51 protein-coding genes and 5 tRNA genes (1 of these 56 running past the window's edge) are annotated in these 56,212 nt (G+C 67.4%); 7 read left to right on the forward strand and 49 right to left on the reverse strand.

The annotated features are described in order from the left end of the window. The 31 genes from JJL56_RS13860 to JJL56_RS14010 form a co-directional block, all read right to left on the reverse strand. Positions 1 to 160 carry the 5' portion of a DUF1467 family protein gene (locus JJL56_RS13860; protein WP_145625770.1) on the reverse strand. 89 nt of this gene lie to the left of the window's left edge, so the window shows 160 of its 249 coding nt (coding positions 1-160); its start codon is at positions 158 to 160; the stop codon falls past the left edge of the window. 18 nt (positions 161 to 178) lie between these two features. After that, positions 179 to 583: a methylmalonyl-CoA epimerase gene (gene mce / locus JJL56_RS13865; protein ID WP_200485436.1), complete on the reverse strand. Its 405-nt coding sequence runs from the start codon at positions 581 to 583 to the stop codon at positions 179 to 181. 33 nt (positions 584 to 616) lie between these two features. Continuing rightward, on the reverse strand, positions 617 to 2,335 hold the full coding sequence (locus tag JJL56_RS13870; protein WP_186452914.1) for a ribonuclease J: 1,719 nt from the start codon (positions 2,333 to 2,335) through the stop codon (positions 617 to 619). After that, positions 2,332 to 3,105, reverse strand: a complete 774-nt coding sequence (locus tag JJL56_RS13875) for a type III pantothenate kinase (RefSeq protein ID WP_145625768.1) — start codon at positions 3,103 to 3,105, stop codon at positions 2,332 to 2,334. The genes JJL56_RS13870 and JJL56_RS13875 overlap by 4 nt, the downstream gene beginning before the upstream one ends. 3 nt (positions 3,106 to 3,108) lie before the next feature. Beyond that, positions 3,109 to 3,903 (reverse strand): biotin--[acetyl-CoA-carboxylase] ligase, encoded by a 795-nt coding sequence (locus JJL56_RS13880; protein WP_145625767.1) that lies wholly within the window; start codon positions 3,901 to 3,903, stop codon positions 3,109 to 3,111. After that, positions 3,900 to 5,348, reverse strand: coding sequence for an NADH-quinone oxidoreductase subunit NuoN (gene nuoN / locus JJL56_RS13885; protein WP_145625766.1), 1,449 nt, complete (start codon positions 5,346 to 5,348; stop codon positions 3,900 to 3,902). The genes JJL56_RS13880 and nuoN overlap by 4 nt, the downstream gene beginning before the upstream one ends. A 10-nt stretch (positions 5,349 to 5,358) precedes the next feature. Further along, entirely contained in the window at positions 5,359 to 6,885 is a 1,527-nt protein-coding gene (locus tag JJL56_RS13890) for an NADH-quinone oxidoreductase subunit M (RefSeq protein ID WP_200485437.1), read from the reverse strand. Between the two features lie 24 nt (positions 6,886 to 6,909). Then, positions 6,910 to 8,997 (reverse strand): NADH-quinone oxidoreductase subunit L, encoded by a 2,088-nt coding sequence (nuoL, locus tag JJL56_RS13895; RefSeq protein ID WP_200485438.1) that lies wholly within the window; start codon positions 8,995 to 8,997, stop codon positions 6,910 to 6,912. Between the two features lie 9 nt (positions 8,998 to 9,006). Continuing rightward, complete coding sequence (nuoK, locus tag JJL56_RS13900; protein ID WP_014240130.1) at positions 9,007 to 9,315, reverse strand: NADH-quinone oxidoreductase subunit NuoK; 309 nt, start codon at positions 9,313 to 9,315, stop codon at positions 9,007 to 9,009. A 2-nt stretch (positions 9,316 to 9,317) separates the two neighbouring features. Next, entirely contained in the window at positions 9,318 to 9,932 is a 615-nt protein-coding gene (locus JJL56_RS13905) for an NADH-quinone oxidoreductase subunit J (RefSeq protein ID WP_145625763.1), read from the reverse strand. Between the two features lie 36 nt (positions 9,933 to 9,968). Continuing rightward, positions 9,969 to 10,457 (reverse strand): NADH-quinone oxidoreductase subunit NuoI, encoded by a 489-nt coding sequence (nuoI, locus tag JJL56_RS13910; RefSeq protein WP_014240128.1) that lies wholly within the window; start codon positions 10,455 to 10,457, stop codon positions 9,969 to 9,971. A 94-nt stretch (positions 10,458 to 10,551) separates the two neighbouring features. After that, on the reverse strand, positions 10,552 to 11,562 hold the full coding sequence (gene nuoH / locus JJL56_RS13915) for an NADH-quinone oxidoreductase subunit NuoH (protein WP_149166418.1): 1,011 nt from the start codon (positions 11,560 to 11,562) through the stop codon (positions 10,552 to 10,554). Further along, a complete protein-coding gene (gene nuoG / locus JJL56_RS13920; RefSeq protein ID WP_200485439.1) occupies positions 11,555 to 13,627 on the reverse strand; it encodes an NADH-quinone oxidoreductase subunit NuoG in 2,073 nt (690 codons plus the stop codon). Before nuoG ends, nuoH begins: the two co-directional genes overlap by 8 nt. A gap of 15 nt (positions 13,628 to 13,642) precedes the next feature. Next, positions 13,643 to 14,935 carry an NADH-quinone oxidoreductase subunit NuoF gene (gene nuoF / locus JJL56_RS13925; protein WP_145625760.1) on the reverse strand — a complete coding sequence of 431 codons (1,293 nt, stop codon included), beginning with the start codon at positions 14,933 to 14,935 and terminating at the stop codon, positions 13,643 to 13,645. A 10-nt stretch (positions 14,936 to 14,945) separates the two neighbouring features. Continuing rightward, positions 14,946 to 15,563 carry an NADH-quinone oxidoreductase subunit NuoE gene (gene nuoE / locus JJL56_RS13930; protein WP_200485440.1) on the reverse strand — a complete coding sequence of 206 codons (618 nt, stop codon included), beginning with the start codon at positions 15,561 to 15,563 and terminating at the stop codon, positions 14,946 to 14,948. Further along, entirely contained in the window at positions 15,560 to 16,708 is a 1,149-nt protein-coding gene (locus JJL56_RS13935) for an NADH-quinone oxidoreductase subunit D (protein ID WP_211111878.1), read from the reverse strand. The genes nuoE and JJL56_RS13935 overlap by 4 nt, the downstream gene beginning before the upstream one ends. A 68-nt stretch (positions 16,709 to 16,776) precedes the next feature. Further along, entirely contained in the window at positions 16,777 to 17,406 is a 630-nt protein-coding gene (locus JJL56_RS13940; RefSeq protein WP_014240122.1) for an NADH-quinone oxidoreductase subunit C, read from the reverse strand. Positions 17,407 to 17,430: 24 nt separating this feature from the next. Then, on the reverse strand, positions 17,431 to 17,973 hold the full coding sequence (locus tag JJL56_RS13945; RefSeq protein WP_014240121.1) for a NuoB/complex I 20 kDa subunit family protein: 543 nt from the start codon (positions 17,971 to 17,973) through the stop codon (positions 17,431 to 17,433). Next, positions 17,964 to 18,332, reverse strand: coding sequence for an NADH-quinone oxidoreductase subunit A (locus tag JJL56_RS13950; RefSeq protein ID WP_014240120.1), 369 nt, complete (start codon positions 18,330 to 18,332; stop codon positions 17,964 to 17,966). Before JJL56_RS13950 ends, JJL56_RS13945 begins: the two co-directional genes overlap by 10 nt. Before the next feature lie 342 nt (positions 18,333 to 18,674). Continuing rightward, a tRNA-Asp gene (locus tag JJL56_RS13955) sits at positions 18,675 to 18,751 on the reverse strand. 163 nt (positions 18,752 to 18,914) lie between these two features. Then, positions 18,915 to 18,989 (reverse strand) — tRNA-Val (locus tag JJL56_RS13960). A 119-nt stretch (positions 18,990 to 19,108) separates the two neighbouring features. Further along, positions 19,109 to 19,381, reverse strand: coding sequence for an HU family DNA-binding protein (locus tag JJL56_RS13965; RefSeq protein WP_145625757.1), 273 nt, complete (start codon positions 19,379 to 19,381; stop codon positions 19,109 to 19,111). A gap of 164 nt (positions 19,382 to 19,545) precedes the next feature. Further along, the gene (lon, locus tag JJL56_RS13970) at positions 19,546 to 21,960 is read right to left on the reverse strand and encodes an endopeptidase La (protein ID WP_145625756.1); all 2,415 of its coding nucleotides are present in this window, start codon (positions 21,958 to 21,960) and stop codon (positions 19,546 to 19,548) included. Positions 21,961 to 22,240: 280 nt separating this feature from the next. After that, positions 22,241 to 23,509 carry an ATP-dependent Clp protease ATP-binding subunit ClpX gene (clpX, locus tag JJL56_RS13975; RefSeq protein ID WP_145625755.1) on the reverse strand — a complete coding sequence of 423 codons (1,269 nt, stop codon included), beginning with the start codon at positions 23,507 to 23,509 and terminating at the stop codon, positions 22,241 to 22,243. 216 nt (positions 23,510 to 23,725) lie between these two features. Next, the gene (clpP, locus tag JJL56_RS13980; RefSeq protein WP_145625754.1) at positions 23,726 to 24,361 is read right to left on the reverse strand and encodes an ATP-dependent Clp endopeptidase proteolytic subunit ClpP; all 636 of its coding nucleotides are present in this window, start codon (positions 24,359 to 24,361) and stop codon (positions 23,726 to 23,728) included. A 102-nt stretch (positions 24,362 to 24,463) separates the two neighbouring features. Next, positions 24,464 to 25,798, reverse strand: a complete 1,335-nt coding sequence (gene tig / locus JJL56_RS13985) for a trigger factor (protein WP_145625753.1) — start codon at positions 25,796 to 25,798, stop codon at positions 24,464 to 24,466. Between the two features lie 91 nt (positions 25,799 to 25,889). Next, positions 25,890 to 25,974 (reverse strand) — tRNA-Leu (locus JJL56_RS13990). Between the two features lie 173 nt (positions 25,975 to 26,147). Next, positions 26,148 to 27,713 (reverse strand): malonyl-CoA decarboxylase, encoded by a 1,566-nt coding sequence (locus JJL56_RS13995; RefSeq protein WP_200485442.1) that lies wholly within the window; start codon positions 27,711 to 27,713, stop codon positions 26,148 to 26,150. Positions 27,714 to 27,818: 105 nt separating this feature from the next. After that, on the reverse strand, positions 27,819 to 29,285 hold the full coding sequence (locus JJL56_RS14000; RefSeq protein ID WP_200485443.1) for an NAD(P)H-hydrate dehydratase: 1,467 nt from the start codon (positions 29,283 to 29,285) through the stop codon (positions 27,819 to 27,821). A gap of 129 nt (positions 29,286 to 29,414) precedes the next feature. Next, positions 29,415 to 29,490 (reverse strand) — tRNA-His (locus JJL56_RS14005). Positions 29,491 to 29,599: 109 nt separating this feature from the next. Next, positions 29,600 to 29,675, reverse strand: a tRNA-His gene (locus JJL56_RS14010). A 326-nt stretch (positions 29,676 to 30,001) separates the two neighbouring features. On the opposite strand from JJL56_RS14010, the gene JJL56_RS14015 reads away from it, so the two are divergent. Both JJL56_RS14015 and glnA read left to right on the forward strand, forming a co-directional pair. Continuing rightward, entirely contained in the window at positions 30,002 to 30,340 is a 339-nt protein-coding gene (locus JJL56_RS14015) for a P-II family nitrogen regulator (protein WP_014240107.1), read from the forward strand. Positions 30,341 to 30,612: 272 nt separating this feature from the next. Beyond that, complete coding sequence (gene glnA / locus JJL56_RS14020) at positions 30,613 to 32,022, forward strand: type I glutamate--ammonia ligase (protein ID WP_145625750.1); 1,410 nt, start codon at positions 30,613 to 30,615, stop codon at positions 32,020 to 32,022. Positions 32,023 to 32,176: 154 nt separating this feature from the next. On the opposite strand, the gene JJL56_RS14025 is transcribed toward glnA, so the two are convergent. The 7 genes from JJL56_RS14025 to JJL56_RS14055 all read right to left on the reverse strand — a co-directional run bounded on the left by JJL56_RS14025 (position 32,177) and on the right by JJL56_RS14055 (position 37,885). After that, on the reverse strand, positions 32,177 to 33,457 hold the full coding sequence (locus JJL56_RS14025; protein WP_145625731.1) for an Hsp70 family protein: 1,281 nt from the start codon (positions 33,455 to 33,457) through the stop codon (positions 32,177 to 32,179). A 90-nt stretch (positions 33,458 to 33,547) separates the two neighbouring features. Continuing rightward, positions 33,548 to 34,003, reverse strand: a complete 456-nt coding sequence (locus JJL56_RS14030; RefSeq protein ID WP_145625730.1) for a MaoC family dehydratase — start codon at positions 34,001 to 34,003, stop codon at positions 33,548 to 33,550. A 45-nt stretch (positions 34,004 to 34,048) separates the two neighbouring features. Next, positions 34,049 to 34,843: a PhzF family phenazine biosynthesis protein gene (locus JJL56_RS14035; protein ID WP_200485444.1), complete on the reverse strand. Its 795-nt coding sequence runs from the start codon at positions 34,841 to 34,843 to the stop codon at positions 34,049 to 34,051. Between the two features lie 9 nt (positions 34,844 to 34,852). Then, the gene (locus tag JJL56_RS14040) at positions 34,853 to 35,269 is read right to left on the reverse strand and encodes a GNAT family N-acetyltransferase (protein WP_145625728.1); all 417 of its coding nucleotides are present in this window, start codon (positions 35,267 to 35,269) and stop codon (positions 34,853 to 34,855) included. Between the two features lie 4 nt (positions 35,270 to 35,273). Next, positions 35,274 to 35,522: a DUF1127 domain-containing protein gene (locus JJL56_RS14045; RefSeq protein WP_145625727.1), complete on the reverse strand. Its 249-nt coding sequence runs from the start codon at positions 35,520 to 35,522 to the stop codon at positions 35,274 to 35,276. Positions 35,523 to 35,694: 172 nt separating this feature from the next. Continuing rightward, positions 35,695 to 36,987, reverse strand: a complete 1,293-nt coding sequence (locus JJL56_RS14050; RefSeq protein WP_200485445.1) for a DUF2254 domain-containing protein — start codon at positions 36,985 to 36,987, stop codon at positions 35,695 to 35,697. 172 nt (positions 36,988 to 37,159) lie between these two features. After that, entirely contained in the window at positions 37,160 to 37,885 is a 726-nt protein-coding gene (locus tag JJL56_RS14055) for a Bax inhibitor-1/YccA family protein (RefSeq protein ID WP_145625725.1), read from the reverse strand. Positions 37,886 to 38,192: 307 nt separating this feature from the next. Between JJL56_RS14055 and JJL56_RS14060 the strand changes: the two genes are divergently transcribed. Continuing rightward, positions 38,193 to 38,639: a hypothetical protein gene (locus JJL56_RS14060; protein ID WP_247889417.1), complete on the forward strand. Its 447-nt coding sequence runs from the start codon at positions 38,193 to 38,195 to the stop codon at positions 38,637 to 38,639. A 13-nt stretch (positions 38,640 to 38,652) separates the two neighbouring features. Here the strand turns inward: JJL56_RS14060 and JJL56_RS14065 are convergent, their stop codons facing one another. Then, positions 38,653 to 38,979 (reverse strand): YgaP family membrane protein, encoded by a 327-nt coding sequence (locus tag JJL56_RS14065; protein WP_145625724.1) that lies wholly within the window; start codon positions 38,977 to 38,979, stop codon positions 38,653 to 38,655. Positions 38,980 to 39,159: 180 nt separating this feature from the next. On the opposite strand from JJL56_RS14065, the gene JJL56_RS14070 reads away from it, so the two are divergent. Further along, the gene (locus JJL56_RS14070) at positions 39,160 to 40,554 is read left to right on the forward strand and encodes an aminotransferase-like domain-containing protein (protein ID WP_145625723.1); all 1,395 of its coding nucleotides are present in this window, start codon (positions 39,160 to 39,162) and stop codon (positions 40,552 to 40,554) included. Between the two features lie 27 nt (positions 40,555 to 40,581). On the opposite strand, the gene thiD is transcribed toward JJL56_RS14070, so the two are convergent. From thiD to egtB, 6 genes are all read right to left on the reverse strand, one after another. Further along, positions 40,582 to 41,397, reverse strand: a complete 816-nt coding sequence (gene thiD, locus JJL56_RS14075) for a bifunctional hydroxymethylpyrimidine kinase/phosphomethylpyrimidine kinase (RefSeq protein ID WP_174436453.1) — start codon at positions 41,395 to 41,397, stop codon at positions 40,582 to 40,584. A gap of 40 nt (positions 41,398 to 41,437) precedes the next feature. Next, the gene (gene glmM, locus JJL56_RS14080) at positions 41,438 to 42,805 is read right to left on the reverse strand and encodes a phosphoglucosamine mutase (protein WP_145625722.1); all 1,368 of its coding nucleotides are present in this window, start codon (positions 42,803 to 42,805) and stop codon (positions 41,438 to 41,440) included. 129 nt (positions 42,806 to 42,934) lie between these two features. Beyond that, positions 42,935 to 44,095 (reverse strand): dihydropteroate synthase, encoded by a 1,161-nt coding sequence (gene folP, locus JJL56_RS14085; RefSeq protein WP_200485446.1) that lies wholly within the window; start codon positions 44,093 to 44,095, stop codon positions 42,935 to 42,937. A gap of 119 nt (positions 44,096 to 44,214) precedes the next feature. Then, the gene (locus JJL56_RS14090) at positions 44,215 to 44,673 is read right to left on the reverse strand and encodes a hemerythrin domain-containing protein (protein WP_145625720.1); all 459 of its coding nucleotides are present in this window, start codon (positions 44,671 to 44,673) and stop codon (positions 44,215 to 44,217) included. A 79-nt stretch (positions 44,674 to 44,752) separates the two neighbouring features. Next, complete coding sequence (gene egtD / locus JJL56_RS14095) at positions 44,753 to 45,727, reverse strand: L-histidine N(alpha)-methyltransferase (RefSeq protein ID WP_200485447.1); 975 nt, start codon at positions 45,725 to 45,727, stop codon at positions 44,753 to 44,755. Continuing rightward, complete coding sequence (gene egtB / locus JJL56_RS14100) at positions 45,727 to 46,983, reverse strand: ergothioneine biosynthesis protein EgtB (RefSeq protein WP_200485448.1); 1,257 nt, start codon at positions 46,981 to 46,983, stop codon at positions 45,727 to 45,729. Before egtB ends, egtD begins: the two co-directional genes overlap by 1 nt. Positions 46,984 to 47,163: 180 nt before the next feature. On the opposite strand from egtB, the gene JJL56_RS14105 reads away from it, so the two are divergent. Continuing rightward, on the forward strand, positions 47,164 to 48,345 hold the full coding sequence (locus JJL56_RS14105; protein ID WP_145625717.1) for an SDR family oxidoreductase: 1,182 nt from the start codon (positions 47,164 to 47,166) through the stop codon (positions 48,343 to 48,345). Positions 48,346 to 48,351: 6 nt separating this feature from the next. Here the strand turns inward: JJL56_RS14105 and JJL56_RS14110 are convergent, their stop codons facing one another. The 4 genes from JJL56_RS14110 to JJL56_RS14125 form a co-directional block, all read right to left on the reverse strand. Further along, a complete protein-coding gene (locus tag JJL56_RS14110) occupies positions 48,352 to 51,075 on the reverse strand; it encodes a bifunctional diguanylate cyclase/phosphodiesterase (protein WP_200485449.1) in 2,724 nt (907 codons plus the stop codon). A 240-nt stretch (positions 51,076 to 51,315) separates the two neighbouring features. Then, the gene (locus JJL56_RS14115; protein ID WP_145625715.1) at positions 51,316 to 51,822 is read right to left on the reverse strand and encodes a hypothetical protein; all 507 of its coding nucleotides are present in this window, start codon (positions 51,820 to 51,822) and stop codon (positions 51,316 to 51,318) included. An 86-nt stretch (positions 51,823 to 51,908) separates the two neighbouring features. Further along, a complete protein-coding gene (locus JJL56_RS14120) occupies positions 51,909 to 53,516 on the reverse strand; it encodes an MBL fold metallo-hydrolase (protein ID WP_200485450.1) in 1,608 nt (535 codons plus the stop codon). Between the two features lie 77 nt (positions 53,517 to 53,593). Then, complete coding sequence (locus JJL56_RS14125) at positions 53,594 to 54,487, reverse strand: ribose-phosphate diphosphokinase (RefSeq protein ID WP_200485451.1); 894 nt, start codon at positions 54,485 to 54,487, stop codon at positions 53,594 to 53,596. 187 nt (positions 54,488 to 54,674) lie between these two features. Here JJL56_RS14125 and JJL56_RS14130 point away from each other — a divergent pair, with 187 nt between their 5' ends. Further along, complete coding sequence (locus tag JJL56_RS14130; protein ID WP_186452911.1) at positions 54,675 to 55,577, forward strand: GGDEF domain-containing response regulator; 903 nt, start codon at positions 54,675 to 54,677, stop codon at positions 55,575 to 55,577. Positions 55,578 to 55,644: 67 nt separating this feature from the next. Further along, positions 55,645 to 56,196, forward strand: a complete 552-nt coding sequence (locus JJL56_RS14135; protein ID WP_200485452.1) for an NUDIX hydrolase — start codon at positions 55,645 to 55,647, stop codon at positions 56,194 to 56,196. Positions 56,197 to 56,212 lie beyond the last annotated feature (16 nt).

Below are 56,212 nucleotides of genomic sequence, written 5' to 3' on the forward strand. Positions count from 1 at the left end.
TCGTGGCGGCGAACTTCAGGAGGATGCGCGGGCGTTCGGGCGCGCTGCTCGCCATGCCCCGCTCGGGCCGGGCCGGGGTGCGCACGCCCCAGGGCAGCACCGCGAACAGCACCACCCACCAGACGACCACATAGACGCTGATGCCCGTCACCCAGCCCATGGCATGCCTCCCTTCGGCCTAGGCCTGCTCCAGCTCGACCAAGGTCCCACAGAAGTCCTTGGGGTGCAGGAACAGAACCGGCTTGTCGTGGGCCCCGATCTTCGGCTCGCCGTCGCCCAGCACGCGGGCGCCCTGCGCCTTCAGCCGGTCGCGGGCGGCCAGGATGTCGTCCACCTCGTAGCAGATGTGATGGATGCCGCCAGACGGATTCTTCTCCAGGAAGCCGGCGATCGGCGATGTCTCGCCGAAGGGATGGAGCAGCTCGATCTTCGTGTTGGGCAGTGTGACGAAGACGACGGTGACGCCGTGCGGCGGCAGGTCCACCGGCTGGGACACCGCGGCGCCCAGCGTGTCGCGGTAGAGCGCCGTCGCCGTCGTCAGATCCGGCACGACGATGGCGACATGGTTCAGCTTCCCGATCATGGGTCCTCCCGAATGGCGTAAAGTCGGAAACGCTTATACACGAACGAGATGCACGTCGGTCACCGGCTTCTTGCCGTGCGTCGCGTTGAAGCAGCGGCGGACGGCGATCCGGGCGGCGGCGCGCACCTGCTCATCGTCGGCGCGGGCCGACTTCGGCATCTCGGCGACGGCTTCGCGCACCGCGTCCACCACGTCGAGCAGCATGTCGCGGTCCGCCGAGTCGTCCAGCAGCCCCATCACCGCGATCTGCGGCGCGGTCACCAGCTCGCCCTTGCCGTTCATCACCAGCGTGACGACGGCGGCGCCGTTGTGGACCATCCGGTGGCGCGCTCGCATCAGCCCGGTGTCCAGCGGAATCAGCCGCTTTCCATCCAGCGCCATACGGCCGGAGCGGACCTGGGCCACCACCCGCGGCGGCGCGTCGGGTCCCAGCCGGATCAGGTCACCGTTGCCGGGGACCAGCGCCTCCGGCACTTGGCAGGCGCGGGCCAGCTTGGCGTGCTCCAGCTGGTGGCGCTGCTCGCCGTGGACCGGCACGGCGATGCGCGGGCGCACCCACTGATACATGCGGACCAGCTCGTCCTGCGCCGGATGGCCGGACACATGGACCGGCGCCTCGTCGGCGGTGACGATGCGGATACCCTGCCCGACCAGCAGGTTCTGCATGCGGCCGATCGCCCGCTCGTTCCCCGGAATCTCGCGGGAGGAGAAGACCACCACGTCGCCGCGCTGCAGCGACACCTGGGGATGATCGTCCGACGCGATGCGGGCGAGCGCCGAACGCGGCTCCCCTTGGCTGCCCGTGCAGGCCAGCACCAGCTTGTCGCGCGGCACGTAGTTGGCGTCATGCTCGGTCAGGAAGGCCGGCACATCGGCGAGGTAACCGTTGGAGCGCGCCGCTTCGTTGATGCGCCACATCGAGCGTCCGACCAGGGCGACGTGGCGCCCGTGCGCCGCCGCGGCATGGGCGATGCTCTCCAGCCGCGCGACGTTGGTGGCGAAGCAGCTCACCGCGACGCGCACGTCCGGAAACTGCCCGATCAGTTCGGTCAGCGTCTTGCGCACGCCCGCTTCCGACCCGGAGCTGCCGGGCACCAGCGCGTTGGTGCTGTCGCCGACCAGCGCCAGCACACCCTCGTCGCCGATGGCGCGCAGCCGCTCCTCGTCGGCGGCCTTCCCGACCAGCGGTTCGGGGTCGAGCTTCCAGTCGCCGGTGTGCAGCACGGTGCCGGCGGCGGTGCGGATCGCCAGGGCGTTCGGCTCGGGGATGGAGTGGGTGACCGTCACATACTCGACGGAAAAGGGGCCGACCTCGATGGTGCTGCCCAGCGCCACCTCATGGACCGGCACCACCCCGGACAGCCCGCGCTCATGCAGCTTGGCGCGCAGGACGGCGGCGGTGAAGGGCGTGCAGTAGACGGGAACGCGGAGCTGCGGCCACAGATATTGGATGGCCCCGAGGTGATCCTCATGCGCGTGCGTCACCACGATGCCCACGAGGTCGTGCCGGCGCTCCGCGATGAAGGCGGGGTCCGGCATGATCACGTCCAGCCCCGGCATCGTGTCGTCCGCGAAGGAGATGCCGAGATCCACCATCAACCACTTGCCGCGATGGCCGTAGAGGTTGAGGTTCATGCCGATCTCGCCCGAACCGCCCAGCGGCAGGAAGTAGAGCGCATCGTCCTCGGGAGCGAACAGGTCGCCGTCTCCCTCGACCGGGTGGACGGAGGGAGCGGAGTCGGGTTGGGTCATTGGGCCGTGTTGCGCTTGTGGATCAGGAGGAGGCCGCGCAGCGTGAGTTCGCCGTCGGTGTGTTCGATTACATGGGTTGCCTTGGCGAAAAGCACACCCAGCCCTCCGGTCGCGACGACCGTCATCGGCTCGCCGTACTCCGCCCGGATGCGGTTGACCAACCCTTCGATCAGGCCGACATAGCCCCAGAAGACACCGGACTGCATGCATTCAACGGTGTTGGTGCCGATGACGTGGCCCGGCTGCTGGATCTCCACGCGGGGCAGCTTGCTCGCCGCCATCTGCAGCGCTTCCAGCGACAGGTTCAGACCGGGAGCGATGACGCCGCCGCGGTAGTTGCCGTCGCGGTCCACCACGTCGAAGGTCGTCGCGGTGCCGAAGTCGATGACGATCAGCGGTGTCTTGTAGGTGGCCGCCGCCGCCACCGTGTTGACCAGACGGTCGGCGCCGACCTCGTCCGGCCGGTCCACCAGCGCGCGGGTGCCGAGGTCGACGTCCGGTTGCCCGACGACCAGCGGCTCGCAGCCGAAATGGTCCTTGCACAGCCGCTTGAGGTTGAAGGTGGCGCCGGGCACCACGCTGGCGATGATGGTGCTGTCGATGTCCGCCGGGCCCATGCCCTTCAGCGCCATCAGGTGGGTCAGCCACACCATGTATTCGTCGGCGGTGCGCTTCTTGTCGGTGGCCGTGCGCCACAGGCCGCGCTGTTGGTCGCCTTCATAGATCGCGAACACCACGTTGGTGTTTCCGGCGTCGATGGCGAGCAGCATCTTTCAGGTCTCCACCGCGGGTGGGAAAAACACGTCTCCGGCGGCGATGCGCTGGCGCCCCGCCCCGTCATCCCGATCAAGCAACAGAACGCCGTCGCTGTCCAGATCGGCGAAGGTGCCGGTCAATGTGCGGTCCGGCAGGCGGACGACGATGGGCTCGCCCAGACCCTGCGCCCGCGTCAGCCAGGCGTCGCGCACGGGGCCGAAGCCATGCTCGGTCCAGACGCCGTACCAGCGGGCCAACTGCCCCGCATAGATTTCGAGAAGGGCCGCCGGTTGGAGCGCCGGGGCGCCCTCGGCCGTCAGCGACGTGGCGGCATAGTCGGTGCCCTCGGGGAAATGCCGCAGGTTGATGCCGACGCCGAGCACCAGCCAGGAGACACCTCCCCCGGCCGCGGCCTCCGACTCGAGCAGGATGCCGGACAGCTTGCGACCATGAACCAGAACATCGTTCGGCCATTTGCAGCGCACGCCGTCGGGATCGGGGAGGACGGACGCGGCGGTGTCGGCGATGGCGAGCGCCGCCACGAACGAAATCTGCGCCACCTCGGCCGGCGGACGCGAGGGGCGCAGAATGGTCGAGCTGTAGAGATTGCCTTCCGGCGAGGTCCAGGCCCGGCCGCGGCGGCCACGGCCGGACTCCTGCCGCTTCGCCCAGACGACGGTGCCTTCGGCGGCTCCTGAACGCGCGAAGGCCTTCGCCTCGTCGTTCGTGCTGCCGACGGAGTCGAAGGCCATCACCCGGAAGCCCGGAGGCAGGCGCAGACGCGCCGCCTCCGCTTCGTTGTCTGCCGTCATCCGGCGAACAGCGAGGCCGCCGCCGCCGCCGCGTAGTTCAGGATCGGCGCCGGAACCACGAAGAACAGCAGTGTGAACAGGCCGGTGGCGATCAGGATGCCGGTCATCCCATCGTCGCCGATCTTGTCGAAGGCCTCAACCGGCTCATCGAAGTACATGATCTTGATGATGCGCAGGTAGTAGTAGGCGCCCACGACGCTGGTCAGCACGCCGATCACCGCCAGCGTGTAGAGCTGCGCCTCGATGGCGGCGAGGAAGACGTAGAGCTTGCTGAAGAAGCCGGCCATCGGCGGGATGCCCGCCATGGAGAACATGAACACCGCCATCGCGCCCGCCAGCATCGGGTTGGTGCGCGACAGGCCGGCGAGGTCCTTGATCTCCTCGACCATGCGGCCCTGCTGCTTCATGCACAGGATGACCGCGAAGGTGCCGATGTTCATGACGACGTAGACCGCCATGTAAATCAGAACGCCACGCACGCCTTCCTGGGTGCCGGACGCGAGACCGACCAGGGCGTAGCCGACATGGCCGATGGAGCTGTAGGCCATCAGGCGCTTGATATTGCTCTGGGTGATCGCCGCGAAGGCGCCAAGCGACATCGAGAGGATCGAGCTGACGATGATGATCTGCTGCCACTGGTGGGCCAGATGACCGAACGGCTCGATCAGCAGGCGGGTGAACAGCGCGATGGCGGCGACCTTCGGGGCGGCGGCGAAGAAGGCCGTGACCGGGGTCGGCGCGCCCTCGTAGACGTCCGGCGTCCACATGTGGAACGGCACGGCGGAGATCTTGAAGGCGAGGCCGGCGGTCACGAAGACCAGGCCAATGATGACGCCCACCGACGGATGCGCGCCGCCGGCGAACAGGGCCGCGATCTTGTCGAAGGAGGTCGTGCCGGCGAAGCCGTACACCATCGAGGCGCCGTACAGCAGCATGCCCGAGGAGAGCGAGCCGAGCACGAAGTACTTCAGGCCCGCTTCGGACGACTTGGCGCTGTCGCGGCGGAAGGCGGCGATGACGTAGAGCGCGAGGCTCTGCGTCTCCAGACCGACATACAGCGAGATGAGGTCGTTGGCCGACACCATCATCAGCATGCCGAGCGTGGCAAAGAGCATCAGCACCGGGAACTCGAACCGGGCCATCTTCTCGCGCTCGTTGAAGCCGAGCGCGAGCAGGACCGACAGCGAGGCGGCGACGAGGATCAGCACCTTCATGAAGACGCCGAAGGCGTCCATCACGAAGAGGCCGTTGAAGGTGACGACCCGGCCGGTGCCGTAGCCCATGGTCAGGATCGCGGCCAGCAGCAGCGCCACCATCGTCATGTAGCCGATGGGGCGCGTGAAGCCGTCGCCGCGGAACACGCCGATCAGCAGCAAAGCCATGCCGGCGCAGGCGAGGAAGATTTCCGGCAGGGCCGGCCAGATGTCGGGAAACACAGCGGTCATGTCGGAACCTCTAGCGCGCGGCGACGGAGACGTCGGCCCCGCCCTGAGCGGCGGCCAGCTTGGTCTGGTAGGTCTGGATCAGCTGCCCGACCGACGCCGAAGTGACGTTCAGGAAGGTGTTCGGGTAGACACCCATCCACAGCACCACGGCGATCAGCGGCAGGAAGATGGCGACCTCGCGGGTGTTCAGGTCGAACATCGCGCGGACGTCCGGCTTGTCCAGCTTGCCGTACACGACGCGGCGGAACAGCCACAGCGCGTAGGCGGCGCCCAGAACCATGCCGGTGGCGGCCAGGAAGGCGACCCAGGTGTTGTCACGGAAGGCGCCGAGCAGGACCAGGAATTCGCCGACGAAGCCGGAGGTGCCCGGCAGGCCGACCGAGGCCATGGTCATGAACAGGAAGACCACCGCGTATTTCGGCATGTTCTTCACAAGGCCGCCGTAGCGGGCGATCTCGCGGGTGTGCAGCCGGTCATAGACCACGCCGACGCAGAGGAAGAGCGCGCCCGAGACGATGCCGTGCGACAGCATCGTGAAGATCGAGCCCTCGATGCCCTGCTGGTTCAGCGCGAACATGCCGATGGTGACGAAGCCCATGTGGGCGACGGAGGAATAGGCGATCAGCTTCTTCATGTCCTCCTGCGCCAGGGCGACGAGGGAGGTGTAGATCACCGCGACGATCGACAGCGTGTAGACCAGCGGAGCGAAATACTCGGTCGCCTCCGGCAGCATCGGGATGTTGAAGCGCAGGAAGCCGTAGCCGCCCATCTTCAGCAGCACGCCGGCCAGGATGACCGAACCGGCGGTCGGCGCCTCGACGTGGGCGTCGGGGAGCCATGTGTGCACCGGCCACATCGGCACCTTCACCGCGAAGGAGGCGAAGAAGGCCAGCCACAGCCAGAGCTGCATGTTGCGCGGGAAATGGGTCGCCGTGATCGTCGGGATGTCCGTCGTGCCGGCCGCGAAGTACATGGCCAGGATGGCCAGCAGCATCAGGACCGAGCCGAGCAGCGTGTAGAGGAAGAACTTGAACGCCGCGTAGACGCGCCGCGCACCGCCCCAGACACCGATGATCAGGAACATCGGGATCAGCACGCCCTCGAAGAACATGTAGAAGAGGACGAAATCCAGCGCGCAGAACATCCCCACCATGAGGGTTTCCAGCACGAGGAAGGCGATCATGTATTCCTTCACCCGCGTCTGCACCGCCTCCCAGGAGGAGAGGATGCAGAGCGGCATCAGGAAGGTGGAGAGAATGACGAACAGCATCGAAATGCCGTCCACGCCCATGTGGTAGGAGATCCCGAACTCGGGAATCCACTCCGCCTTCTCCACGAGCTGGTAGCCCGGGTTGCGCGGGTCGAAGTTGAACCAGATGAACAGCGACAGGACGAAGGTGATGACCGTCGTCCAAAGCGCGACGTAACGGACGTTCCGAACCACATCCGGTGTGTTGCCTCTGCAGAACAGCAGGATCAGCGCCACACCGGCCAGCGGCAGGAAGGTCGTGAACGACAGGAGCGGCCAGCTAGCCATTGTTCTTGTTCCCCTTCAAACCGCTCAACCGAACACCGAGAGCCAGGCGACCAGCAGGACCACACCGATCACCATCGCGAAGGCGTAGTGATAGACGTAGCCGGACTGGAGGCGGCTGGCGCGCGCCGCGACGTCGCGGGTGGCGGCGGCGATACCGTCCGGACCGACACCGTCGATCACGGCGCCGTCGCCGGATTTCCACAGGCCGTAGCCCAGATACTTGGCCGAGCGCACGAACAGACGGTCGTACAGCTCGTCAAAGTACCACTTGTTGTACAGGAACTGGTGCACGCCACGGAACGTGGTGGCCACCTTCGTCGGCAGCCCCGGCATCGCCATGTACATGATGTAGGCGAGCGCGATGCCGATCAGTCCGACGACCAGCGGAGCCAGCTTGACCCAGCCCGGGGTGTGGTGGTGGGCCGCCTCGATGCTGTTGTTGTCCGCCAGCACCAGGATCGTCTTGCCCCAGAAGTGCTCCATGCTGTGGCCGATGAACAGCTCGTGGAAGCCGAAGCCGGCGAACAGAGCGCCCAGCGCCAGAACGCCCAGCGGGATCAGCATGACGATCGGCGATTCATGGGCGTGGTCGAAGACCGACTTCTCCATCCGCGGCTTGCCGTGGAAGGTCATGAACAGCAGGCGCCAGGAGTAGAAGGCCGTCAGCAGGGCTGCGGCGATGCCGAGCGCGAAGGCGAGCTTGCCGACCGGGCTGGCCGAGGCGAAGGCCGCCTCCAGGATCATGTCCTTGGAGTAGTAACCGGCGAAGAAGGGCAGACCGGCGAGCGCGAGATTGCCGATCCACATCACCGCGTAGGTGAAGGGAATCTTCCGCCAGACGCCGCCCATGTTGCGCATGTCCTGCTCATGATGCAGGGCATGGATCACCGAACCGGCGCCGAGGAACAGCAGGGCCTTGAAGAAGGCGTGCGTGAACAGGTGGAACATCGCCGCACCGTAGGCGGAGACGCCGGCGGCGAAGAACATGTAGCCGAGCTGGCTCATGGTCGAATAGGCGATGACGCGCTTGATGTCGAACTGGGTGAAACCGATGGTCGCCGCGACGAAGGCCGTCAGGGCGCCGACCACGGCCACGATCTCCAGCGCCGTCGGGGCGTACTCGAAGACCGGGGACAGGCGGCAGACCATGAAGACGCCGGCGGTCACCATGGTGGCCGCATGGATGAGCGCCGACACCGGCGTCGGGCCTTCCATGGCGTCCGGCAGCCAGGTGTGCAGGCCGAGCTGGGCCGACTTGCCCATGGCGCCGATGAAGAGCAGCAGGCAGGTGACGGTCAGCGCATCGAAGTTCCAGCTGAGGAAATGGAGCTTCTGCCCGACCAGTTCCGGCGCCTTGGCGAAGATCGCGTCGAACTGGACGGAACCCGTCAGCACGAAGATCGCGAAGATGCCGAGCACGAAGCCAAAGTCGCCGACACGGTTGACCAGGAAGGCCTTGATCGCCGCGTTGTTGGCCGAGGGCTTCTCGTACCAGAAGTTGATGAGCAGGTAAGAGGCGAGACCCACGCCTTCCCAGCCGAAGAAGAGCTGCACGAGGTTGTCGGCCGTCACCAGCATCAGCATGGCGAAGGTGAACAGCGACAGGTAGCCCATGAAGCGCGGCTTCTGCGGGTCCTCGGCCATGTAGCCGATCGAGTAGACGTGCACCATCGCGGACACGGTGTTGACCACCACCAGCATGACCGCGGTCAGCTGGTCGACGCGCAGCGCCCAGGACACGTCCAGGCCGCCGCTGCGAATCCAGCTCATCAGCTCGATCGTGCGGGGATGGCCGCCGACGGCGACGTCGAAGAACAGCACCCAGGACAGAAGCGCGGAGAGCAGGACGGCACCAGCGGTGACGAACTGCGCGGCGCGATCGCCCGCGGTGGGCGGCCCGGCGACGACGTGATGGTCGTCGTGGCCGTCGTCGTCATGCTCGTCATGGGCGTGCGCATGGGCGTCGTGGCCATGACCGTGGTCATGCCCATGACGATCGTGGTGGCCGTGACCGCCGGCGTGCGCCGGCTCCGCCTTCGGCCCGCCGAACAGGGCGATGGAACCCGCGACGAGGAACGCCAGGAGCGGGAGGAATACGACAAGGACTTCCATGGCGCTGCCTTAGCCCCTCATCAGATTGATGTCTTCGACCCGGATGGAGCCGCGGTTGCGGAAATACACCACCAGGATGGCGAGACCGATGGCCGCCTCGGCGGCGGCGACGGTCAGGATGATCATGGAGAAGACCTGCCCGACCAGATCGTTCAGGAAGACCGAGAACGACACCAGATTCAGGTTCACGGCGAGCAGCATCATCTCGATCGACATCAGGATGATGATGACGTTCTTCCGGTTGAGGAAGATGCCGAGGACGCCGAGCGTGAAGATGATGGCCGAGACCGTCAGATAATGCCCGAGACCGATTTCCATGATCACACGCCCTCCCCGGTCGGCACCTTGCGGATGGCGACCACGTCCTCGCGCCGACGGGCGAGCTGGGAGCCGACGTTCTGCTTCCGGACACCCTCGCGCTGACGCAGGGTCAGGACGATGGCGCCGATCATGGCGATCAGCAGCACGAGGCCCGACGCCTGGAACAGATAGACGTAGTGGGTGTAGATGAGCTGGCCGAGCTGCTCGGTGTTGGTCGCACCGCTCATCGCCGCCATCGGCGCCGAGGCGGCCTTCTCCGCGGCCGGCGCGATGATCCAGCCACCGAGCACGGCGGCCAGTTCGGCCAGCAGGATGAGGCCGATCAGCCCGCCGATCGGCAGATACTGCAACGCGCCCGCCCGCAGTTCGCGGAAGTTGATGTCGAGCATCATCACCACGAACAGGAACAGCACCGCGACCGCGCCCACATAGACGATCACCAGGATCATCGCGATGAACTCGGCCCCGAGCAGCACGCACAGGCCGGCGGCCTGGAAAAAGGCCAGGACCAGATAAAGGACCGAATGAACCGGATTCCGCGCCGAGATGACCATCACACCGGAGGCCACCAGCAGCGCGGCAAAGACGTAGAAGGCGATGCCTTGAACAATCATCGTTATCCCCGTTTCCGCTTACCGCACTGCAACGACTTACCGGTACGGCGCCTCGGCCGCGAGGTTCTGGGCGATTTCCGCTTCCCAGCGGTCGCCGTTCGCCAGCAGCTTCTGCTTGTTGTAGAAAAGCTCTTCACGGTTCTCGGTGGAGAACTCGAAGTTCGGACCCATGACGATGGCGTCCACCGGGCAAGCCTCCTGGCAATAGCCGCAGTAGATACACTTCGTCATGTCGATGTCGTAGCGCGTGGTGCGGCGGCTGCCGTCCTCACGCGGTTCGGCCTCGATGGTGATGGCCAGGGCCGGACACACCGCCTCGCACAGCTTGCAGGCAATGCAGCGCTCCTCGCCGCCGGGATACCGGCGCAGGACGTGCTCGCCGCGGAAGCGGGGGCTGATGGGGCCCTTTTCGAACGGGTAGTTCAGGGTCACCTTGGGCTTGAACATGTAGCGCAGGGTGAGCCCGAGGCCGCCCAACAGTTCGGTCAGGAACAGGCTGCGCGCCGCACGATCGAGGAACGCCATGGCCTCTTCGTCTCCTTCCTAGCGGGCGCCCCGTTCCGGGTGACGCCCGCGCTTTCTCTTTGAAACTCGATCCGATGGTCCGTTCAGGCGCCGGTCACTTCGGCAGCCAGCCGAACGTCACCAGCACACCGGCCGTCAGCACGACCCACAGCAGCGAGAACGGCAGGAACACCTTCCACCCCAGACGCATCAGCTGGTCGTAGCGGTAGCGCGGCATGGTTGCGCGGACCCACACATAGACGAACAGGCAGAAGGCGATCTTCAGGGCGAACCAGATCGGGCCGGGCACCCAGGTGAAGGGCGCGAACGGCAGCGGCGGCAGCCAGCCTCCCAGGAACAGGATGCTGGTCATCGCGCTCATCAGGATCATGTTGGCGTATTCGCCAAGGAAGAAGAGCGCGAAGGGGGCCGAGCTGTATTCCACCATGAAGCCGGCCACCAGTTCCGACTCGCCTTCCGGCAGGTCGAAGGGCGAACGGTTGGTTTCCGCCAGCGCCGAGATGAAGAAGATGACGAACATCGGCAGCAGCGGGATGGCGAACCAGATCGTCTCCTGCGCCTGCACGATCTTCGTCAGGTTCAGCGAGCCGACACAAAGCAGGACGGAGATGATGACGAGGCCCATCGAGACCTCGTAGGACACCATCTGCGCCGCCGAGCGGAGCGCGCCGAGGAAGGCGTAGCGCGAGTTCGACGCCCAGCCGGCCATGACGATGCCGTACACGCCCAGCGACGAGATCGCGAACAGGTACAGGATGCCGACGTTGATGTCGGCCAGCACCATGCCGTAGTCGAAGGGAATGACCGCCCAGGCGACCAGCGCCAGGAAGAAGGTCAGCATCGGCGCCAGATAGAACACGAAACGGTTCGCGCCGACCGGCAGGATCTGCTCCTTCGCGAACAGCTTCAGGCCGTCCGCGAAAGGTTGCAGAAGCCCGAACGGGCCGACGATGTTCGGTCCCTGGCGGAGCTGCATGGCGCCCATGATCTTACGCTCGGCGTAGGTCATGAAGGCCACGGCCACCAGGAGCGGCACGACGATCGCCAGGATCTTGAGGACGATGATGATCAGCGGCAGCAGGAAGCCGCTCCAGAACTCAGCCATGGGTACCGGTCCTCTCCTGAGCGCTCTCGGCGGGCTTCACGAACGTCTCGGCGCAACGAGCCATGGTCACCGAGGCGCGGCTGATCGGGTCGGTCATGTAATAGTTCGCGACCGTCGAGAAGAACGGCGAGTCATCGATCAGCCCCTCCGCACCGAACGGCGCCCAGGGGGACGGCGTGACGGTGCCGACCGCCGCGAAAACCGGGTTGACCTCGGCCAGACGGCGGCGCAGCTGGGCCAGGCTGTCGTAAGGCAGCTTGTGACCGAGCTGTTCCGACAGGGCGCGCAGGATCTTCCAGTCCTCCCGCGCCTCGCCGGGCGGGAAGGTGGCGAGACGCGCCTGCTGCGGACGGCCTTCGGTGTTGACGTAGATGGCGTTCTTCTCGGTGTAGGCGGCACCCGGCAGGATGACGTCGGCGCGGTGGGCGCCCTTGTCGCCGTGGTGACCCTGGTAGACCACGAAGGCCTTGCCGAGAGCGGCGGTGTCGATCTCGTCGGCGCCCAGCAGGTACACCACGTCGATCTCGCCCTTCCCTGCCCCTTCGACGATGCCGGCGGTGCCGCGACCGCCCTCGCCCGGCAGGAAGCCGATGTCGAGACCGCCGACGCGGGACGCCGCCGTGTGCAGCACGTTGAAGCCGTTCCAGCCGTCCTGAACCACGTTGAAGGTCTCGGCCAGCTTGCGCACCGCGGCCTGGACGGCGGCGCCATCCTTGCGGCGGAAGGCGCCGGCGCCGAGGATGACCATCGGGTTCTTGGCGCCGCGCAGCACGTCGGCGAAGGCGTGCGTGCCGTCGACGAGCTGCTGCAGCGCGCCGGCACCCGTGCCGAGATGGCTGTACGGGTAGGTCAGCTCGCGGGCCTCGCCGATCACCGCCACCTTCAGGCCACCCATCAGGTAGCGCTTGCGGATGCGGGCGTTGACGATGGTGGCTTCCCAACGCGGGTTGGTGCCGACGAGCAGGATGACGTCCGCCCGCTCGATCCCGGCGATGCCGCTGTTGAACAGGTAGCCCGCGCGGGACGACGTGTCGAACACAGCGCCGTCCTGGCGGCAGTCGATGTTGGCCGAGCCGAGGCCGACCATCAGCTCCTTGAGCGCCAGCATGGACTCGGTGTCGGCCAGATCGCCCGCGATGGCAGCGATGCGGTTGCCCGGGACCCCCTTGACCTTGGCGGCGATGGCCTGGAAGGCCTCCGCCCAGGTCGTCGGCTGGAGCTTGCCGTCTTTGCGGACGTACGGCCGGTCGAGACGCTGGCGCTTCAGCCCGTCATAGGCAAAGCGCGTCTTGTCGGCGATCCACTCCTCGTTCACGTCCTCGTTGACGCGCGGCAGGACGCGCATCACCTCGGGGCCGCGCGTGTCGACGCGGATGTTCGAGCCGACCGCGTCCAGCACGTCGACCGTCTCGGTCTTGCGCAGCTCCCACGGACGGGCAGTGAAGGCGTAGGGCTTGGAGAGCAGAGCGCCCACCGGACAGACGTCGGCGAGGTTGCCCGACAGCTCCGAGCCGATGGCCTTCTCGACGAAGGTGGTGATCTCCATGTGCTCGCCGCGGTTCACCGCGCCGAGGTCGGGAACGCCGGCGATCTCGTTCACGAAGCGGATGCAGCGCGTGCAGTGGATGCAGCGCGTCATCTCGGTCCGGATCAGCGGCCCCATGTACTTGTCCTGGACGGCGCGCTTGTTCTCGCCGTAGCGGCCACGATCGAAGCCGTAGGCCATCGCCTGGTCCTGGAGATCGCACTCGCCGCCCTGGTCGCAGATCGGACAGTCCAGCGGGTGGTTGATCAGCAGGAATTCCATGACGCCCTTGCGGGCCTTGTGCACGAGGTCGGTGTTGGTCTTCACGACCATCCCGTCGCCGCAGGGCATGGCGCAGGCGGCCACCGGCTTCGGCGCGCGCTCCATCTCCACGAGGCACATGCGGCAGTTCGCCGGCACGCTCAGCCGCTCGTGGTAGCAGAAGCGCGGGATCTCGATGCCCAGCTGTTCGCAGGCCTGCAGGATCGAGGTGCCCGGCTCGACTTCGATCTCGATCCCGTCGATGGTGAGTTTCGGCATTGGAAACCGGGCTCCTTACTCGGCCGCCAAGGACTTGGCGGCGTTGCGGTAGTCGAGGATGCGGCGCTCGACCTCCGGCCGGAAATGCCGGAACAGGCCCTGGATCGGCCAGGCCGCGGCATCGCCGAGCGCGCAGATGGTGTGCCCCTCGATCTGCTTGGTGACCTCCAGCAGCATGTCGATTTCCTCGACGCGCGCGTTTCCGGTCACCATGCGCTGCATGATGCGGTTCATCCAGCCGGTGCCCTCGCGGCACGGCGTGCACTGGCCGCAACTCTCATGGGCGTAGAATTGGGACAGGCGGGCGATGGCCTTCACCACGTCCGTGGACTTGTCCATCACGATCACCGCCGCGGTGCCCAGACCCGACCGCACGTCGCGCAGGCTGTCGAAGTCCATCAGGACCGTGTCGCAGATCGACTTCGGCAGCAGCGGCACCGACGAACCGCCGGGAATGATCGCCAGCAGGTTGTCCCATCCGCCGCGTACGCCGCCGGCGTGCTTCTCGATCAGTTCCTTCAGCGGGATGCCCATCTCCTCTTCCACGTTGCACGGCTTGTTGACGTGCCCGGAGATGCAGAAGAGCTTGGTGCCGGTGTTCTTCGGCCGGCCGAGACCGGCGAACCACGCAGCACCTCGGCGCAGGATGGTCGGAACCACCGCGATGGATTCGACGTTGTTCACCGTGGTCGGGCAGGAATAGAGACCGGCCTGGGCGGGGAACGGCGGCTTGTTGCGCGGCTGGCCCTTCTTGCCCTCGATGGACTCGATGAGCGCGGTTTCCTCGCCGCAGATGTAAGCACCCGCGCCGCGGTGGATGTAGATGTCGTAGTCGTAGCCGGTGCCGCAGGCGTTCTTGCCGATCAGCCCCGCCTTGTACGCCTCGTCGATGGCGCGCTGGACGTTGGAGCCTTCGTTGTAGAACTCGCCGCGGATGTAGATGTAGCAGGCCGAGGCGCCGATGGCGAAACCGGCGATCAGGCAGCCCTCGATCAGCTTGTGCGGATCGTGGCGCAGGATGTCGCGGTCCTTGCAGGTGCCCGGCTCGCCCTCGTCGGCGTTGATGACGAGGTAGACCGGCTTGTCCGTCACGTTCTTCGGCATGAAGGACCACTTCATACCGGTGGAGAAGCCGGCGCCGCCCCGCCCGCGCAGGCCGGATTCCTTGACCTGCTCGATGATCCACTCTTTGCCCTGGGCGATCAGGGCCTTGGTGTTGTCCCAGTCACCACGCTTCCGGGCGGCGTCCAGGCCGAAGCTCTGGTAGCCGTACAGGTTGGTGAAAATGCGGTCCTCGTCGCGAAGCATCGCATCCCCCTCAATCGGCCGTGGTGGTGAAGGCCTTCAGAGTCGTCGGGCCGCCCACCGGTTCGGAGGACTGCCGGCCGATCTGCGAGCCGTGCTTGGGGATCTCGCCACCCTTGAGGGCATCGATGATCGTTTCCATGTGTTCCGGGCTGACGTCTTCATAATAGTCGTCGCCGATCTGGACCACCGGCGCGTTGACGCAGGCGCCCGAGCACTCGACCTCGCGCAGCGTGAACTGGCCGTCGGCGGTCGTCTCGCCGACGCCGATGCCCAGCTTGCGCTCGCAGGTGTGCACGATGTCGTCGGACCCGCGCAGCCAGCACGGCGTGGTCGTGCAGACCTGGATGACGTGCTTGCCGACCGGAGTCTTGTTGTACATCGTGTAGAAGGTCGCGACCTCGTACACACGGATGCGCGGCATGCCGAGCAGGTCGGCCACGGCGTCCATGGCGACGCGCGGCAGCCAGCCGTCGCTCTGGCGCTGGGCCAGATCGAGCAGCGGCATGCAGGCGCTGGCCTGCTTGCCCGCCGGGTACTTCGCGATGATGGACTTCGCCCGTTCCAGATTTTCCGGAGTGAAGGCGAAGGAGGCCGGCTCCTTGGCCGGGTCGTGAGCCGGGGCGCTCATCGGTCAATTTCTCCGAACACGATGTCCATGGACGCAATGTTGGCCACCGCGTCGGCCAGCATGTGGCCCTTCGACATGAAGTCGAGGCCCTGCAGGTGGGCGAAGCCTGGCGCGCGGATCTTGCAGCGGTACGGCTTGTTCGTGCCGTCCGACACCAGATACACGCCGAACTCACCCTTCGGCGCCTCGATGGCGGTGTAGGTTTCGCCCGCCGGGACGTGGAAGCCCTCGGTGAAGAGCTTGAAATGGTGGATCAGCGCTTCCATCGACCGCTTCATCTCGCCGCGTGGCGGCGGCGATACCTTGCGGTCCTCCACGCGCACCGGGCCGTCGGGAAGCTCCTTCAGGCACTGGCGGATCATCTGGTTCGACTGGCGCATCTCCTCCATGCGGACTAGGTAGCGCGCCCAGCAGTCGCCGGTCAGGCCGACCGGAACGTCGAAGTCCATGCGGTCATAGACTTCGTAGGGCTGCGACTTGCGCAGGTCCCAGGCGACGCCGGAACCGCGCAGCATCGGGCCGGTGAAGCCCCAGTTGAACGCCTCCTCCTTTGTGACGACGCCGATATCCACCGTCCGCTGCTTGAAAATGCGATTGTTCGTCAGCAGATTGTCAATGTCGTCAACAAACTTCGGGAAGCGCTCCGTGAACTCCCAGATGTCGTCGGTCAGGCCAGCGGGCAGATCCCAGGCGACGCCGCCGGGACGGAAGTAGTTCGCATGCAGCCGCGCGCCGCACACCCGCTCGTAGAACTCCATGAGGATCTCGCGTTCCTCGAAGCCCCACAGCGCCGGCGTGATCGCGCCGACGTCGAGCGCGCCGGTGGTGATCGACAGGATGTGGTTCAGGATACGCGTGATCTCGGAGAAGAGAACGCGGATGTACTGGGCACGCAGCGGCGCCTTGATCTGCAGCAGGTTCTCGATGCCGAGCACATAGGCGTGCTCCATGCACATCGGGCTGACGTAGTCCAGGCGGTCGAAGTAGGGAACGGCCTGCAGGTAGGTCTTGTACTCGATCAGCTTCTCGGTGCCGCGGTGCAGCAGGCCGATGTGCGGGTCGCAGCGCTCGACGACTTCGCCGTTCAGCTCCATCACCAGACGCAACACGCCGTGGGCCGCAGGGTGCTGCGGCCCGAAGTTCATGGTGTAGGGCTTGATCTGGGTCTTGCCGCCGGACTGGCCGGCGGCGGGGTGTGCGGACGTGGCGATGGTCACGGCTTGCTCCCGGTGTCAGGGGCCTGGGCCTTCTCGTCGCCGGGCAGCATCACGTTCGTCATGCCTTCCCAAGGCGACAGGAAGTCGAAGCTGCGGAAATCCTGCGTCAGGCGGACGGGTTCATAGACGACTCGCTTCTGGTCCTCGTCGTAGCGGCACTCGACATAGCCCGTCATCGGGAAGTCTTTGCGCAACGGGTGACCTTCGAAGCCGTAGTCGGTCAGGATGCGGCGCAGGTCCGGATGGTCGGAGAAGAAGATCCCGAACATGTCCCAGGTTTCACGCTCGAACCAGCCGGCCGCGTTGTACACCGGCACGGCCGAGGCCACCGGGGTGTCCTCGTCGGTCGTGACCTTCACGCGGAGGCGCCGATTGTGCTTGTAGCTCAAAAGGATGTAGACGACCTCGAAGCGTTCCTCCCGCTCCGGCCAATCCACAGCGGTGACGTCCAGCAGCTGCTCGAACGAGCAGGTCGGATCGTCACGCAGGAAGGTGAGCGACTTGATGAGCGAGGGCCGGCGGACGGTCACCATCAACTCGCCAAGCTTCAGCTCGACCTTCAGGACGTCATCGCCGAGCGTCGCGGCGATATGGTCCCCAAGTTCCTTCAACGCCTGTTCGGACATGGCCAGGACCTGCCTTTTTCTTATTCAGCGAGCGATGCGGTTGCCGCGCCGGATCTTCTTCTGGAGTTGCAGAATGCCGTAGACCAGCGCTTCCGCGGTCGGAGGACAGCCCGGCACGTAAATATCGACCGGAACGATCCGGTCGCAGCCGCGCACCACCGAGTAGGAATAGTGATAGTAGCCGCCGCCGTTGGCGCAGGAGCCCATCGAGATCACCCAGCGCGGTTCCGGCATCTGGTCGTAGACCTTGCGCAGCGCGGGGGCCATCTTGTTGGTCAGCGTGCCGGCCACGATCATGCAGTCGGACTGGCGCGGGCTGGGGCGCGGAATGACGCCGAAACGGTCCAGGTCGTACCGGCTCATGTAGGCGTGGATCATCTCCACCGCGCAGCAGGCCAGACCGAAGGTCATCGGCCACAGCGATCCGGTGCGGGCCCAGGCGAGCACGTCCTCGTACTTCGCCGTGATGAAGCCCTTTTCCTGGATCTCCTCGGTGACCGCGCGGAGATAGGCGTCCTGTTCCGGTCCGGGCGGAATCGGCGCCAGCTTGGCAGCCTCTACTCCCATTCCAGAGCTCCTTTCTTCCACTCATAAATGAAGCCGATGGTCAGAATCCCAAGGAACACGATCATCGACCAGAAGCCGAAGAGGCCGATGTCCCCGAGCGCCACGGCCCACGGGAACAGGAAGGCGACTTCGAGGTCGAAGATGATGAACAGGATGGAGACCAGGTAAAACCGCACATCGAACTTCGTGCGGGCGTCCTCGAACGGCTCGAAGCCGCACTCGTAGGGGGAGAGCTTCTCCGAATCCGGATTCTTCGGGCTGATGACGTAAGACGCGCCAACCATCACCACGGCCAGCGCGATACCGATCAACAGGAACACCAGGATCGGAAGGTACTCAATGATCAGCGGGTTGGTCACCGCGGTCCTCCCATAAGCCCACGCCACGATCGCCGGTGCGGCCGGTAATCGGCCGACGCGCGGTGTCGTGGCTGGAATGCCTTGGATTAGCCCATCAGACGGGGCGGAATATATGACGAGAGCGTGATCAAGGAAAGCGCTTTGAATCGCTTTCAGCCAACGAATCCGCTCTGCGGAAATGAGCGGATGTCCTTGGTATTACCAAACTTTTTAAATGACCCTGTTCTCTATCCGGCTTATCGGATATGGGGGTCGAGCTTACCGGATATAGGCATCACGAGCTTGCCGGTAAAGCCGCGAACGCTTCGTTTTCATTGGGAAAAGGGAGTGGGAAAAAGAGAATGGCGCGAGTGACGGGACTTGAACCCGCGGCCTCCGGCGTGACAGGCCGGCGCTCTAACCAACTGAGCTACACCCGCGCAACGCGGCGAAGTGAAGTGCGCACAAACAAGCGTCCGTGTCATAGGATCGCAGCGCAGTTTCCGGGGTCACGCCCCGTCGCCGATGGGCGGTTTCTAGCCGCCCGACGCATGACCTGTCAATCACGAATTTGCAAGGCACGAACCGGGGGACTGGGCGCGATGGTGGGCGATGAGGGTTTCGAACCCCCGACCCTCTCGGTGTAAACGAGATGCTCTACCGCTGAGCTAATCGCCCGCGCCGCGTCTTTGTCCGGCGTCGTTGTCTGGGCGTCCCGCCCAGACAACGCAAAGCCGGCCAGCCTGTGCTGACCGGCGCGCACTATGCCCGGAATGCCCTATCCGTTCAAGACGTCATCACTTCAGGCCATCCTTCAGCGTCTTGCCCGGCTTGAACTTCGGCTGTTTCGATGCGGGAATGGCAATCTTCTCGCCCGTGCGCGGGTTGCGGCCCTCGCTGGCGGCGCGTTCGGAAACCGCGAAGGTGCCGAAGCCAACCAGACGAACCTCTTCTCCGCTCTTCAGCGAGTCGGCGATGCCGTCAAAGACAGCATCGACCGCCTTGGTCGCATCAGTTTTAGACAAACCCACAGCATCGGCGACATGCGCCACCAGATCATTCTTGTTCACTTACTTCCTCCCATCGCAATCCGGCAAGGAAAATGGAAGCAAAGCCGCCCAATGACTTCGCGCATTGAAACGATAAACGCGACATCGCCCGCCCGTCAATTGCAGACGGGCGGGCGATGCAAAGCAAGGCGGTGCTTTAAGGACGCGTTAAACGCGAGCGGTGATCAGTGACGCAGCACCTCGCCGCCGCCGTCGGGCTGCGGCTTGGCGACCGCCGGCTCGACCGCTTCCGGCTCCTTCCATTCAATCGGTTCGAGTGCCCGAACCAGGGCGTGCTTCAGGACGTCGTCGACCGTGCTGACCGGGATGATCTCCAGGCCGCGCTTCACGTTGTCCGGGATCTCGGCGAGATCCTTTTCGTTGTCCTTCGGGATCAGCACATGCTTGAGGCCGCCGCGCAGAGCGGCCAGCAACTTCTCCTTCAGGCCGCCGATGGGCAGCACCCGACCGCGCAGCGTGATCTCGCCGGTCATCGCCACGTCCTTGCGAACCGCGATGCCGGTCAGGACCGACACGATCGAGGTGATCATCGCCACACCCGCCGATGGGCCGTCCTTCGGGGTGGCGCCTTCGGGCACGTGGACGTGGATATCCCGCTTCTCGAACAGCGTCGGCTTGATGCCGAAGGCGGTGGCGCGCGACTTGACGTAGCTTTCCGCCGCCTGGACCGACTCCTTCATGACGTCGCCCAGCTTGCCGGTGGTGGTCACGCGCCCCTTGCCGGGAAGGCTGACCGCCTCGATGGACAGCAGTTCGCCACCGACCTCCGTCCAGGCCAGGCCGGTGGTGACGCCCACCAGATCCTCCAGCTCCGCCTCACCGAAGTGGAAGCGGCGGACGCCGGCGTACTTGTCCAGGTTCCGGCGGGTGACCGAGACCTTGGCGCCGGCGGAACCCTTCATCAGGATCTCCTTCACGGCCTTGCGGCAAAGGTTGGCGATCTCGCGCTCCAGGCTGCGGACGCCGGCCTCCCGCGTGTAGTAGCGGATCAGGTCGCGCAGCGCGTCGTCGGAGATGGCGAACTCGCCCTTCTTCAGACCGTTGGCCTCCACCTGCTTTTCGATCAGGTGGCGCTTGGAAATCTCGACCTTTTCATCCTCGGTGTAGCCGGCAACGCGGATGATCTCCATGCGGTCCAGCAGCGGCTGCGGCATGCGCATCGTGTTGGCCGTGCAGACGAACATCACATCCGACAGGTCGTAGTCGACCTCCAGGTAATGGTCGTTGAAGGTTCCGTTCTGCTCGGGGTCGAGAACCTCCAACAGAGCGGAGGACGGGTCGCCGCGCCAGTCGGCGCCGAGCTTGTCGATCTCGTCCAGCAGGAAGAGCGGGTTGGACGATTTCGCCTTCTTCATGCCCTGGATGACCTTGCCGGGCATCGAGCCGATGTAGGTGCGCCGGTGACCGCGAACCTCGGCCTCGTCCCGCACGCCGCCCAGCGACATGCGCACGAAGTTGCGGCCCGTGGACTTGGCGATCGACTTGCCGAGCGAGGTCTTGCCGACGCCGGGCGGCCCGACGAGGCAGAGGATCGGCCCCTTCACCTTGTTCATGCGGTTCTGGACCGCGAGATATTCGAGGATGCGTTCCTTGACCTTCTCCAGGCCGTAGTGGTCGGCGTCGAGGATCTTCTGAGCGAGCTTCAGGTCCTTCTTCACCTTGGTGCGCTTCTTCCACGGAATGGACAGCATCCAGTCCAGGTAGTTGCGAACCACCGTCGCCTCGGCCGACATCGGGCTCATCGAGCGCAGCTTCTTCAGCTCGGCCAGGGCCTTGTCGCGGGCTTCCTTGGAGAAACGGGTCTTGTTGATCTTCTCTTCCAGCTCGGCCGACTCGTCGCGGCCGTCCTCGGTCTCGCCGAGTTCCTTCTGGATCGCCTTGAGCTGTTCGTTGAGGTAGTACTCGCGCTGGGTCTTCTCCATCTGCCGCTTGACGCGGTTGCGGATGCGCTTTTCCACCTGCAGGACGCCGATCTCGCCTTCCATGAAGGCATAGACCCGCTCCAGCCGCTCCGACACCGTGGCGCATTCCAGGAGCTGCTGCTTCTCCGGAATCTTCAGCGCGAGGTGCGAAGCCACCGTGTCCGCCAGCTTGCCCGGCTCCTCGATCTGGTTGATCGAGACGAGGACCTCCGGCGGGATCTTCTTGTTCAGCTTGATGTACTGTTCGAACTGCGAGACGACGGCCCGGCCCAGCGCTTCAAGTTCCTGGCTTTCTCCGACCTTCTCCTCGACGAGGTCGGCGTGGGCCTGGAAGAAATCCTCGTTCTCGGCGAACTTGGTGATGGACGCGCGCTGGCCGCCCTCCACGAGCACCTTCACCGTTCCGTCGGGCAGCTTCAGCAGCTGCAACACGGTCCCAACGGTGCCGACGCTGTAGATATCGGCCGGCGTCGGATCGTCCTGCGCGGCATTCTTCTGGGTGACGAGAAGGATCTGTTTGTCATCCTTCATGACGTCTTCCAGGGCGCGCACGGATTTCTCACGGCCGACGAAAAGAGGCACGATCATGTGGGGGAAAACCACGATGTCGCGAAGCGGCAGGACCGGATAGAGGGCACCACGAGGGATTTCGAACATTGATTGGGCCTCTTTCATTGGGACGCCGTCAGCCCGGGATGGGCCTGGGAGGGACCCCACCTCGGGAATGAGCGCGGGGAACGCAAACCGGCACTTTTTCTAACGTGGCACAGCCATAGCCCCCCTTCAAGGGCCAGAACCCCAATTCCGTATGGCGGTGCGGCATGCAGGTTCCCCCTTCCGCGGCCCAGCGGAACCTTGACGTTAGCGAACGCCGAAAACGACGAAGGGCGCCCGAAGCGCCCTTCCCCGTATCCAATTCTGATCGACCGTGACGAACTCAGGCCCCCGGCGCCTGTTGCTCTCCGCGGCGTTCGGCGTGGACGTAAAGCGGCTTGGCGCGCCCTTCGACCACTTCCTTGTTGACCAGGATGCTCTCCACCCCCGACAGACCCGGCAGGTCGAACATCGGGTCGAGCAGGATCGACTCCATGATCGACCGCAGGCCGCGCGCGCCGGTCTTCCGCTGGATCGCCTTGTGGGAGATGGTGCGCAGGGCATCGTCGGAGAATTCCAGACGGACGTCCTCCATCTCGAACAGGCGCTGGTACTGCTTGACCAAGGCGTTCTTCGGCTTGGTGAGGATCTCGACCAGAGCCGCCTCGTCCAGGTCGGACAGGGTGGCGACGACCGGCAGACGACCGATGAACTCCGGGATCAGGCCGAACTTCAGCAGATCCTCGGGCTCGACCTCACGCAGGATGTCGCCGGTCGAGCGCTCGTCCGGGCCGCGCACATCGGCGCCGAAGCCGATCGAGGTGCCCTTGCCGCGCTGCGCGATGATCTTGTCCAACCCGGCGAACGCGCCGCCGCAGATGAACAGGATGTTGCTGGTGTCGACCTGCAGGAACTCCTGCTGCGGGTGCTTGCGCCCACCCTGCGGAGGCACGGAGGCGACGGTGCCCTCCATGATCTTCAGCAGGGCCTGCTGCACACCTTCGCCCGACACGTCGCGGGTAATCGACGGGTTGTCGGACTTGCGGCTGATCTTGTCGACCTCGTCGATGTAGACGATGCCGCGCTGCGCCCGCTCGACGTTGTAGTCGGCGGCCTGGAGCAGCTTCAGAATGATGTTCTCGACGTCCTCACCGACATAGCCCGCCTCGGTCAGGGTCGTGGCGTCGGCCATCGTGAAGGGAACGTCGATGATCCGGGCGAGCGTCTGGGCGAGCAGCGTCTTGCCGCAGCCGGTGGGGCCGACCAGCAGGATGTTGGACTTCGCCAGTTCGACGTCGTTGTGCTTCGTGCCGTGCGCCAACCGCTTGTAGTGATTGTGCACCGCAACCGAAAGGACCCGTTTCGCGTGATGCTGGCCGATCACGTAATCGTCCAGTACCGCATGGATGTCGCGCGGGGTCGGCACGCCGTCGCGGGACTTCACGAGGGTCGTCTTGTTTTCCTCGCGAATGATGTCCATGCACAGCTCGACGCATTCATCGCAGATGAACACCGTCGGACCGGCAATCAGCTTGCGGACCTCGTGCTGGCTCTTGCCGCAAAAGGAGCAGTAGAGCGTGTTCTTCGAATCGCCGCTGCTGGACTTGCTCATCGGTACTCCGTCATCTCGCGGGGGACTGATCCGTATAACCTGTCAACCGCCTGCGGCGTCCCCCGACGCCGGTCCTTTCAAAGGTTGTCCCGGGGAAGGCCCGAGACAAGGTTAACGCATCCGCTCACTCATCCATCGAACCCGATCCATCGGACCGGTTCCCCATCATTCAACAACAGGGAACCGGCGCAATCAATCATTAGTTCGCGCGCGCGTTCAGGCGGCGCTGCCGTCGCCGACCGATCCGGGGCGCTTTTCCACCACTTCGTCGATCAGGCCGAACGCCTTGGCTTCCTCCGGCGACATGAACTTGTCACGCTCCATGGCCGCCTCGATGGTGTCGAGCGACTGGCCGGTGTGCTTGACGTAGATGTCGTTGAGGCGCGAGCGCAGCTTCAGGATTTCCTGGGCCTGGATCTCGATGTCCGAAGCCTGGCCCTGGGCGCCGCCCGACGGCTGGTGGATCATGATCCGGCTGTTCGGCAACGAGAAGCGCTTGCCCGGCGCGCCGGCGGCGAGCAGGAGCGAGCCCATCGAGGCCGCCTGCCCCATGCACACCGTCGACACCTGCGGACGGATGTACTGCATGGTGTCGTAGATGGCGAGGCCGGCCGAGACGTAACCGCCCGGCGAATTGATGTAGAGCGCGATGTCCTTGCTCGGGTTTTCCGATTCCAGGAACAGCAGCTGCGAGCAGATCAGGCTGGCGACGGCGTCGTTCACGCCACCGATCATAAAGATGATCCGTTCCTTCAGCAGGCGCGAGTAAATATCGTACGCTCGTTCGCCCCGGTTGGTCTGCTCGATGACCATCGGGACCAGAGCATTCATCTTCGGTTCGAAGTCGTACATGGTGGTCTTCCCTGCTCCCGCAGCTCGGTTAGTCGTCTGAGCAGTCTACATATAGGAATGGAAAGGGGCGACCGGTAGGCCGCCCCTCAACCTTTCTGACGATCAGGCCGCCTCGGCCTCCTCGTCGGGGTCCTTCATCAGCTCTTCGGCGGACACCGGCTTCTCGCTCACCTTGGCCTGGTCCAGGATGTAGTCGACAACCTTGTCCTCGAAGATCGGGGCGCGGAGGTTTTCCAGCGCTTCCCGGTTCTGCTTGAAGAACTCGAACACCTGACGCTCCTGACCGGGGAAGCGGCGGGCTTCCGTGATCAGGGCGCGGTTGATCTCGTCCTGGGACACCTGGATGTCGTTGCGGCGGCCGATCTCCGACAGCAGCAGGCCCAGGCGCACGCGGCGCTCGGCGATGCCGCGGTACTCGGCCTTCAGCTCCTCTTCCGGCTTGCCGGCGTCCTCACCGGCGGTGCCGTTCTGCAGCTCCTGCTGGAGGCGCTGCCAGATGCCCTCGAACTCGACGTCCACCATGCCCGGCGGGACCTCGAAGGAGTGGGCCTCGGCCAGCTTGTCGAGGAGCTGGCGCTTGACGCGCAGGCGCGACACGTTGGCGTACTCGCTCTTGATGCGGTCGCCGACGGCCTCGCGCAGCTTCTCCAGGCTCTCCATGCCGAACTCCTTGGCGAGGTCGTCGTTGACCTCGGCCGGGACGTTCTTGCGGAGTTCCTTGACGTCCACCTCGAACACGGTGTCCGCGCCCTTCAGGCGGTCGTGCGGGTAGTCCGCCGGGAAGGTGACCTTCACCGTGCGGTGCTCGCCGGCCTTGGCGCCGACCAGCTGCTCCTCGAAGCCCGGAACGAACTGGTTCGCGCCCAGCTCCAGCGGATAGTCCTTGCCGTCCATGCCCGGCAGGGCCTCGCCATCCACCGAACCGGCGAAGTCGATCACGGCGATGTCGCCCGTCTCGGCCGCGCGGTCCTCGGTCACCGGAGCCTGCACCGAATGGGCGGAAGCCAGACGGGTCAGGGCCTCGTCGACGGCCGAGTCCTCGACCGTGGCGACCGGCTTCTCAAGTTCCAGGCCGCTGAGGTCGCCCGGCTCGATGTCCGGCAGAAGCTCGACGCCCATGGTGTAGGACAGGTCGCCGCCGTCCTCGTACTTCTCGACGTTGATCTTCGGCTGCATGGCGATGCGCAGGCCGCGCTCGCTCAGCGCCTGGCGCGAGCTGTCGGCGATCGCATCCTCCAGAGCCTCGGCCAGCACGCTGCCGCCGTAGCGCTGCTTGATCACGGCAACCGGCACCTTGCCCGGACGGAAGCCGGGGAGCTGCACCGTCCGGCGCAGCTCTTCGAGCCGGCCCTGCACCTTCTGTTCGATATCCTGGGCGGAAATGACGACCTTGTACTCGCGCTTCAGGCCGTCGGCGCTGGTCTCGGTGATGTTCATCGGAACGAAAGCCTATCTCGTTGTCCGGCCCGGCGGCGCCCGTCCGGGCGGCCCGAAACCGTGTGTTCCCATGCGGTCCAAGCTGTTGCCATGGTGCGGGCGAAGGGACTCGAACCCCCACGACCGAAGTCACCGGAACCTAAATCCGGCGCGTCTACCAGTTCCGCCACGCCCGCAATGGCATAGACAGCCCGCGACGGGTGCGGAACACCCGACGGACTGCCGGCGAAGTCCGCTCTATAGCACAGGGTTCGCGCCGCAAACAGGCAAAATGGGCGCCGTTCCGCACGCCATTGGTGGGTGGCCCGGAAAGCCCCGAGGGAAGCGCCCCGGCGAACGGCAAGCCGCCTCATCCGCCCCCCTTCCCCAGCGACCGGATGGAGGAGGAAGCGTTGACCTTGCCCTCCCCTCGGTACGCCTCGTGGTTGGCGTCGATCTCGCCCAGCTTGTAACGGTAGTTGATCATCATGCCGCAGGACTGCCGCAACCCCTTGGCCGAACGGTCGCCCAGCCAGTTCAGCCTCTCCATGCGGGCGCCGTTGCTGAGGTGGAAGTGCGCGACCGGGTCGAGCGCCCGCGCCGGAGCCGCGCCGGCCCGCTCGCTGCGGCGGTCCGACGCGCGCGCCGTCGTCAGGTAGTGCGCGCACAACCGCATCAACGGGCCGCGAAGCTGCTTCTGAAGCTCCTCGTCTGCGTGCCAGTCGGGCAGAGCCAGGACTCCCGCCAGCACCGGACGCTCGTCCGCGTCGCCTTCGGCATCCGATTCGCGGCCTTCCGGTTCGGGGGCGTCCGGGCGGGCGGCCATGGCTTCGGCGATGCGTTCCGCCTCGGGCGGGCTGAGCAGCGAATCGCCGCGCTCGGCCAGTTCCCGGTCAAGCCAGCGGCGGAATCCGGGAATCGGCGACAGGGTGGCGAAGCACTTGATGTTGGGAAACTCCCCGGTCAGCCCGTCCACCACCCGCTTGATGAGGAAGTTGCCGAAGCTGATTCCCGCCAGCCCCACCTGGGCGTTGGAGATGGAGTAGAAGATGGCGCTGTCCGCGCTCTTCGGGTCGCAGACCGGGGCGGAAGGGTCGAGCAGTGCCTGGACGTTGTCCGACATGCCCTGGACCAGCGCGACCTCGACGAAGATCAGCGGCTCGTTCGGCATGCGCGGGTGGAAGAAGGCGAAGCAGCGGCGGTCGGAATCGAGACGGTCCTTCAGGTCCCGCCAACCACTGATCTCGTGCACCGCCTCGTATTTGATGAGCTTTTCCAGGAGCGAGGCCGGGCTGTCCCAGGTGATCCGGCGCATCTCCAGGAAGCCGACGTCGAACCAGTTGCGCAGCAGGCTCTTGAGATCGTCCTCCAGCGCCTGGAGCAGCGGCTCGCCCCGCGCCATCTCCATCAGCTCGGCGCGCAGGTCCACCAGGAACTTCACCCCTTCCGGCAGGCCGTTGAACTGGGTGAGCAGCCGCAGCCGCGGCGGCTCCAGCGCGCGACGCAGGGCGCGCTCGGCATGGCCGCGCGACACCGGATCACCCGCCGTCTGGAAGGTCGCCATCGCCTGATCGATGGCGGCGCGGTCCACATCGAAATCGCGCGCCAGCATCATCAGGAAGTTGCGCCGCCCCTGCCCGTCCAGCGCCAGATAGGTGCGACCGAGTTGCGCCGCCCGCGCCCGCGCCGACACCTCGCCGCCGCGGCCCTCCAGGCAGGCTTCGATCTGTTCCTTCAGCCGGTCCGCGTCCTCCTTCGGGAGAGAGGCGCGGGGCGCCGCGCCGACCACGCCACGGGCGGAGGCGGCGATCTCGCGCCAGCCCGCGCGCAGCGTGTCCAGCGTGCGGTCGAGCAGCCCCGGCGGCGCTCCCGCAGAGGCGGCGGGCAGCTGGGACGGGACGGGCTCTGCGGGTTTGATCTCGGGCGTCTCGCTCATACCAAGAGTCTGGCGTGCATGCGCGCTCTCGGCAAGCCATAGCTTGAGCCCGGCCTTAAGAGTAAGCCTCCTGTCCGGGCGTATGTATGCCCTGGGGAAGTCGGATCAGCGCGCACCCGCCTTGAGCCGCTTCAGCACCCCTGGGAGCGCATCCGGCAAATCTTCGGCGATCAGGCCCGGTCCGAACGCGGTCGCCGCTTCGCCGTGCAGCCAGACCGCGGCGCCGGCGGCGTCGAACGTGTCCATTCCCTGAGCGATCAGCCCGAGCGCGATGCCCGCCAGCACGTCTCCCGACCCTGCGGTCGCCAGATCGGCCGGAGCATTGGCGTTGACGACGCCCCGTCCGTCCGGCGCCGCGACCACCGTGTCGGCGCCTTTCAAAAGGACGACGGCGCCGCAGCGCGCCGCCGCGGCGCGGGCGCGCATCAGTTTCCCGCCCTCCACCGCCGCGAGGTCCGGAAAGATCCGCGCGAACTCGCCCTCGTGCGGGGTCAGCAGGCAGCGTTCGTTCAACCGGCCGAGCAGATCGGCGGGCGACGCGGCGAAGCTGGTCAGGGCGTCGGCGTCCAGCACGCAGGCCTTTCCGGCGGCCAGCGCGGCGAGCGCATGGCCCCGCGTGTCGGCTCCGACTCCGGCCCCCGGCCCCAGCAGCACCGCGTTCTTGCGCGGGTCCGCCAGCAGGTCCTCGAAGGCGGCGCCGTCCGCCACCTCGGTCACGATCAGGCTGGGCGAGCCGGCGGCGTAGATCGGCACCGAGTCGGGCGGGCAGGCCACCGTCACCAGCCCCGCCCCGGCGCGCAGGGCGCCCCGCGCCGACAGCCGCGCCGCGCCGGTCATCCGCGCCCCGCCCAGCACCACCGCGTGCCCCCGCGCGTATTTGTGCGCGTCGAGCCGCGGCCAGGGGTAGCGTTGCCGCCACAGGTCGGGGCCGTTCACCAGGGTTTGCGGCGCGATGGCATCCAGCACGGTGTCGGGAATGCCGATGTCGGCCACCACCACCTCGCCGCAGAGGATACGGCCCGGCAGGAGCAGATGGCCGGGCTTGCGGCGGAAGAAGGTGACGGTCAGCGCCGCCTGCGGAGCCGCCCCCATCACTTGGCCGCTGTCGCCGTGCAGGCCGCTCGGCACGTCCACGGCGACGACGGTGCGTCCCGCCATCGCCTCGACCACCTCTTTCGCCATGCCGTCGAGCGGGCGGGCGAGCCCGGCCCCGAACAGCGCGTCGATGACCAGGGGATTGCCTTCCAGCAGCCAGGGATCGGCGGCCTCCACCGGGCCGGTCCAGCGCCCGGCCGCCACCGCCGCGTCGCCGCGCAGGGCGGAGCGTGACCCCAGCAGGGCCAACCGCACCGGCCAGCCCGCTTCGAGAAGAAGGCGGGCGATGACGAATCCGTCGCCGCCGTTGTTGCCCGGCCCGCACAGGACGACGGTCGGGTGCGGCGCCCAGCGCTCGCAGACCGCGCGCATCACCGCGGCCCCCGCCGCCTCCATCAGCACAGGCCCCGGCACGCCGCCCGCCATGGTCAGCGCGTCGGCGCGGTACATCTCCGCCACGGAAAGCAGTTCGTCCATCGCCTCCACCCGCCGCAATCCCGCATCACCGTCATCCGGCACAATAAGCGCCGATGCGGCCGCAGCAAAGCCGGGCACACAGGGAAGGGCCGGAACGACCGGCTTGGCACGAAAATTGGAAAGAAGGACTGGGGCGATGGATGGGACTCGAACCCACGACCGCTCGGACCACAACCGAGAGCTCTACCAACTGAGCTACCACCGCCACCAAAGAACGGAATGATCCGTCCGTCAAAACCCCGCCCGCTGTGTCCGCCAATGCAATGTCAGCGCGAAACACTGACGAGACAAGCGCATCCGCCGTCAAGGAGGACTGGGGCGATGGATGGGACTCGAACCCACGACCGCTCGGACCACAACCGAGAGCTCTACCAACTGAGCTACCACCGCCACCGGGGTCGCCTATTTGCCTCAAGGGACGGGTCGGGTCAAGCTCTATTTTCCACCGAATTCATCAATGTGAAAAGCCGACGCCACCCCCTCCGGAAGGGTGTGGTTGCGCGGATTGCTTGCAGCTTGTGCACAAATATTGTTCACTTCGCCCTATCCGTTGGCAGTCGCGTGCCGCCCGCGGTGGCATCGGCGCGTCGCGGCCGGGCATCCCACGCAGCCGGACCGCAACCGCTCCGATTGGCACGCAACGTGCTTTACATCGGACCGTCGGCAGAGCCGTGGACGGTGCCTGCCGGCGTTGGCACCTCGTACACGAGAGACCCATGAAGAAGATCGAAGCCATCATTAAGCCGTTCAAACTCGACGAAGTGAAGGAAGCCCTTCACGAAGTCGGCATCAAGGGCATCACCGTCACCGAGGCCAAGGGCTTCGGCCGTCAGAAGGGGCACACCGAGCTGTACCGCGGCGCGGAGTATGTGGTCGACTTCCTGCCGAAGGTGAAGATCGAGGTGGTGATGGAGGACTCCCTGGTGGAGCGGGCGATCGAGGCGATCCAGCAGGCCGCCCACACCGGCCGCATCGGCGACGGCAAGATCTTCGTCACCCCCGTGGAAGAAGTTGTCCGCATCCGGACCGGCGAGAAGGGAGGCGACGCGATCTGATCGCGTCCCGAGAACCCGACCACCGGCCAACATGAACCAGCCCCGCCCACAACCGACGCAGAGCCGGCCGACGCAGAGCCGGCCGACGCAGACCGTCGCAACCGCAAGCGGAACGATCCGTGCGTGGATGCCCCTCCGGGCGCGACTTTTTGTGCTGTCACGTTGTGTGCTCGGGAAAGGCATGACATAACGTCCGCCGCGAGCGCCGTCACCCGCCCCTCGGTCGGTTTGACGCAGCGGGACCCAAACCTCTTAAGCGTGGAAAAAGAGATATGTCCGACATCAGCAAGGTCTTCGACCTGATCAAGGAACACGACGTCAAGTACGTGGACCTCCGCTTCACCGACCCGCGCGGCAAGCTGCACCACACCGCTCAGCACGTCTCGACCATCGACGAGGACGTGTTCGAAGACGGCATCATGTTCGACGGCTCCTCGATCGCCGGTTGGAAGGCGATCAACGAGTCGGACATGATCCTCCAGCTCGACCCGACCACCGCCGTGATGGACCCGTTCTCGGCCCAGCCGACGCTGAACATCCTCTGCGACGTCTACGAGCCGTCGACCGGCCAGCCCTACGCCCGCTGCCCGCGCGGCATCGCGAAGGCCGCCGAGAAGTACATGGCGTCGGCCGGCATCGGCGACACCGCCTACTTCGGCCCGGAAGCCGAGTTCTTCGTCTTCGACGACGTCAAGTTCAAGGTCGAGATGAACAAGGTTTCCTACGAGTTCGACTCGGAGGAAGGCCCGTACACCTCGGACAAGGATTACGAGGACGGCAACCTGGGTCACCGCCCGGGCGTCAAGGGCGGCTACTTCCCGGTCGCTCCGGTCGACAGCGGCTCGGACCTGCGTGCCGAGATGCTGAGCGTGCTCGCCGAGATGGGCGTGCCGGTCGAGAAGCACCACCACGAGGTGGCCGCCTCCCAGCATGAGCTGGGCATCAAGTTCGATACGCTGGTCCGCACCGGCGACAACATGCAGTACTACAAGTACGTCGTGCACAACGTCGCCCACGCTTACGGCAAGACCGCGACCTTCATGCCGAAGCCCGTCTTCGGCGACAACGGCTCGGGCATGCACATGCACCAGTCGATCTGGAAGGAAGGCCAGCCGATGTTCGCCGGCAACCAGTACGCCGACCTGTCGGAGCTGGCGCTGTACTACATCGGCGGCATCATCAAGCACGCCAAGGCGCTGAACGCCTTCACCAACCCGACGACCAACTCCTACAAGCGTCTGGTCCCGGGCTACGAGGCTCCGGTTCTGCTGGCCTACTCGGCCCGCAACCGTTCGGCCTCCTGCCGCATCCCGTACGTCGCCTCGCCGAAGGGCAAGCGCGTCGAGGTCCGCTTCCCGGACCCGTCGGCCAACCCGTATCTGGCCTTCGCCGCCCTGCTGATGGCCGGCCTGGACGGCATCCAGAACAAGATCCATCCGGGCGAGGCGATGGACAAGAACCTGTACGACCTGCCGGCCGAAGAGCTGGCCAAGGTTCCGACGGTTTGCGGCTCGCTGCGCGAGGCCCTGGACAGCCTGAAGGCCGACAGCGCCTTCCTGCAGAAGGGCGACGTGTTCACCAAGGACATGATCGAGTCCTACATCGACCTGCGCACCGAGGAGCTGCTGGCCTTCGAGACCATGCCGCACCCGATCGAGTACAAGATGTACTACTCGGTCTGATCCATCGGGCCTCGGACCACCGGTTCCTGGTGTCCGCCCCGCCCTCGCGGCGCGGCGGGCACCACCGGAGGGACGAGCCGCAGGACAGAACACAGAAAAGCCCATCGGCGGCAGCGCCGGTGGGCTTCTTCTTGTCCGGCTCTTTGAAGGAACCTCAGGCGGTCCCGCCGTAGCGACGCGCCGCCTCGATGGTCAGGCCGGTGCCGACCGAGCCGAAGATGTTGCCCTCGACCACGCGGGCGCCGGGCAGTTCGGCCAGGATGGCCGCCCGCACCTGCGGCAGCAGCGTGGAGCCGCCGGTCAGGAACACCGCGTCGATCTCCGCCGGCAGCGTGCCGGCCTCGGCCAGACAGGCGCGCACCCGCCCGCCGATGCGGCCGGCCAGGATCGCCGTCGCCTCGTTCAGTTCGTCCACAGACACCGGGCGGGTCATGCCGGCACCGCCCCAGTCCAACAGCAAGCCGGCCTCCGGACCATCGGACAGGGCGATCTTGGTGCGCTCCACCGCCATGGCCAGCGCGTGGCCCAACCGGTGCTCGACCACGCCGATCAGCCGCTCGATGCGGTCCGGCGTGGCGGAATCGCGCTGCAAGCGCTCCAGGTCGGCCATCGCCTTGGCGGTGTAGAGGAAGTTGATCTTCGACCAGGTCGCCAGGTCGAGGAAGAGATGCTTGGGCGCCAGCAGGCCGGGGCGCTTCATGGCGCTGCCGTGGCCCAGCAGCGGCATCGCCGTCGCCAGCGACAGGTCGCGGTCGAAGTCGGTGCCGCCGACGCGGATGCCGTCGTTGGCCAGGATGTCGGCGCTGCGGTCGGCCCGCCCGCGCCGCTCCGGCCCGATGCGAACGATCGAGAAGTCCGAGGTGCCGCCGCCGATGTCGGCGATCAAGGCCAATTCCTCCCGCTCCACCTGCTGCTCGTAGTCGAGCGCGGCGGCGATGGGCTCATACTGAAAGGAGATGCCGCGGAAGCCGACGGATCGGGCGATTTCGCCGAGCACCTCCTCCGCCGCGGCGTCGCCCGCCGGGTCGCCGTCCACGAAATGCACCGGGCGACCCAGCACCACGTCGGTCAGTTCGCCGCCGAGCGCGGTCTCCGCCCGCTCCTTGACCGCGGCCAGGAAGCTGGCGATGACCGCGCGGAAGGTGATGCGGCCCTTGCGGAGCGCGGTGTCGGCGTCGATCAGGTCGGTGCCCAGCATCGACTTGATCGAGCGCATCAGCCGCCCCTCGACGCCCGACGCATAGGCGTCGATGGCCGCCTGCCCGACCGTCACCGCGTCGGCTTCGAAATCGAAGAAGACGGCACTGGGCAGGGTGGTCCGCGCGCCATCGAGAGGAAGCAGGCCATAACCGCCCTCCCCCAAGCCGGCACCCGCCGCCGTCCGCACGCCGAGCGTCGTGTTGGACGTGCCGAAATCGAGGCCGCAAGCCGTCATGGAAACCCCCGCCGTGATGGAAGGGGCGAGGCTATACAGGGGCCGGGCCCGCGGATCAAGACGCGCGACGGGACAGGCCGTCCGTGTTTGCTACTCCGCGGGAACGCTGCGGGTCGCCACGATGTGGCTCAGGGTGATGGTCATTACCGCCTCGCCATGCTGGTTCAGCGTGGTGTAGGCCAGCCGGACGGTGCCGCGGTCGCCCCGGCGGGATGGGATGGCCTCCACCACCTCCACCCGGACGCGCAGCGTGTCGCCGGGCCTCACCGGGCGCAGCCAGCGCAGTTCGTCACCGCCCGAGCCGCCAAGGCTGGTGCCGGTGATGGCCCCGGTGTCGCGGAACAGCCGGAAGGTCAGGGATAGGGTGTGAAAGCCGCTGGCGATCAGCCCGCCGAACGGTCCCTCCGCCGCGGCCACCGCGTCGATGTGGAAGGGTTGCGGATCGAAGCGCTGGGCGAAATCCATGATCTGGCTGTCGGTGACCGTCGCCCCTTCGGTCTCGATCAGGTCGCCGATGCGGAAATCCTCGAAGTAACGCCCCGCCATGCCCGCTGCCCTCCCGTTCCATTGGTCCTCGTAGAATGGACAGCACTAAATGTAGATGGCGCCATCCATATAGAGAACCGCCTTCCCGGCGATCTTCACGCGGTCGCCCGCCAGTTCGCAGGACAAGGCGCCGCCGCGGGCCGAAACCTGCCGGGCCTTCAGCCGCTCCCTGCCCAGCCGCCGCACCCAGTATGGGATCAGCGTGCAATGGGCGGAGCCGGTCACCGGGTCTTCCGGAATTCCCTGGGCCGGCGCGAAGAAACGGGAGACGAAATCCACGCCCCCGTCCCCGGGCGCCGTCACGATGACCGCGTAAAAGTCCTCCAGCCGGGCGAGAGCGCTCATGTCGGGGGTCAGGCCGCGCACCGCCGCCTCGTCGTCATAAACGACCACGATGTCGCGCGCCTTCAGCACCGCCGTCGGCGGCGGTCCGCCCAGCGCGTCGAGCAGACCGGCCGGGGGCTCGGCCAGCGCTTCCGGCGGGCGGCTGGGGAAATTCAGCGTGTAGAGGTCGCCGTTGCGGGTGACGCTGAGGGTTCCGGCCTTGCGCGTGGTGAAGTCGATGCGCGGGCAGCCCCACTCCAGCATCGTCGCGATGACGAAGGCCGAGGCCAGCGTGGCGTGGCCGCACAAATCCACCTCCACCGCCGGGGTGAACCATCGCAGGTCGTAACCGTCGCCGCGGCGGACGAAGAAGGCGGTTTCGGAGAGGTTGTTTTCCGCAGCGATGGCCTGGAGCGTCGCGTCGGGGAGCCAGTCCTCCAGCGGCACGACCGCCGCCGGATTGCCCGCGAACACGGCGTCCGCGAAGGCATCGACCTGATACAGGGGAAGGCGCAAGGTGCCTCCTTACGGTTTCTCGGTGAACAGGAACGCCTGGGCGTGCCGCTCCATCCCCGCCGCCTCGTAGAAGGTGACCGCCTTCGGCGCGGACAGGAGAAGGCAGGTCACGCCCTCCCCCACCTCGGCGCGGGTACGGCGCATCAACTCCTTGCCGATGCCGCGCCCCTGACAGGCGCGGTCGACGGCGAGGTCGGACAGGTAGCAGCAGAAGGCGAAATCGGTGACGGACCGGGCGACGCCAACCAGCTCTCCGGCCGCGTTGCGGGCGGTGACGATCAGACCGGCGTTGCGCAGCATCGCCTCCACCCGCGGGCGGTCCGCAACGGGCCGGCGTTCGGCCAGCCCGGAGCGGTGGAGCACGTCGATGAAGGAGTCGGCGGTCAGGTCCGGCTCGACGGCGTAGAGGATCGCATCGGCGCTCATCGGATCAACCCCGCCAGAAGGGCTTGTTGACTTCGTTGTCCACATCGGCGCGGGACACGCCGATGTCCTTCAGCAGATGATCGTCCAGCCGCATCAGCGCCTGCCGCTGCCGCCACCGCTCGTAGCCGTTCAGACCGGCCTCCATCACGAACCAGACGGGGCGGATGCCGGCGGAGAGGGCGCGCGCGATGACCTTGAAGACGGTCGTGAACGAGGACGATCCGGACGACCGGGTCGCTTCTGTGATGCGCATGATGAGCCTCCTTCGTCAAAACATTCGGCCCCGAACAATCGAGACAATGGCGATTATGTCCGCGCAATCGCCGCGGTCAATGTCATTATTGTCACCATTACATTTCCGATGTCGGATGTATCTCGCCCGCCACACCCATCGCGTCGGAACAGCCTGCGCGGCTCGTCGGGCGTCAGCGTGCCAGCCGCTCGGTGGCCTGCCGCCAGCGGGTCTTGAGAATGGTCAGGTCATGGGGGATCGAGATGTTCTGCTCGCCGGCCGCAAGGATCATGTCCAATTGCACCCGAAGTGGTTCCCGCTGGGCGTCCGACTGTACGCGCGGGGCCAACCGCAGGATGGCGTCGACGAGCCGGATGAGCACCGCGGCGTTTCCGCTTCCTGCCTGTCGGATCTGGTCGAAGCCCGCGCCGACGAAGCCGTCGTATCCGGTCACGTCCCGCACAAGGCGGATGGCCCCGCCAGGGTCGCGCAAAACCGCCGGCTCGGTTCCGCGGTCGAAAATGCGCGCCATTGAGGCCGAAAGGTTGTCGATCACCGCCAACGCGGTGAACACGTCGTTGATCCCCGGCGACAGAGCGCGGGTGGCCATCTCCACCAGTTGGCGGATACCGAACTCCACGTCCTGGGTCGGAGTGCGCTCCGAACCGACGATGAAGGCGGCGCGGATTGCCCCGGACAACTCTTCCGAGCAGGCGCTGGCCGGAAACACGGCCACATGCTCGCCTCCGCCGATGACGTAGTGGCCGGGCCGGATGTCCAGGCGGATCACCGCATCGGCTCGGCGGGCAGTGGCGACAAGCCTGTCCAAGTCGATGGCTTGGACGTACCCATCCTGGCCGAGGTCAACCCAGGCGAAATCATCGCCCAGCTCGGGCGGCACCTCCATAAGGCCATCGCCGTGTTCCGGCAGCAAGGCCATGGTCACGTCGCGCAGGTCCGCAGCGACGCGTTGAACGACATTGTCGTAAATGATCGAACGGGCAAGCTTGTGGACATAAACCAGCAGCACGAACAGGCACAAGGCGGTCAGTCCGGTCCCCACGCTGACCGCCAGATGGGGCACCGTGTCGGCTCGATTGCCATCGATGGTCCGGAAGACGACGAGCAGATAGACGATGTCCGCCAGAAAAAGGCCCAGCACCACCTGGGTCGTCCAATCCTGGATGAAGTTGCGGATCAGACGGGGGCCGATCTGGCCAGCGGCCAAGGTTAGCACGACCATCGTGATCGAGACGACCAACGACGTCATGGTGATCATGCCGGTCAACAGCGACGACAGCAGCTGGCGCGCATTGCCGGCGTCTCCAGCGTAGAGGAGCCAGTAATCCGTGGCGTTCTCCACGGCGCCGCGCCCCCAGGTGAGCAGCCCGACGGCCAGCACCGCCGCCGCACCACCCATCAGGACCGGAACGAACCAAAGGCTGGCGCGGAGAAATTCCCAGTAATGGCGAATCCGGTCCTTCATTGCCGCTCCCTGGGACATGCCGCTCGCAACGGGGGAACAACGTCCGGCACAGTCACATGGCCCCGGCACGGGCACGGCAGCCAGGACGGAGCATCCATGAAAAAGGCCGGCCGCGTGAAGCGGCCGGCCCTGAGCGATGGCGGCGCCGAGGCGCCACCGTCGTCTGTGCCCGTTACTCGCGGTTGCCCATGAGCTGCAGGAGCATCTGGAAGAGGTTGATGAAGTTGAGGTAGAGCGAGAGGGCGCCCATGACGGCGAGCTTGGTGTTGCCCTCGTGCCCGTAGCCTTCGGCGTACTCCTCCTTGATGCGCTGGGTGTCGTAGGCGGTCAGGCCGGTGAAGATGACCACGCCGATGATCGAGATGGCGAACTGCAGCGCGCTGGAGCCGACGAAGATGTTGACGAGGCTGGCGATGACGATGCCGATCAGGCCCATCATCAGGAACGAGCCCATCTTCGACAGGTCGGCCTTGGTGGTGTAGCCCCACAGGCTCATCGCCGCGAACATCGCCGCGGTGATGAAGAACACCCGCGCCACGCTGGCCCCGGTGAAGACCAGGAAGATCGACGCCATCGAGACGCCCATCACCGCGCAGAAGGCCCAGAACAGTCCCTGCAGCGCCGATGCCGACATCGCGTGGAAGCGGAAGGACAGCACCATGATGAAGGCCAGCGGCGCCAGCATCACCACCCACTTCAGCGGGGTCGTGAAGATCGGCACGTACAGCGCCGGCGTGCTCGCCACGAACAAAGCCACCAGGCCCGTCACGGCCAGGCCGAGCATCATGAAGTTGTAGACCCGCAGCATGTGCTTGCGCAGGCCCTCGTCGAACGCCGCACGGTCAACGCCCGCGGCGCCGGCGCCCCAACGACTCTGGTTGGGATACTGGTCGAACATTGCGAAAACTCCCTCGTTCAAGCCTTTGACCGGCGGGCCTTTGACCGGCAAGCCTCTGACCGGCGGCGGACGCATGGCGGCGGGTCGGCCGCGGAGAAGCGGCGGGAAGGTGTGGCTGCGCTGTCCATCGAAGAATCCTCCAGATGCGCTCACGCCCGTCGGCGCAAAAGCAGATGAGGAGATCCGACATCGCGGCCGACGACTCGGCTGCCAGAGGGGCCCGGACCCTGATTGCCCTAATAATTGGCCGTGTGGCCGGCGCCTTTCAAGATGCCCGCCCGCTCACAGGTTCCACACGAACGGGAGCTTGGAACACGCGCGCCTGTTCTTATATGGCGGCTTGAGAGCGACCGATCCGGCGAGCCGGGCCGCCGCCTTTTGCCGCAAACAACCAACAGAGCCGGATCAACAAGATATGGAGAGTGCCGCGTTGAGCGATCAGCACCACAGACGCCTCGAACGGCGGGTGGATCGCATCCAGGAGAAGCTTCCCGACACCTTGGCGCGGATGCTGGCTTGGCTCCGCGAGCCGCGGGCGACCTGGGTGCGCGCGCCCGCCGGGTTTCTGCTGATTCTCGGTGGCCTGTTCAGTTTCCTGCCCGTACTGGGAATCTGGATGCTGCCCCTCGGCCTTGTTCTGCTCGCTTACGACGTTCCGTTCCTTCGCCCACCGATCAACCGCGCGCTGGTGCGCGGCGAACGGCGCTGGAAGGAGTGGAAGCGGCGGCGCCGCGCCGCTTCCTCGTCCTCGTAACCGTGCCGTTGCGTCAGGAATAGGACGCCGTACGGGCCGGCGTGCGCTCCAACGGCCCTTCGCCGGGGCTGTAGCGCTCCGGTCGCGGACCGGACAGGCGCTCATGGTCCTCGTCGCTCATCATGGCTTTCAGCGGGCAATGGCCGCTCATGCCGCGAGCCACCAGGGCGGCGCCGGCCAGCCCCATGATGGCACCCCGCACATCGGCGCCGCGGCGCACGCCGCCCGCCGCCATGACGAGGCCGAGGCCGGTGGACACGGCGCGTTCCAGGGGCCCGAGATTCCGCGCGCCTCCAAAGAAGCGGTCGTAGGTGTGTCGGATGGCGTTTTCGGCGCTCATGCCTGCTTTCTCCCGGCTGTACCCGGCGCGAGAGGGATGCCGAAGCGGCGCCGGGCGGTCCTGACTGCAACGCCCGCCCAGGCGTCCGGGTTCCCGACAACGCAATGCACCTGGACATGCACAATCGCGACAATGCGGTGACACTTGCCGGCTGATCGACACAATGTCATCATTGTCCCTATGACAAATTGGGTTCCTGATCTGGAAGGCCGGCAAGGCCCCCGTTACCGCGCCATCGCCGACGCCCTGTCCGACGACATCGCCAACGGACGGCTCGCCCCCGGCGCGCGGCTTCCCACCCACCGCGACCTCGCCTACCGCCTCGGCGTCACCGTCGGCACCATCACCCGCGCCTACACGGAGGCTGAGAAGCGCGGCCTGATCGGCGGCGAGGTCGGGCGCGGCACCTTCGTGCAGGGGCAACGCCACATGCCCCCATCCGACCCCTTCACCTGGACGCCCCGGCCCGAACCGTCGGTCATCAACATGACGGTCGTGACGCCGGAGCACCCGATGTCGGTGCCGATGATGGGCGCCACCCTGGCCGCCATCGGCGCCTCGCCGAACCTGGGAACGCTGCTGGAATACGCGCCGCACGCCGGCCTGCCCGCTCACCGCGCCGCCGGGGCGCAATGGCTGACGCGGCAGCACCGGGCGGCGGCCTCCCCCGACACGGTCCTGCTGACCACCGGCGCGCAGAACGCCATGGCGGTGGCGATGGCCGCGGTGGCCCGTCCCGGCGACGTGGTGCTGACGGAGCGGCTGACCAATTACGGCATGAAGACGCTGAGCGCGGTCGAGGGCTACCACCTGGAGGGCATCGCCATCGACGAGCATGGCGTGGTCCCGGACAGCTTCGACAGCGCCTGCCGCCGTCTGGCGCCCAAGGCGTTGTATCTGGTGCCGACCCTGCACAACCCCACGGCCTCCGTCATGCCGCAGGCCCGGCGCGTCGAGATCGCGGCCATCGCCCGCCGCTACGGGGTGGTGCTGGTCGAGGACGACGTGTTCGGTTTCCTGGTCCATGACGCGAAGCCCATCCAGGCCATCGCCCCGGACGTCACGGTCTATGTCAACAGCCTGTCCAAGAGCGTGTCCGCCGGGCTGCGCGTCGGCTACGTCGTCGCTCCGCCGGCCTTGGTGCCGCGGGTCGAGGCGGTCATCCGCGCCCTGCAATATTCCTCCCCGCCCCTGCCGCCGGAGGTCGCGACGCGCTGGATCACCGACGGCAGCGCCGACCGCATCGCCGAGGCCCAGCGCGGGGAAGCCACGGCGCGCCAGCGGATCGCCCGCTCCATCCTTCCCGCCAGCGCCGTCTGCGGCCACGCGTCGGCGCAGCATCTCTGGCTGGTCCTGCCCGAGCCCTGGCGGCGCGACGACTTCATCGCAGAGGCGCTGCGCCGAGGCGTGAAGGTGACGGGCGGCGACGTGTTCGCCGTGGGCCGGGCCAGCGCCCCGCACGCCGTGCGGCTGGGCCTCTGCCATCCGCACAGCCGGGACGAGCTGGCGCGCGGCCTGCGCACGCTGGCTGATCTGCTGGAGAATCCGCAGACGGCGATGCTGTCGATCGTGTGATCGGGAAAAGACGGGAAGGCCGCGCCCTTACGGGAACGGCCTGACCGTGTGCAGGTGGTTCAGCGGGCCGTGGCCGTGGCCGAAGCCGGGGGCGGAGCGGATGGCCTCGTCCACATAGGCGCGGGCGCGGGCCACCGAATCGCGCACGCCCAACCCCTGGGCGATGCCGGCGGCGATGGCCGAGGCCAGGGTGCAGCCGGTGCCGTGGGTGTGCGGGGTGTGGATGCGCCGCCCCTCGAACACCTCCTCGCCGTCTTCGGTGAGCAGCAGGTCGCACAGCCGCTCGTCCTCCAGATGGCCGCCCTTGAGCAGGACGGCCTTCGGCCCGAAGGTGCGGATCATCTCGGCGGCGCGGCGCATGTCGTCCAGGTTGCGCACCGGGATGTCGGTCAGCGCCTCCGCCTCCGGCAGGTTGGGGGTGACCAGTTCCGCATGGGGCAGCAGGCGCTTGCGCAGTGTCTGCACGGCGTCCGGCTCCAGCAGGAAATGGCCGCTCTTCGAGACCATCACCGGATCGACGACCAGCGGAACGTTGATCGCCCGCGCTTCATACTCGCCGGCCACCGCCTCGATGACGGCGGCGTTGGCGAGCATGCCGATCTTGATGCTGTCGGCCCCCAGGTCCTCCAGCACCACCTTCATCTGCAGGGCGACGAAGGCCGGGTCCACGGGCAGCACACCATAGACCCCCGTCGTGTTCTGCGCGGTCAGCGCGGCGATGGCGGTCATGGCGAAGGCGTTCAGCGCGCTGACCGCCTTGATGTCCGCCTGGATGCCGGCACCGCCGCCGGAATCGGACCCGGCGACGATGAGAACACGGCCGTTGATCGGGTGGGCCTGCATCGGGATTGCTTCCGTCTGGTCGTCTGGTTGGATGTTGCGCCTAGGATGCGGTCTCCAGCCGGGCGGCGTCCATGATGGCGCCGGCAATGTCGGCCACCACCGTGTGCACCAGCCCTTCGTCGTCGCCCTCCGCCATGACGCGGATCACCGGCTCGGTCCCCGACTTGCGGATCAGGATGCGTCCCGACCCGTTCAGCCGCGCCTCGCCGTCGCGGATCGCCGCCTGGACGGAGGCGATCTCCAGCGGCTTCGAACCGGCGGCGAAGCGGACGTTGGTCAGCTTCTGCGGCACCGGGGCGAACACCTGGCAGACCTCGCTGGCCGCCCGGCCGCCGGACTGGATCAGCACCGCCAGAACCTGGAGTGCGGCGATCAGCCCGTCGCCGGTCGTGGAATAGTCGGACAGCACGACGTGCCCCGACTGCTCCCCACCGACGTTGTAGCCGTGCTCGCGCATATGTTCCACCACATAGCGGTCGCCGACCGGCGTGCGGACCAGCGCGATGCCCAGCCCCTGAAGATGGCGCTCCATGCCCAGGTTGGACATCACCGTAGCGACCACACCGCCGCCCTTCAGCGTCTGCGCCTGCGCCCAGGAGGAGGCGATCAGCGCCATCACCTGGTCGCCGTCGACGACGCGCCCGGCCTCGTCCACCATGATCAGGCGGTCGGCGTCGCCGTCCAGCGCGATGCCCAGATGGGCGCCATGGGCCACCACCTGCTCCTGCAGGGTCCGGGTGGCGGTGGCGCCGCAATCCTTGTTGATGTTCAGGCCGTCCGGGCTGACCCCGACCGGGATCACGTCGGCCCCCAGCTCGTACAGCACCTTCGGGGCGACGCGGTAGGCGGCGCCGTTGGCGCAATCCACGACGATCTTCAACCCGTCCAGCCGCAGGCCGCGCGGGAAGGTGTTCTTCACATATTCGATGTAGCGGCCCGTCGAATCCTCCAGGCGGGAGGCGCGGCCGAGATCGGCGGAGCCGGCGAGGTCCGGCGCGAAGGGCTGGCCCATGCGCGTCTCGATGGCGATCTCCACGGCGTCCGACAGCTTGTAGCCGTCCGGTCCGAACAGCTTGATTCCGTTGTCCTGGAACGGGTTGTGCGAGGCGGAGATCATCACGCCGAGGTCGGCGCGAAGCGAGCGCGTCAGCATGGCGACGGCGGGGGTCGGCAGCGGGCCGAGCAGCACGACGTCCATGCCCATGGAGATGAAGCCCGCGGTCAGCGCCGGCTCCAGAAGATAACCCGACAGACGGGTGTCCTTGCCGATCACCACGCGGTGCCGGTGGTCGCCCCGGCGGAACTGCAAAGCGGACGCCATCGCGACGCGCAGGGCGGTTTCCGCCGTCATCGGATCGATGTTTGCGGTGCCTCGGATGCCGTCGGTGCCGAACAGGTGTCGCGTCATGAATATCCTCGGGAATGGCCCAGTCACTGTACCGCAAGTGCGGATGTGTGAAAATGTCATCGCTTGCCGCGGGGGGCGGGGTCAAGCACCCTTCCGCGCAGACGCCAAAGGGTTACACGCGCGCCGCGATCACGGCATCCTTGCGGGATGGAGCCCCTCCCAGACGGCGCGCGCCTGGACCGTTTGGGGCACGTCATGGACACGCAGGATCTGCGCGCCCTGGTTCAGCGTTTCCAGCCCCCCGGCCAGCGAACCGGGCAGCCGCTCCTTTGGCGGCTCGCTTCGCGACAGTTTGCCGATCAGGGTCTTGCGCGACAGCCCGATCAGAATGGCGCAGCCCAACCCGTGATAGAGAGCGGTGTGGCGCAGGATGTCGAGGTTGTGCTCCACCGTCTTGCCGAAGCCGATGCCGGGATCGACGGCGATGCGCTCCAGCGGCACTCCGGCGGCGAGGCAGGCCTCCACCCGCTCCTCCAGCCAGTCGAAGACGTCGAGCGCCGCATCCTCATAGACCGGGTTCTGCTGCATGGTGCCGGGTTCGCCCCGCATGTGCATGACGACCACCGGGGCCGCCTTCTCCGCGACCAGCGGCAGCGCACCGGGATCGCGCAGCCCGGCCACGTCGTTGATCAGCGCCGCCCCGGCGTCGAGCGCCGCGCGCATCACCCGCGCGTGCCGCGTGTCCACCGACACCACGGCGCCCTTGGCCGCGAAGTGACGGACGACCGGCAGGACGCGGGCCTCCTCCTCCTCGGGCGACACGGGGGCGGAGCCGGGACGGGTGGACTCGCCGCCGACGTCCAGCAGGTCGGCGCCGGCCTCCAGCATCGCCTCGCCATGGGCGATGGCCGCCGCGGCGTCGAAGAAGTCGCCGCCGTCGGAAAAGCTGTCCGGCGTCACATTGACGATGGCCATGATGCGGGGGCGCCCGAGGTCCAGCCCGGCGAACGGCGCCCGCCCACGGGTCAGCGCACCCAGCCGCTTGTCCAGGCTCTGCGCGACGGCGGTTCCCCGCTCCCACCCCCAGGCCATGACCTCGGTCAGCGGCGCGAAGGCCCGTTCGATCCTCGCCCCCTGCCGGACGATCAGTTCGGCGGTTGAAAAGGAGAAGCGCCCGCCGGCCAGCGGCACCGCCGCGCCGGCGCTCCAGGCGGCGATGGGCAGCAGCCCGACCGGCCTCAGATAGACGCGGACCCCGCCCTCCCCCGCCCAGGGCGCAAAGGAGGCGAGCGAACCGGCGGCTGACTTCGGGGCGGGCTTGGTGATCGGGGTCTTGGTGATCGGGGGCATGGCGGCGGTTCGTGCAGCGGAACGGAAGACCGCAGCCTGTCACGGCGGGAAGCCCCGGCGCAAGAGACTGCGGTCCACCGTTTCACCGGAAAGCCATCGCGTTTGGCGTTACGCGCTTGTCATGCGCTCTTGGGCAGCGGGGCCAGGGCGGCCAGCATCTGCTTCTTGCGCTCCCCGTAGATGCTGCCGAGTTCCTCGGCGCGCTTGTCGTCGAGCGCCTTCTTGGCCTCCTCGAACAGCTCCTCCTCCTCCTCGTCGAGGTGGTGGCGGGTGACCTCGCCCAGCACCTGGAGCTTGGCCTTCCAGGCGGTGCTGTCGGCGGGCATGGCGTTCAGCTCGTCGAGGAAGCCGTTGATGATGTGGTGCTCGTTCAGGCCCTCGGTGGTCTCCTGCCTGGTGTTCTTGGCCTTGGACAGCGACTGGTAGAAGACGGCCTCCTCGATCTTGCCGTGCGCCCACAGCTCGCGCTGCAGATCCTCATAGGCGGCGCGCCCGTCGCCGTCCGCCTTCTCGGCCGCGTCGAGCAGGCGGCGGATGGTGTCATGGTCCTGCTTGATCCGGTCGAAGATGCTGGTCATCGGTCCTGTCCCGTTGTTGCGATGTCTCGACGGGACTCAACCCTGACCCCGATCCCGGTGTTCCCGGTACCAAACGGGGTCAGCCATGCCGAACCATCCAGTGCAGGCTGAACAGCCGGTCCTCGTCGGTCCAACTCCGCTCCGTGCGCCAACCGGCGCGGGCGGCGAGGCGGCGGAAGCCGGGTACCGAGTATTTGTAGGAATTCTCGGTGTGGATCGTCTCGCCGCGGGCGAAGCGGATGGCGTGGCCGGCGATGCGGACGGTCTGGTCGTCCAGGCTGCGCAGATGCATCTCGATCCGCCCGCGCGCGGTGTCGTAGCGGGCGACATGGGCGAAGCAGTCCAGGTCGAAGGTGCCGTCCAATTCGCGGTTGATGCGGGCGAGCAGGTTCATGTTGAAGGCGGCGGTCACCCCGCGGGCGTCATCGTAGGCGGCCTCCAGCACCGCCGGGTCCTTGCGCAGGTCCACCCCGATCAGCAGCCGCGCCCCGGACCCCAGCCGCCGCCCGAGACCGTTCAGGAAGGTCATCGCCTCGGCGGGCCGGAAATTGCCGATGGTGCTGCCGGGGAAGAAGGCCATCGTCCGCTCCGGCGCGACGCCCCGCGGCAGGGCGAAGCCCCGCACATAATCGGCGGCCACCGGCACCACCGTCACCGCCGGGTAGTCTCCGGCCAGCCGGGCGGCGGCGGCGATCAGATGGTCGCGGCTGATGTCCACCGGCACATACATGGCCGGCGCGTCCAGCGCGTCGAGCAGGATACGCACCTTGACACTCGACCCGCTGCCCAGCTCCACCAGGGTGGCGCCGCGCCCGGCAAGAGCGGCAATCTCATCGGCTCGGTTGTGCAGCAGCGCGGTCTCGGTCCGCGTCGGGTAATATTCGTCGAGCGTGCAGATGGCGTCGAACAGGGCCGAGCCCTCGGCGTCATAGAAGTACTTGCAGGGGAGGCTCTTGTCCGGGCGGGACAGGCCCTCCAGCACGTCGGACAGGAACACGTCGTCCGGCACCGGCCCCTGCGCCGGAAGGGCGCGGGCGGCGGAAATTGCGGTCATCAGGCGTCCTCCGCGAGGCGCACGCCGCTGAACATCCAGCGTTGGTGCGGATAGAAGAAATTCCGGTAGGTGGCGCGGGCGTGGCCGTCCGGCGTGGCGCAGCATCCGCCGCGCAACACATACTGGTTGGCCATGAACTTGCCGTTGTATTCGCCGACCGCCCCGACGGCGGGACGGAAGCCGGGATAGCCGCTGTAGGCGCTGGCCGTCCATTCCCAGACATCCCCGAACATCTGGACAAGCCCCTCGCCCTCCCCGGCGGCCACCGGGCGCAGCAGGCCGCTGCCCAGCGTGTTGCCGGTGGGTGAAAGCCCGGCGGCGGCGGTTTCCCATTCGGCCTCCGTCGGCAGGCGCTTGCCGGCCCAGCGGGCGAAGGCGTCGGCCTCGTAGAAGCCGACGTGGCAGACCGGGGCGTCCTCGTCCAGCGGATGCTCGCCCAACAGGGTGAACTCCCGCCAGCCGCCGTCCTCGCCGCGCCGCCAATAGGCCGGCGCCTCCCACCCCTCGGCGTTGACCGTGGCCCAGCCGTCGGACAGCCAGAGCGCCGGGTTGCGATAGCCGCCGTCCTCGACGAAGGCCCGCCACTCCCCATTGGTCACCGCGCGGGAGAACAGCCGGAAGGGGCGCAGCAGTACCTCGTGCCGCGGCCCCTCGTTGTCGAAGGCGAAGCCCTCGCCGCCGTGGCCGACCGCGACGATCCCGCCGTCCACCGCGATCCAGCGCCCCTCATGGGCGGGGCCGCGCAAGGCCGGGCGATAGGGCCGGTAGGCCGGCGCGACCGGGTTGCAGGAGAACAGGTGCAGCAGGTCCATCAGGATCAGCTCCTGATGCTGCTCCTCATGGGAGAGGCCGAGCGTCGCCAGCGGGGCCAGCCGCTCGGCGTCGGCTCGCTCCAGCAGGGTCAGCATGGCAGCGTCGACATGGTCGCGGTAGGCCGCCACCTCGGCCACGCCAGGCCGTGTCAACAGGCCGCGCCGGGGCCGCGGATGGCGGGCGCCGATGGCCTCGTAATAGGAGTTGAAGAGGTAGCCGAAGGCCGGATCGAAGGGCCGGTAGCCCGGCAGATTCGGGATCAGCAGAAAGGTTTCAAAGAACCACGTCGTGTGGGCCAGATGCCATTTGACCGGGCTGGCGTCCGGCATGGACTGCACCACCTGATCCTCCGGCGACAACCCGCGGGCCAGTTCCGCCGAGGTGGCGCGCACCCGGCGGAAACGGTCGGCGAGTCCGCCGGCTTTGGCGGCTGTTTTGAGCATGGGCGATGTTTCCTCCCCCGCCTGACAGGTCCCGGTAAAGCTGTGCCGCTTCATCGGGCCGCCAACCCTCCTTTCGGAGTGGCCCGGACGCACCGCCCGGCGGCAACGCTCCGCCGAACCGCCTGTTCACAGCGGATGACGCCCCGATTCCGACAATCGAACGATGGAGGAAGGAGACCCATGCAACCGCGGCTCAAACCCATAGACGAGCAGGTGATCGTCATCACCGGCGCGTCGAGCGGCATCGGGCTGGTCACCGCCCGCATGGCCGCCCGGCAGGGCGCCAAGATCGTTCTGGTCGCCCGCGACCGCGACGCGCTCGCCCAGGCGGCGGAGGACATCCGCGCCGCGGGCGGGGACGCGATCCACTGCGTCGCCGACGTGGCCGACCCCGACGCCCTGCGGCGGGTAGCCGACGCGGCGGTCCGCAGCTACGGCCGAATCGATACCTGGGTGAACAACGCCGGCGTGGCGATCATCGGCAAGCTCCTGGACACCGCTCCGGACGACCACCGCCGCCTGTTCGAGACGAACTACTGGGGCGTGGTCAACGGCTCGCTGGCGGCCATCCCGCACCTGCGGCGGAACGGCGGGGCGCTGATCAACATCGGCAGCGTGCTGTCCGACCGCGCCATTCCGCTCCAGGGCGCCTATGTCGCCACCAAGCACGCCGTGAAGGGCTTCACCGACGCGCTGCGCATGGAGCTGGAGGCCGAAGGCCTGCCCATCTCGGTCAGCCTGATCAAGCCGGCGGCCGTCGACAGCCTGTACGAGGACCACGCCCTGAACCTGATGGAGGTGGAGCCGAGCAACCCGCCCCCGGTCTACGCGCCGGAAGTCGTGGCGAAGGCCATCCTGCATTGCGCCCGCCGCCCGATGCGCGATCTCTATGTCGGCGGCGGCGCCAAGCTGTTCGCGCTGGCGGAAACCTTCGCGCCGCGGCTCACCGACCGGATCATGGAACGGACCCTGCCGCGCGTCATCCGTTCCGGCGGGCCGCTCCGCCCGCGCAACGACGCCCTGCACAGCCACGGCGACGACGGGCGGGAGCGCGCCGGCCGGCACCGCTTCGTGCGCGAAACCAGCCTCTACACCGAGGCCCGGATGCACCCCTGGATCACCGCCGCGGTGGTCGCCGGTTTCGGCGTGCTGGCCGGGGCGGCGGTGGCGCGCGGCTGGGTGCGGGACGACGGCGGGTACGATGGCGGGTACGGTAGCGACGAAGCGTCCGGGCTGAACCGCCACCGCCTCTCGATGCGCCGGCAACAGGACCGGATGGACGAGGAGCGGCGCACCATCGGCCACAACGCCAAGCCGGCGTGGCAGGCCGCGGAAGAGGGGGTGGTGACCTTCCCGCGCTGACCGCCGCTACACCGGCTCCCTCGCCATCGGCTCCGCTGTCGAGGCTTGATGGCCACGGGCGGCACGCAGCGCCAGGATTGGCTCCAACTCCTCCGCCAGGACCGGGCGGCTGAACAGGTAGCCCTGGAAGCTCTCGCATTTCAGGCTGCGCAGGAGCTGGAGCTGCGCCTCCGTCTCCACCCCCTCGGCGACCACCGACAGGCCGAGGCTGCGGCCCAGCCCGACGATGGCCCGCGGGATGGAGTCGCCGGCCCCGTCCTGCTCGAGATCGTGGATGAAGGAGCGGTCGATCTTCAGTTTGTCGATCGGGAAGCGGTGCAGGTAGTTGAGCGAGGAGTAGCCGGTGCCGAAATCGTCCAGCGCGATCAGGCACCCGCGCTGCTTCAGCGCGCGCAGCGTCGCGATGGCCGAGGGAACGTCGTCGATCAGGGTGCCCTCGGTCACCTCGATTTCCAGCTCCCACCCCTGGAGGCCATTGCGGTCGAGCGCCGCGGCCACCTTGGCGGGAAGCTGCCCGTCGCGGAACTGCTGGGCGGAGACGTTGACGGCGATCGGCACCGTCAGGCCGATCTGGTCGCGCCAGCGGCGGACCTGGGCGCACACCTCGTCCAGCACCCAGTCGCCGATGGCCTGGATCAGGCCGGTTTCCTCGGCCACCGGCAGGAAGCGGTTGGGCATGATGAGGCCGGCTTCCGGGTGGCGCCAGCGCAGCAGCGCCTCCACCCCGACCACGAGGTCGTCGGAAATGCGCAGCTGCGGCTGGTAGACCAGGAACAGTTCCCCGTTTTGCAGAGCCCGCCGCAGCGCCGCCTCCAGATCCAGACGTTCACGGGACCGCGCGCCCATCTCGCGCGTGACGAAGCGGTAGGCGTTCCGCCCGGCGTCCTTGGCGTTGTACATCGCGATGTCGGCGCAGCGGATCAGCCCCTCGGCATCCTCCGCGTCGTCGGGAAACAGGCTGATGCCGATGCTCGGCGACACCACGAAGTTCCGCCCGCCGATGGCGAAGGGCGCGGCGAGTTGCGCCAGCACCTTGTCCGCCACCGCGGCGGCCTCCGCGGCCTTCCGGGTGGTCGGAATGACGATCAGGAACTCGTCGCCGCCCAGCCGGCCCACCGTGTCCGTCGGCCGCATCCCGCCGTGCAGCCGCCGCGCCACCGACCGCAGCACCTCGTCGCCGAAGGAGTGGCCCAGGCTGTCGTTGATGACCTTGAAGTGATCCAGATCGATGAACAGAACGGCGACCTTGCCGCCGTTACGTCGCGCCTCCCGCGTGGCCAGGGCGATGCGGTCGAACAGCAGGACGCGGTTGGGCAGGCCGGTCAGCGGATCGTAATGGGCCAGATAGTGGATGTGCTGCTCGGCCCGCCGCTTGTCGCCGATATCCTCCACGAAGGCCATGACGAAGGGCGGATCGCCGGGGGTGGACACCGGCTGGAGGTGGAGGGAGAAATGGCTGTGCCGGCCGCCGGCCAGAAGCAGCCGTTCGACCTCCAGCCGCACGCTCTCCCCGGCGATGGCGGAGTCGATGGCGGCGATCACCGCCGGGTCCTGGGCGCGCAGCCTCGTGTCGACTCCGATCAGCCCGTCGCGCCCCACCCCGACCGCACGGGCGAAGGCCGGGTTGCAGTCGGTGATCTTGGCATCCGGCCCGATGAGGGCGATGCCCAGCGGCGCCTGGTTGAACAGCAGGTCCAGCTCCGTCTCGCGACGGCGCAGCGAGGCGGTGATGCGCCGGGCGATCACCAGCGCCCGGTCGCGCGTCGCGGCCAGCGCCCACAACAGGGTGGACAGCAGAACGCTGAGCGACAGCCCCGTCGCCAGGACCAGCGTCGGCTTCCAGCTGTCCACCCCATCCTCGAAGCTCGAACGGCTTTCGTACTGGACCGACCAGACGCGGCTGCCCAGGGCGACGTCCCGGCTCGCGGTCAGCAATGGCTGCTCCGGCGGCTCCGGGCGGCTGCGGTAGAGCGGAAATTCCCGGTACCCTTCGAACACCGTCGCGGCGATGTCGTTCATCCGTCCGAACACGGATTCGGCCAGCGGAGCGACGTGGATCGGGGTCATCACCACCCCGGCGAGGGTGGCCCGCCGCTGCTCTTGCGTGGCGGGGCTCAGCCCGTCGCGGTAGACGGCCTGGAACACGATGAAGGCGGGCGGCGAGGATTCACCCTCGTCGAGCCGCAGGGCGACGGCGCGGGTGACCGCCGGCTCGCCGCTGTCCCGCGCCTGCTCCGCAGCGGCGCGTCGGGTTGGCTCCGACAGCAGGTCGTAGCCGAGCGTGCGCAGGGTGCGTTCGTTGACCGGGGCGGCGTAGAGGGTGACGAGCCGGACCGGGCCGGTCGCCTCCGGCCAGATCCGGAAGTTTCGCAGCCCGTCCATCCGGGCTTCCGTCACCATCTCCGGTCCCGTCCATTGATCGGCGACCCGCGCGAACGCGACGGCGGTGATGCCCGGGAAGCGCTCCCCAAGGTGCAACCCGTCCACGAAGCGGTTCCATTCCGCGCGTTTCACCTCCGGATAGGCGGTGAACAGGGCGGCGGCGGAGCGCGTCACCTGAACATAGACCTGGATCTGGTTCTCGAACCGGCGGTGCAATTCCTCCACCCGCAGGGCGAAGCGGCTTTCGGCGTCCGCGGCGACGCGCTGCCGGGTGTCGTGCCAAGCCAAGGCGGTCAGCAGAAGCGCGGCCAGCAGGGCCAGCAGGGGAAGGCGCTTCGGAACAGCCATCGAATCCGCGGCGGACCCGCTGGGCGCGAGGTCGATCGGATCGGGGCTTGAAGACCTCTGCATGGCCGTACCGAGCTGCCTGTCACGCCGCTGCGGCGCCTTTCCGGGGCGCCCCTGCCGTCCGCCGACCACCCGGAACCCGCCGGAGGAAACGACGCGCGTCGGTAGACCTTAACCAGAATGCGGCCGTGCGAAAAGCGTATAAATATTTCCGCAATCGCCCTTGGCGTGCGGGGTTGTTCAAAACTCCTGCAGAACCTTGGGGCTGTTTTCCAGAAGCGTCTCGATCATGCCCAGGATCTGCTCGATCTTCGTGCGGGTGGCGTCCAGTTCGTCGGCGGTCTTGTCGTCGATGCCCGCTTCCATCAGCATCATGTCGAAGGCGTTCAGCGTTTCCGAAAAGGCCTTCTGCTCCGCCTGAAGGACGTCGAAGGCGCCGAGCGAGCTGGTCAGCGCCAAGGGCGGATCGCTGACGAAGGCGTAACTGATGTCGGTGAAATGGGCGATGGCGGTCAGCTTCTGCCGGATCACCCATTGCGGAAAGTTGGACGGCAGTTCGTTCCCCGCTTCCTGCAAGCGTTCCTGGATCGAAAAGACCAGCCCCTGGATGTCCAGATACGCGTTCCGGATCTCCCGGAAATGGGGAAAGGTCTTGGGCTTGCCGGCGTTGCGAACACGGCCCAGCCGGGCGTTGTCGTCGGTCAGCTTCCGCGCCATCTGGACCACGATGTTCGCCACCTTCCCCATCGTCCCGCCATCCCTTTGTTGCGCGGCCGTCACCGATCTGCCATCGCCGATCTATAGCATGCGCCACCCGTCCGAGGGCAGGCCGATCAGCCCACCGGCGGCCCCTCGGCCTGCGGCAGGCGGTCGCCCATCCCACGGAGCAGCGCCTCGCGCGCCGCGTCGTCGGGTGCCGCGTCCAGCGCCCGGTGCAGGTCCAGCAGGAAGGCGGCGTAGCGGTTGTGCCAGTCCCGCCCGGCGGCCACGGCCTCCGGCTCCAGCCGCGGCGGACCGTCCTGGGCCATCGCCGGCGTGCGCGCCGGGGTGGCGGCGGTCAAGTCGGCGACCTCATCCAGTTCGGGCAGGCGGATCAGCGCCGGGTCCCAGCCGCGGCGGACCAGGGCGTCGCGCAGGCCGGCGCGGGCTTCCTCCTCGCCATGCACCAGAAACAGGCCGCGCCGCACGCCCTGCCGCGCCGCCACCCAGGCCAGCAGGCTGCTGCGGTCGGCGTGGCCGGAATAGACGTCCAGCGACCGGATGTGAGCGCGCACGGCGATCTCCTCGCCATGGATGCGGACGTTCGCCGCCCCCTGCTGCAACAGATGGCCCAGCGTGCCCGGCGCCTGGTAACCGACCAGCAGGACCGTGTCCTCCGGGCGCCACAGATGGTTCTTCAGGTGGTGGCGAATGCGCCCGGCGTCGCACATGCCGCTGGCCGCCATGATGATGGCGCCGCCCTTCAGCGCATTCAGCTTCTGGCTTTCCGCGACGGAGCGCACACGGTGCAGGTTGGTCCGGGCGAAGGGGTCGCCGTCGGTGCCGAGATCGCCCAGGTGACGGCGGAACACACCGGTGACCGCGTCGGCCAGCGGCGAGTCGAGGAAGACGTCGACCATGGGGATCTCGCCGCGGTCGAACAGCCGGTGCAGGTCGTAGAGAAGCTCCTGCGTGCGCTCCACCGCGAAGGCCGGGATCAGCAGCGTGCCGCCTGCGGCGAGCGCCGCCCGCACCTCGTCGCGCAGCAGGGCCTGCCGCTCGGCCTCGCCCATCTCGACCCGCTCGCGGTTGCCGTAGGTGGTCTCCAGCACCATCCAGTCGGGCCGCGGCGGCCCCTCCGCGTCGGCGTGGAAGGACTTGCCACCCGGCCCGAGGTCGCCGGAGAACAGGATGGTCTCCGCCGTCCCGCCGCGCGTCACCTCCAGCTCCACCGACGCCGAGCCGAGGATGTGCCCGGCCTGCCAGAAGCGGGCGCGGATGCCGGGCAGCACCTTCACCCACTCCCCGTAATCGACCGCGTGCAGGCGGCGGATGGCCGCCTGGGCGTCGGCCTGGGTGTAGATCGGCTCCACCGCCGGGCGCCCGCGCTGGCGGTTGCGGCGGTTCAACCGCTCCACCTCCGTCTCCTGGATGTAGCCGCTGTCGGGCAGCATGTAGGCCAGCAGGTCGGCGGTGCCGGCGGTCGCGTGCACCCGCCCCTTGAAGCCCTGGCGGACCAGCTTCGGCAGCAGGCCGGAATGGTCGATGTGCGCGTGGGTCAGCAGCACCGCCTTCACGGCGGAGGGCTTGAAGGGAAAGGGCCGGTAGTTCAGCTCCTTGACCGTCTTGGTGCCCTGGAACAGGCCGCAGTCGATCAGCAGGTCGCCGTCGCCGGTGCGGATGCGGAAGCAGGAGCCGGTGACCGTGCCGACGGCGCCGTGGAAGGTAAGGGACAGTGTCATGGCGAAACCCCGCCTTGTTGTGCCCTGTCCCTCCATCCTGCCTGACGAAGGGTTACCGGCCCGTCAACAGGACGCCGTCAACAGGGTGCCAGCAGCGCGTCGGCGATCAGCCGGGCGAGCGGCAGGGCGTTGCTGGGGTGGGGAACCCCGTCGCAGGACAGCGGCGTGCCGAGCCCTTCCGCCTCGAAGCGGGCAGCCACCGCGGCATCGAACAGGGCGTGGACTCCGAACACCCGGACCGACGCCGCCCCGGCGGCCCGCGCCGTCCGCGCGCAGGAGAAGATGGTCTCGCCGGAGCTGATGACGTCGTCGACGATCACCACGGGCCGCCCGGCCAGCGGCGCGCCGTCGGGCAGCGTCACCGTCACGTCGCGGTCGCCGCGCCGCTCCTTCCGCCCGACCAGGGCGGTGAGGCCGAGCGGTCCGGCCACCGCCTCGACCAGCGGGGCGGCCTCCTCGTCCGGGCCGACGATGACGGTATCCGACGCCGTCCCGTCACGGCGCAGCCGCTCGGCGATGGCCCCGGCGCCGCTGAGGCAGACGGAGGGGCGCCCGACGAACACCGCGTCCAGCGTGTGGGTGCGGTGCAGATGCGGCTCCACGCAGACGAAGCGGTCGAACAGCCGGCCAAGCCAATCCCCGACCACCGTCTGGCTCACCGGCTCGCCGGGGCGGAACACCGCGTCCTGGCGCATGTAGGCCATGTAGGGGGCGACGAGGCACAGCTCCGTGGCGCCCTGGCGGCGCAGGACGGAGGCGGCCAGCGTCAGTTCCACCAGCTTGTCGTTCGGACGGTCGAGCGAGCGGTAGACCACGGCCCGCTCCACCGGTTCCGGCAGACGGACGAGGCTTTCCCCGTCGGGGAAGCGGTGCAGTTCGGCGATGTGGCAGGGAACGTTCAGAGCCTCGGCCAGACGCCGCGCGCCGGCGGCCGATTCCGGAAATCCGTAGACGCCCGTATAGCGGGCCATGCTGTTCCCTCTTGCGTTGCGCGCCCGGACAAGGGCGCCCCGTTCGGCCCATACTATGCCGCAAGGGTCGCATCGGGGCGACCACGACCTTTGGCGCAACGTTACCGAGAAGGCGATAGGACGGCAGGAACAGACGCTTGGAAATGACGCCGCGGACGTCCGCTGCTCATTGACCGCAGACAAAGGGATGATGCAGTTTCCCGCCATGCGCGTGCTTATCGCCGACGATACGGTCCTGATGCGCACCATGCTTTCGGAGCAGGTGGCGTCCTACGGGCATGATGTGATCCTGGCCAAGGATGGCCGGGAAGCGCTGGAGCGCGCCCAGGCCGAACCCTTCGACATCGCCATCATCGACTGGGAGATGCCGTGGCTGTCGGGGCTGGAAGTGTGCTGGCATCTGAAAGCCGATCCGCGCACCGCCTACAGCTACCTCATCCTGATGACGTCCCATGACGAACCTTTCTACGAAATGGAGGCGCTGGACGCCGGGGCGGACGACTTCATCCACAAGCCGGTCAACCGCGCCCACCTGAAGGCGCGGCTGAAGGCGGGCGGCCGGATCACCGAAATGCACCGGCTGCTGGTCGCGCAGGCGCAGACCGACCCGCTGACCGGAGTCGCCAACCGGCGCGCCCTTCTGGAGCGTGCGGGCGAGGAGATCCGGCGGGCGCTGCGGTCGCGGCAGCCCCTGTCCCTGCTGATCGCCGACATCGACCATTTCAAGCGCATCAACGACAGCCGCGGCCACGCCGCCGGCGACGAGGCCCTGCAGCGTTTCGTCAAGACGTTGGACGGCGCCCTGCGCCCCGGCGACCTGATCGGGCGGTACGGCGGGGAGGAGTTCGTGGTCCTGCTCCCCAACACCGCGTTGGCGGACGCGTCGGCCGTGGCGGAGCGCTTGCGCCAGCGCGTCGCCGCGCAGGAAATGGGGCCGAACAGCGATTCCTTCCGCATGACCGCCAGCTTCGGCGTCGCCGCCGTGATGCCGGAGGCGCCCGGCGGCATCGACGAGGCGCTCCGGGTGGCCGACGCCGCGCTCTATCGGGCGAAGGCCGAAGGGCGCAATCGCGTGGTCCCCGCTCCTTAGACCGTTCACATCACGCCTCGCCCACCCGTCTCCCGCAGCGAAGCCAACGGGATGCGGGGGAGAGGCGATGCGCCATGTCCATGTGGCGTTTCTGGAGGGGACCAAGGTCCTGATCGTCCGGCGGCGCGAGGTCAGCACCTGGTGGGGCCGCGGCCCGGCGGAGCCGCGGGTCGTTGACGCCGCAGGCCAATGGGCGGTTCCCGGCGGCGGCTACGAGAGCGTCACCAGCCCCCTCGCGGCGCTCCAGCGCCTGTTCCACGAACAGACCGGACTTGCCTTCCCCGACGGCCGTACGGCGGAACCCTGGCGCCCCACCTCACGAAGCTTCACGCTGTATTTCGTCCCGGTGACCGGGCTGGAGTCGCTGGCCTCCTCGATCAATCTGCGGGTCGCGCCATCCGCCGTCACTCCCGGACGCCCGGCGGGCGGCGCCATCGTGAATTGGGAACTGTCCTCGGCTCACATCGTGCCGCTCGCCAAGGTGGTCGCGCATCTCGGCGTGCGGCAGCCGGTGTCGCACGAGAACCAGCTCGCCATCACCCGGCAGGCGATGCGCTCCCCCTCCTCCCAGTCGATCGAGCGCTACGCGACCATGGCCGCGATCATCGCCCTGCACTGAGTCCGTCCCGGTAACC

Origin of the sequence: Azospirillum aestuarii, assembly GCF_016632405.1 — a bacterium.
Classification (GTDB): domain Bacteria; phylum Pseudomonadota; class Alphaproteobacteria; order Azospirillales; family Azospirillaceae; genus Azospirillum; species Azospirillum aestuarii.

Coding starts and splice junctions, on each gene's coding strand:
- mce (WP_200485436.1), bottom strand. CDS start 583: ATGATCGGGAAGCTGAACCATGTCGCCATCGTCGTGCCGGATCTGACG.
- JJL56_RS13870 (WP_186452914.1), bottom strand. CDS start 2,335: ATGACCCAACCCGACTCCGCTCCCTCCGTCCACCCGGTCGAGGGAGAC.
- JJL56_RS13875 (WP_145625768.1), bottom strand. CDS start 3,105: ATGCTGCTCGCCATCGACGCCGGAAACACCAACGTGGTGTTCGCGATC.
- JJL56_RS13880 (WP_145625767.1), bottom strand. CDS start 3,903: ATGACGGCAGACAACGAAGCGGAGGCGGCGCGTCTGCGCCTGCCTCCG.
- nuoN (WP_145625766.1), bottom strand. CDS start 5,348: ATGACCGCTGTGTTTCCCGACATCTGGCCGGCCCTGCCGGAAATCTTC.
- JJL56_RS13890 (WP_200485437.1), bottom strand. CDS start 6,885: ATGGCTAGCTGGCCGCTCCTGTCGTTCACGACCTTCCTGCCGCTGGCC.
- nuoL (WP_200485438.1), bottom strand. CDS start 8,997: ATGGAAGTCCTTGTCGTATTCCTCCCGCTCCTGGCGTTCCTCGTCGCG.
- nuoK (WP_014240130.1), bottom strand. CDS start 9,315: ATGGAAATCGGTCTCGGGCATTATCTGACGGTCTCGGCCATCATCTTC.
- JJL56_RS13905 (WP_145625763.1), bottom strand. CDS start 9,932: ATGATTGTTCAAGGCATCGCCTTCTACGTCTTTGCCGCGCTGCTGGTG.
- nuoI (WP_014240128.1), bottom strand. CDS start 10,457: ATGGCGTTCCTCGATCGTGCGGCGCGCAGCCTGTTCCTGACCGAACTG.
- nuoH (WP_149166418.1), bottom strand. CDS start 11,562: ATGGCTGAGTTCTGGAGCGGCTTCCTGCTGCCGCTGATCATCATCGTC.
- nuoG (WP_200485439.1), bottom strand. CDS start 13,627: ATGCCGAAACTCACCATCGACGGGATCGAGATCGAAGTCGAGCCGGGC.
- nuoF (WP_145625760.1), bottom strand. CDS start 14,935: ATGCTTCGCGACGAGGACCGCATTTTCACCAACCTGTACGGCTACCAG.
- nuoE (WP_200485440.1), bottom strand. CDS start 15,563: ATGAGCGCCCCGGCTCACGACCCGGCCAAGGAGCCGGCCTCCTTCGCC.
- JJL56_RS13935 (WP_211111878.1), bottom strand. CDS start 16,708: ATGAACTTCGGGCCGCAGCACCCTGCGGCCCACGGCGTGTTGCGTCTG.
- JJL56_RS13940 (WP_014240122.1), bottom strand. CDS start 17,406: ATGTCCGAACAGGCGTTGAAGGAACTTGGGGACCATATCGCCGCGACG.
- JJL56_RS13945 (WP_014240121.1), bottom strand. CDS start 17,973: ATGGGAGTAGAGGCTGCCAAGCTGGCGCCGATTCCGCCCGGACCGGAA.
- lon (WP_145625756.1), bottom strand. CDS start 21,960: ATGTTCGAAATCCCTCGTGGTGCCCTCTATCCGGTCCTGCCGCTTCGC.
- clpX (WP_145625755.1), bottom strand. CDS start 23,509: ATGAGCAAGTCCAGCAGCGGCGATTCGAAGAACACGCTCTACTGCTCC.
- clpP (WP_145625754.1), bottom strand. CDS start 24,361: ATGTACGACTTCGAACCGAAGATGAATGCTCTGGTCCCGATGGTCATC.
- tig (WP_145625753.1), bottom strand. CDS start 25,798: ATGAACATCACCGAGACCAGCGCCGACGGCCTGAAGCGCGAGTACAAG.
- JJL56_RS13995 (WP_200485442.1), bottom strand. CDS start 27,713: ATGAGCGAGACGCCCGAGATCAAACCCGCAGAGCCCGTCCCGTCCCAG.
- JJL56_RS14000 (WP_200485443.1), bottom strand. CDS start 29,285: ATGGACGAACTGCTTTCCGTGGCGGAGATGTACCGCGCCGACGCGCTG.
- JJL56_RS14015 (WP_014240107.1), top strand. CDS start 30,002: ATGAAGAAGATCGAAGCCATCATTAAGCCGTTCAAACTCGACGAAGTG.
- glnA (WP_145625750.1), top strand. CDS start 30,613: ATGTCCGACATCAGCAAGGTCTTCGACCTGATCAAGGAACACGACGTC.
- JJL56_RS14025 (WP_145625731.1), bottom strand. CDS start 33,457: ATGACGGCTTGCGGCCTCGATTTCGGCACGTCCAACACGACGCTCGGC.
- JJL56_RS14030 (WP_145625730.1), bottom strand. CDS start 34,003: ATGGCGGGGCGTTACTTCGAGGATTTCCGCATCGGCGACCTGATCGAG.
- JJL56_RS14040 (WP_145625728.1), bottom strand. CDS start 35,269: ATGAGCGCCGATGCGATCCTCTACGCCGTCGAGCCGGACCTGACCGCC.
- JJL56_RS14045 (WP_145625727.1), bottom strand. CDS start 35,522: ATGCGCATCACAGAAGCGACCCGGTCGTCCGGATCGTCCTCGTTCACG.
- JJL56_RS14050 (WP_200485445.1), bottom strand. CDS start 36,987: ATGAAGGACCGGATTCGCCATTACTGGGAATTTCTCCGCGCCAGCCTT.
- JJL56_RS14055 (WP_145625725.1), bottom strand. CDS start 37,885: ATGTTCGACCAGTATCCCAACCAGAGTCGTTGGGGCGCCGGCGCCGCG.
- JJL56_RS14065 (WP_145625724.1), bottom strand. CDS start 38,979: ATGAGCGCCGAAAACGCCATCCGACACACCTACGACCGCTTCTTTGGA.
- JJL56_RS14070 (WP_145625723.1), top strand. CDS start 39,160: ATGACAAATTGGGTTCCTGATCTGGAAGGCCGGCAAGGCCCCCGTTAC.
- thiD (WP_174436453.1), bottom strand. CDS start 41,397: ATGCAGGCCCACCCGATCAACGGCCGTGTTCTCATCGTCGCCGGGTCC.
- glmM (WP_145625722.1), bottom strand. CDS start 42,805: ATGACGCGACACCTGTTCGGCACCGACGGCATCCGAGGCACCGCAAAC.
- folP (WP_200485446.1), bottom strand. CDS start 44,095: ATGCCCCCGATCACCAAGACCCCGATCACCAAGCCCGCCCCGAAGTCA.
- JJL56_RS14090 (WP_145625720.1), bottom strand. CDS start 44,673: ATGACCAGCATCTTCGACCGGATCAAGCAGGACCATGACACCATCCGC.
- egtD (WP_200485447.1), bottom strand. CDS start 45,727: ATGACCGCAATTTCCGCCGCCCGCGCCCTTCCGGCGCAGGGGCCGGTG.
- egtB (WP_200485448.1), bottom strand. CDS start 46,983: ATGCTCAAAACAGCCGCCAAAGCCGGCGGACTCGCCGACCGTTTCCGC.
- JJL56_RS14105 (WP_145625717.1), top strand. CDS start 47,164: ATGCAACCGCGGCTCAAACCCATAGACGAGCAGGTGATCGTCATCACC.
- JJL56_RS14110 (WP_200485449.1), bottom strand. CDS start 51,075: ATGGCTGTTCCGAAGCGCCTTCCCCTGCTGGCCCTGCTGGCCGCGCTT.
- JJL56_RS14115 (WP_145625715.1), bottom strand. CDS start 51,822: ATGGGGAAGGTGGCGAACATCGTGGTCCAGATGGCGCGGAAGCTGACC.
- JJL56_RS14120 (WP_200485450.1), bottom strand. CDS start 53,516: ATGACACTGTCCCTTACCTTCCACGGCGCCGTCGGCACGGTCACCGGC.
- JJL56_RS14125 (WP_200485451.1), bottom strand. CDS start 54,487: ATGGCCCGCTATACGGGCGTCTACGGATTTCCGGAATCGGCCGCCGGC.
- JJL56_RS14130 (WP_186452911.1), top strand. CDS start 54,675: ATGATGCAGTTTCCCGCCATGCGCGTGCTTATCGCCGACGATACGGTC.
- JJL56_RS14135 (WP_200485452.1), top strand. CDS start 55,645: ATGCGCCATGTCCATGTGGCGTTTCTGGAGGGGACCAAGGTCCTGATC.